Raw genomic sequence first — 57,671 nt, 5'->3', positions numbered from 1 at the left:
GTTGGTGTCGGAGATGCTGGGGCTGACCGTCAGTGACTTGCGTGCGGGCAGAGACCTGTTGGCGCGGCAGAAGCGTATGGACGCAATGCCCGTGGTGAGCGCCTCGGCCGGGGAGGCAGGTCGGTCCGACCCTTGCCGTTGCGGGCTGAGGCCCCCCGTCGTGGATCGACGTCGCGCGGTGACCGGTTCGTCGTCCGCACACGGTCGTCAGCGCGCCGGGTTCCCTCCCCCAGGTGGAGGGAGGACTCGCGAGCGAGTCCTGGTCGTAGGAGGCGGCCCCGCAGGGGTGGCGGCGGCAACGGTGGCAGCCCGCGCCGGGTGCCGCGTCGTTCTGGCCGAGGCAACCGGGTACCTGGGTGGACAGTTGGCTGTGGCGGCCCGCTCGATGCCGCACAGAGAACTGTGGTGGTCGTGGCTGCGCCGGGCCATGGCGGAACTGCGCCGTGGCGCCATCGAGGTACGTATGAATACGCTTGTCCGGGCCCAGGACGTCGTCGGCTATGACCGAGTGATCATTGCTACGGGCGCGTATCTGTGGCGTTCTGCCGCAGTGACGGCCGACGGTCTGGTCGTTCTGGATGCCTGGACCGCCATCATGCGGCCGGCGCCGCTTTCCGCAGCTGTTCTCGTGGTCGATCACGAGGGGGAATGGTCGGCGCTGGATGCCGCTGTCGTGCTGGCAAGTCACGGGCATGCGGTGACCCTTGCTACAGAGGCCGGTGCGGTCGGGCGTGGCCTGCACCATCGCGAACAGGTCGCGTACCAGCTGCTGCTGGAACAGCTCGGCGTGAACGTTCTCCTGCATCGAGCGTTCGTAGTTGGTAATGCAGAGACGCGATCGGCTTTGCGCCACACGGTCTCCGGGGAAGACCGGCCGCTGCCGACTCATCTCGGCGCTGTGGTGTTCGCCCCGGCGCGAACGCCGCATAGCTGTCTGCGATCGCACGTCCAGGGGTCCCCCACTATCACCAAGGTCGGCGACGCGGTGACTCCCCGCACGCTGGAGGAGGCCATCGCAGAGGGCGCACAGTCCGGGGAGGCTCCGGACTGACAAAAGCCACGGTCGCACGAGGAATTATGTCGGTGATCGTCAGTTGCACCCCGACAGGATTGTTCACCACTCCCGAGCCGCCGTGTGCTCCATGTTCTTCGCGAGAGGACCAACCGGAATAAGAGGGTAAAATGGTTGAAACGGGATCTCCTCCCGCGGAGACGTCCGTCGGGCCCCTCGCGAAGGGCGAAGCATGTACCCCGTCACCGTTTCGGCGTGCCGCCTTCGACCCTTCATGCAGCTCGACGCCGGTCCATCTTTGTCCACTCCCTCTGGCGGTCACGGGAAAAAGGACCGACAGCGTCAGGGGATTCGTGCGGTGCCCATGTAACCCGGCGGTATGCGGCTGCTCCGCTGTCCGGCACGGTCGTCAGTGTTGAGGGATCTTTATGTTCGACACCGTTCTCATCGCGAACCGCGGGGAGATAGCCTGTCGGATCATTTCCAGTGCGCAAGCCCTCGGGCTGCGCACGGTCGCCGTGTACTCCGACGCCGATCGTTCTGCCCCGCACGTGCGGATGGCGGATCGCGCGATACGCATCGGTCCGGCACCTCCGGCCCAGAGCTATTTGTCGATCGAGCGCATCCTGAGCGCGGTCCAGGCCGGCGGGGCCGGGGCTGTCCATCCGGGGTACGGGTTTCTGTCGGAAAACACCGCCTTCGCCTCCGCCGTCGAATCGGCGGGCACGGTCTTCGTCGGGCCACGCCCTGCTCACCTGGAGATCTTCGGCAGCAAGGACATCGCCCGCCGAACCGCTCAAGCGGTCGGCGTTCCGGTGCTGCCCGCCACCGAGGTGCTCCCTGACGCACAATCGGCATTGTCCGCCGCCGGGGAACTGGGGTACCCGCTCATGGTCAAAGCGGCTCACGGCGGGGGCGGGATCGGCATTCAGGCCTGTGCCGGTCCCGACGAGTTGTCCGCAGCGTGGGAGCACGTCCGCCGGCAAGCCGAGGTCAATTTCGGCGGTGGTGGCGTATTCCTCGAGCGGCTCGTTCAGCGGGCCCGCCATATTGAAGTCCAGGTGTTCGGTGACGGGACCGGGGAGGTTGCGGTTCTCGGCACTCGGGATTGCAGTCTTCAGCGCCGACATCAAAAGGTCTTGGAAGAAGCACCGGCCCCCTACCTGACCGACGCCGTCCGCGGCCGGCTCCACTCCTGGGCGCGCCGCGTGTGCGAAAGCATCGCGTACCGGTCCGCCGGAACCGTCGAGTTTCTGTACGACCTTGACACCGCCGAGGCATGGTTCCTGGAGGGGAATCCCCGACTGCAGGTGGAACACCCGGTCACCGAGCTGGTGACGGGCCTTGACCTGGCCGCTCTCATGCTGCGATTGGCTCGTGGGGAGCGTGGGCTGCTGGCGGAAATCGGTTCCTCCGGGCCAACCGTGCAAGGGCATGCAGTCCAGGCGCGGTTGTACGCCGAAGACCCGACTCGAGGATTTCTCCCCAGCGAGGGACTCCTCACCCTCGTACAACTGCCCACCGACGTACGCGTCGACGGATGGGTCGAGACGGGCCAGGAAGTCTCATGCGAGTACGACCCTCTGCTGGCCAAGATCATTGCATTGGGGCGAGATCGTCGGCAGGCCTTCAGCGCACTGCGCAAGGCTCTGGAACGCACTCGGATCGAGGGGGTGGAGACGAACCTCGGATTGCTGCTGCAGGCCTGCGGCTGCGAGGAGGTTCTCAGCGGACCACCGAGCACCACAACGCTTTCCCGCATTCAAGACCTTCGCCCGCGGATCGATGTCGTACGGGCAGGGACCATGACGACAGTCCAGGACTGGCCGGGGCGCACCGGGTACTGGGAAGTCGGAATCCCGCCGAGCGGACCGATGGATGATCTGTCGTTCCGGGCGGGCAACATCGCGCTGGGCAATCCCGAAGGAGCGCCGGGCCTGGAGTGCACCTGGGAAGGCCCTGCTCTGCATTTCAGCGCCCCGGCTACCGTCTGCGTGACCGGGGCTCCGGCGCAGGTGACGCTCGACGGGCAGCCGGCGCCGCAGTGGGAGCCACTCGACCTCAAGGCCGGCTCGCAACTGGAGGTGGGGGCACCGATGGAAACCGGTTTGCGCACCTATGTGCTGGTGCGCGGCGGGTTGCAGGTGCCGGAGTACCTAGGGAGCGCTGCGACGTTCACGCTCGGCGGGTTCGGCGGGCATGCAGGGCGGGCATTGCGCAACGGCGACGTATTGCGGGCCCACCCTGGGCAGGCACCGACGCATCCGTCAGGGCAGGCCGACCCGGCTCCCACATTCACCCATCACTGGGACATCGCGGTCTGTGAAGGCCCGCATGCCGCGCCGACCTTCGTGACCCCACGCGGAATGAGGGAACTCTACGGCGGGGAGTGGAGCGTTCACGGGCAGTCCGCCCGGAATGGTGTGCGTCTGACCGGTCCCCGGCCGCGCTGGTCCCGCCCCGACGGTGGCGAGGCAGGGTTGCACCCCTCCAACGTCCATGACACGCCGTACTCCATCGGCGGGGTCAACTTCACAGGTGACACGGCCATCATTCTCGGCCCCGACGGCCCCAGTCTCGGCGGCTTCGCCTGTCCCATGACGGTGGTCAGGGCAGAGCGCTGGAAGGTCGGGCAGCTGCGGCCCGGCGACACGGTGCGCTTCCGACCCGTTGAAGGCACCACGGATCGCCTGTGCGCAGCATCATCTCGCGGGCTGCCCACCATGCCCACCACAGTGCTCCCAGCTGCCACCAAAGCGATCTCCGAGGAGGGAGTCCTGGCGCGCGGCGAGGCCGCCGACGGCACCCCCGTGGTGTACCGCCGGTGCGCGGAGGACAACGTTCTCGTGGAATACGGGCCCATGGCTCTGGACTTCGCCCTGCGCATCCGTGTGCATGCGTTGCAGGAGCATCTCCGTACCGTCCGGCCCCGGGGGTTGATCGACCTCACCCCTGGAGTCCGTTCGCTGCATCTGCACTTCGATCCGGACGTCCTGCCGCTGAGAACCCTGCTGAGCGTCCTGCACGAAGCCGAGTCCCTCTTGCCGAAGACCTCCTGCATCACCGTACCCAGCAGGGAAGTTCACCTTCCCCTGTCATGGGACGACCCCAGCATCCGCAAGGCCATCTCGCGTTACTCGGCCACGGTGCGGGCCGAAGCCGCCTGGACACCTTCCAACATCGATTTCATCCGGCGCATCAACGGCCTGGACAGCATGGAGGAGGTGCGGTCGATCGTGCACGCCGCCCAGTACCTGGTGCTGGGACTGGGAGATGTCTATCTGGGGGCGCCCTGTGCCACCCCGGTCGATCCTCGGCATCGTCTGGTGACCACCAAGTACAACCCGGCACGCACCTGGACGCCCGAGGCAGCGGTCGGCATCGGTGGTGCCTACCTGTGTATCTACGGCATGGAAAGCCCAGGCGGATACCAACTGATCGGCCGTACCGCATCCATCTGGAGCGGGTTGCGCGAAATGCCCTACTTCGAACCCGGTACACCCTGGCTGCTGCGCATGTTCGATCGCATCGTGTGGCACCCGGTAAGTGCCGAGGAATTGCTGGACATCCGCTCCGACCTGGAGGCCGGCCATCGCAGCTTGGACATTCGTGCGGGGATGTTCGACATGAGCCACCACCAGGAATTCCTGGCCGCGAACGCCCAGTCCATCGCCGTCGCTCGGCAACGGCAGGAAGCCGCCTACAACGCCGAACGCCAGGCATGGCAGGCCAGTGGAGCCATCACCTACGAGGAACCGGAGGCCGATGCCACGCCGCAGGACGTACAGGTTCCCCAAGGGGGAGCGTTGATCACCGCACCATTGACCGCAAGCGTCTGGCAGGTCCACGCGGAGCGCGGCACACCCGTAACAGCTGGGCAGCTGTTGATGACCTTGGAAGTCATGAAGATGGAAATGGACATCCGGGCCCCCACGGACGGCACCGTCAACCGTGTCATGGCCCGCCCCGGCCAACAGGTCGGTGCAGGGGCACCCCTCATGGTTCTCGGACGACGGTGAGGAGGCGATACACCCATGCCCACCTCATCCGGCTCAGCCCAAGAGCGGGTCCTGGCGGCTCAGCGGCGGATCGACACCTGCGGGCGCCCGGAAGTCTGGATCACCCTTCGGCCCTCTCACGCCGTGCTGGCCGAAGCACGCGTAGTCGACCGACGCTCCCGACAAGGCGAGAGCCTGCCGTTGGCCGGCTGCCTGCTGGCGGTGAAGGACAACATCGACGTGGCAGGGCTGCCCACCACCGCAGGCTGTCCGCCCTTCGCCTACGTCCCCTCCGCCACGGCTCCCGTCATACAGCGGTTGATCGATGCCGGCGCTCTGGTACTGGGCAAGACGAATCTCGATCAGTTCGCCACCGGCCTGGTCGGAATCCGCAGCCCGTACGGAGCCGTGCGCAGCGCCTGGGACCCGGCGAAGGTGGCGGGAGGATCCAGCGCAGGATCCGCCGTAGCCGTGGCATTGGAGTTGGCCGACATCGGCATCGGCACGGACACCGCAGGCTCCGGACGGGTACCGGCGGCCTTCAACCGCATCATCGGTTTCAAGCCCACCCGAGGACTCCTCCCCCTCACCGGGGTGGTCCCCGCATCCCGCTCCTACGACTGCGTGACGGTCCTTACCCGCACGCTCGCCCTCGGTCAGCGCGCTCTCTCTGTGATGGCGGGACCCGATGCGCACGATCCGGGCAGCCGCGCCTGGCCCGACCTCGTCCGGCTCGCCGCTCCGCAGCCCGCCCGCCTCGCCGTTCCCCGGGATGGGGACCTTTCCCCCTTGTCGGCCGCGGCGCGCTCGGCATTCGACGCCGCCGTGGAGACATTCAACGCCGCAGGCGTACAGACCACGGTGATCGACGCAAGCCCCTTCCTTGAGGCGGCGAAGCTCCTCTACGACGGTGCCCTCGTCGCCGAGCGCTACGCCGCCGTCGGCGAGTTCATCTCCCGACACCGCGATGACGTCGACCCATCCGTGGCCACCATCATCCTCGACGCCGGCCACATCGCCGCTCACCAGTTGGTCAGCCACCAGGCAGCCGTAGAGGAAAGCAAGGCGATCGCTGCCGCCGCGCTCAGCGGCCACGATGCCCTGCTGCTGCCCACAGCCCCCGAGCACCCCAGCATCGCCGCCGTTCGCCACGACCCCTTGGGCACCAATCGCCACCTGGGCAAGTACACCAACTTCGTCAATGTCCTGGACATGGCTGCCCTGGCCGTGCCGGCCGGAGAGGCCGACGGCGGACCGTTCGGGGTAAGCGTCGTCACCCGCGCCTTCGACGACCAGATCGCCCTCGACCTGGCCGCCCTTCTCCTGAACGAGCCGGCACCGCCGCCCTACGGCGACACGACGGTGCATGTCATGGTCCCCAGCACGCATCCCCACTCCACGCTCCGAGAGCAGCTCATAGCTCATGGCGGCCGCCTCCTGCAGGAAGGCCAGCGGCCACCAGGCGCTGCCACTGCCCAATCCCGGCGCACCGCCCACCGAGAGTCCGCCCGTCCCCCCACCGACGCAGACCACTGGGCCGTCTCCATCGGTGGCCTAGGGCGACTGCTCGTGGATCTGCCGATGCGCGCCACTTTGGAGCACGTCCCTTGGCCTGACGGCTCACCAGCAGTCTTCCTCGCGGTAGCCCCCGATGCAGACCTCATCACCGCCATGCCGGCCTCCGGCCCCGGACGACGAGACTCCTGACTGCACTACGCAGTGTGTGAGCGCAGGGGACGTGCGCCCCCGGGCTGGTCTCAACTCCCAGCAGGCATCGGACAGATCAAGCGACGATCAGGCAGGCCGGTTGCGGCTGACCTGGGAGTCGACCCGGAGACGCTGCGGAACTGAGCACGGGCGGCCGGGGCACGTCGGACCCGGGGACGCCGGCCAGAGGTGCCGGCCCCACCGCCCCACGAACCTTCCTGGCGCGCAGCGGAACTTGCACTTACTGCAAGAAAATGGCCTCTGCCAAGCGCTCCCCCACCGCCGCGCGCGCCCAGAGGGACGTGCGCGGCGGTGGCGGTACTTGGACGGTCATTGCTGCCCGTTGCTACTCACAACGGCGCTCTGCCGCATCTGGCTCCCCAGCTGGCGCCGCCCCGTGAGGCCGTGCCTGGCATAAATGTGCCCAAGGTGATACTCCACCGTTTTGGGGCTGATGAGGAGTTCGCTGGCGATCTCGTTGTTCGTCAAGCCGCGGCCCACCAGCACGGCGATGTCCCGTTCGCGTTCTGTCAATTCCAGCAGACCCTCCTGCCGCTTGGCGGCAAGAGGCTGGGTGATGGGTCCCAGAACAGCTTCACAACGACTGGCGTAGGGCGCTGCGCGCAGGGCATTGAACCGGTCGAGCGCCTCACGCAACCACACGGCGGCCTCACGGCGCTGCCCATCGGCACGCAGGGCCCCTCCCAGAGCCTGCTGGATCAGGGCCCGTTGGAGCGGCGCCTCATCAGGAGTGATCGGAATATCCACTCCTTTCCGGTACAGAGCGATGGCGCCAAGGCGGTCCCCACTGATCTCGGCGAGGGACCCGTGCGCGCGTGCGAGCGGCAGCTGAAGGCATGGCTTCTTGTCACCGAGTGATTCGAGCTGGGCAAGGAGTTGACGGGCCTCCTCCAACTCGCCGGTTGCGATCAATGCTTCGGCCAGGAGCGGACCCCACCAGCACAGCCAGCGGGAATATCCTCGTCGCTCCTGATCACCGGCAGGGTGACGCATCGGTTCCAGTGCGACAAGGATGCGGGACGGGTCATCAGCAGCCTGGGCCATGAACGCCTCGGCCATCGAGGTATAGAAGATGTCCAGTGCCGTACCGCTGGAACGCGTCTTGCGCTGTGCTGCTTCGAGATGGGCGTTCGCCGTGGTCCAGTCGCCTCGTCCCGCTGAGGCGTAGCATGCCGCGGCACGGCTGGCCGCGACTTCCAATCCTCTCTCGAGAGCGGAGTCGGTAGCGATGGACAGGCCCCGCTCGGCGATCATGGCCGCGTCGTCCCACTCGCCGCTCATGTACTGCACGAGCGGCAGAATGTAGTAAGACCACATACCCCAGCGCAGCTTGGCCCCTGTCTTTCCACGGGCGATGACGGTGGACAGGTCATGGTTCGCCTGAGCAAGTTCCCCGGCCATCGCGTTGGCCATGCCGCGATAGGTCAGAACTTCTGTGTGATCGAGCGGCACGTCCTGGCTGGCCGCCGGCATGTAGGTCAGGTGGTCCAGGCACGCTCGAGGACCATCGGTCAGTGCGTGACCGCACGCCAGGATGTAGCGGATGGAGTCGGCCATGCTCCCGCTCAGTTGATTGAACGACAGCGCCCGGCTTGCTGCGGCCACACAGTCCTTGCCTCGATTCTCCAGTACATAGGCATAGGAGAGGAACGCTGCCGCATGAGCCTCGATCCAGTCCAGGGAAGCGAGATCCGAGACGGGTTCCGATTCCGTCGGGGGGTCAAGGGCTCTGTTGAGTAGCTTCTCGGCCCCTGCCGCATCACCCCGGATGACGGACATGACGCCCAGCACACAGTCACGCAGTCGGCCCTCGCCGCAAGCGTCGATCTCACGCTGCCGCCGCGCGGCCCACGACGTGCTGAGGGTGGAGAGCGAATACAAGCAAGCGGTGAGCAGTTGCTGTTCGTATGCATGCCGTGAGTCGGACAGCTGGGCAGCCCACAGCAGGTGATTGGCAGCCAGGATCCACTCACTGTGTGCTGCTTCCGAAGCGGCCTGGGCCTGCAGTTCGTCTGCCAGCTCCGGGTCGACACGGCTGGCTGCCGCGACCCGATGAGCCCAAGCGCTGTTCGGATCTACGACGGCCGCCGCCGCCGTATGCAGTTCCCGCCTGCCCTGGGGTGCAATGCTGGCGTAGATGGTGTCACGCTGCAGGACGTGGGTGATCGCGACCGGGCAATCCGCCTCAAGCGGCCACCATTCCACGAGGCCTTTGGCCAGGGCCGGTTCAAGAGCGACCTCGACGTCGTCCACCTGGGCCACTTGAGCGGCTCGTACGAGCGGGATCCGGCAGTCCAGGACGGCCAACGCCTCGATGAGACGTCGGCTGTCCTCGGGAAGGCTGTTCAGCTGGTCGCGCGTCACCGCGGCCAAGGACGGCGGCACCCCCGACCGCGCCTGTGCCACGTCATCGGAGAGCTCGGTGAGCAGCGAACGAGCGTACAGGGGGTGCCCCTGTGTTTGACTGTGCAGGCGGGCCAATGCCTCACCCTGCACCACGTCTACCCCGAAGGCTTTCGCCAGGGCGCCGATCTCCACCGGCGACAGCCCCTCCAGGGTGAGTTCCGTGAAGTGATCGATGTCCTCGGCCATCCGTCGCAGGGACGCGGTCGGCGAGTCCCGGCCGCTTCGTGAGATCAGCACGAGAAGAACACGGTCCGCCACCAGTCGCCGGGCCAGGAAACTCAGGGCCCGCATGGACGGCTGATCAGCCCATTGGATGTCATCGATGACCAGGGCAACCGGGCCCCTTTCCTGCAGTTCGCCCAGCAGGAGCAGCAGCTGCGCCCCCACCGCGTAGGCCGCAGGCTCGGCCCGCAGCCCCTCGGAAAGGAGCGGTAGGTGCTTGAGAATCTCGCGGTCGGCGTGACGAAGCATGCCGATGATGATTTCGTAGGGCAGCTCGGTCTCCGCAGCGTCACCGCGTGCGGTCAGTACAACGAAATTCGGCATAGAGGCCAACCAGTGCCGAATCAAAGTCGTCTTGCCGATGCCGGGGTCACCTTTGACCCAGGCCAGCCATGGTGTGCCCGCCGCCACCTCATCAGCGATGCGGGAGAGCTGCTGCAATTCGCGATTACGGCCGACGAAACTTCTCCCCCCGGGGGGCACATGGCCGGGTGAGCGAGCGATAGGGTTTTCGTCTTCCATCAGGCACCTCGTCCGCGGATTCGTGTCTCCAAACTAACGGATGCCCGTCGGGAGTGGTGATTTGTTGCAGCAGGCGAAACCATGATGGTCACCAGCCAGGCCAGAACCGGACACCGGCTGAGAACTCGAGCGGTTCACCGCTGCCGCAACGATCAGTACCGGGGAAGTGCGGGTTGCCGTCCTCCTTGTGACTTATGGGAACGCGGACTGCAGTCCTCCTTATGAGGAGTGCAGCGGTGCAGGGCCCGACTGTCCGGCTCCTCCGACCCACTCGGACGGGAAGCGTGCGCTGGGCCTGGAGCCCTTCGCATGCCGTTCCTGGCCGGGCAGCCCACATGATCGAAATGCGGGAGGTCGCTAACCCGAGTGATCTGCAGGCGAGCGCCGGCTCTATTCTTGTCCCCGGACTTTTGACCGGCGGCCTCGCTTGCACATACGTTGCAGCTCGGCTTCGACCGCGAGAACTTGCAGTGCCAGGGCCTGTAGGTGGCTGTACTCCTGCTCGCTGAAGTCGATGAATCCCTCGACATCGATCTCCCGCAGTTTCAGGTGCTCGAGGTTCTCGCGGGTTGTGCGGCCGTTCAGAGTGGCACTGGCCATCCCAGCCTCCAGGTGGAACCGCACCATTCGGGCAAGCAGCACGGGCACGCGGTGCAGCATTGGAACGTACCGCCATCTGCCGGGCCCCAGAGAGAACAGCCAATCTTTTGCTGACTGCACAAACAGTTCGGAACCCGGTGGAGCCACGGAACCAGGCCATCCCCGTTGCGAAGGCAGCCGCCCGCTGGGGACAGCTGCGTCAGGACACAGTAGGAACTCAGCTTCCGTTTGCAGGGGCTTGCTATGTGGACGCTTCACAGTCACCGTCCGGGGTGGACCTGGCGTCCTTGCGGGCGCTTGAGGCTGGAGGAACAGGGAGACAAAAACAGACACCTACCTATCTGGAGTCTCAAATGGGAAACGGTCGGAAAGCATTTAGGCCGCTACGGTGACACCGACGGCTCACCGGCCGGCACTGCTATACGGCCGAGCGGAGCATCAGCCGTCGTACGCCGGAGGCCGGAGGCCGGACGCCGGACTCCGGACTCCGGACGCCGACCAGCTTCAGCGGCAATGGAGTCGGCCGGCGAGGCGCAGCCGGGGTCCGTCCGTCTTCAAAGATCACCGGATGGTGGGTCATGGCAGGGTGATAAACCGCCATGAACTCCCCGACCAGGACGGGAAGTTGCCCGCTCCGCTCATACCGAGGGCCTCGACTGGACGGCCCTCATCCAGGACCGGCAGGTCATCAAGGGGCACGGTCATCGACCTCGCCTCCCGGCGCCTGCCCGGCCGGGAGATCGCTGACCACATGCACCCCGACCTCGTCACCGACGCCCTGGCCACCGCCCAGCGGAGCCCCGGGCGCTCTTGCCGACCACCCCAGTCTCTGACAGCTCAGCCTCATCGCCTACGAGACAACACTCGCATCAACTACCCTGGCGCCAACCGCATAGCCCGTGCCCAAGTCGAGCACATCCGCCACAGTCACCATGTTCCGCTCCAACTACGCCCCGCTCAGATCCGATCCACCCCGGACAGGTCGTAGGCACGACGCCCCCCGAGCGCTTCGTCAGGGGAAATCGTAGGAACCGTGGCTGCGTGATCCAACCATTGTTGCTCAGTCTGCAACCCACCTGGTGCATCCACAGCAACAGGAATGTCTCTCTATGGGGGCTCCCTTTACTGTGCCCTTCCAATACCTTCCGCGGCGAAGAAACCGAGGTTGCTATGGGCGATGCATATAAGGTGCAGCGGATAGGCCGACTCTACACAGTTGTGTGCATGCGAACCCGCAGGATCGTCTATGTCACCACCAGCCTGCGGCTCGCAGACAAGCGGGCGTTGATGTTCGCTGCAATTGGAACCTCCGTACAGGCTGTCCGAGTGCCACGGCCTCGCCGCCCCGCCGAGTAGAGACCGCCAGCGCAGAGGTAACCGTTTCGGGACCATCTCGTCCAACCTGTCAGCCGACGCTGCCACTTCTTGACGATCGGCGGCTCGAAACTGCCCTCACAGCGTTTCCACTGGATACTTCGGCCTCATGACCACACGAGAGAAGCGTTGGGCGGTCGCCGACCTCCCGTCCCTGACCGGCCGGACGATCGTGGTGACAGGTGCCAGCAGCGGGCTCGGCACGGTTACGGCGCGCGAGTTGGCACACGCCGGCGCACACGTCGTCCTGGCCGTTCGGGATCTGGCGCGGGGTTCGAGTGTCGCGGCCACCCTCGACGGGAGTACCGAAGTCAGGCACCTTGATCTGGCGGATCTGTCTTCAGTGCGCAGGTTCGCGGCCGAATGGAACGGCCCGCTCGACATCCTTGTAAACAACGCCGGAGTGATGGCCATCCCGGAGGCACGCACGGTCGACGGTTTCGAGATGCAGTTCGGCACCAATCACCTTGGCCCGTTCGCGCTGACCAACCTCTTGCTTCCGCACATCACCGACAGAGTCGTCACGGTGGCGTCGAACGCCCACCGCAGGCCAGGAGTGGACATCCACTTCGACGACATCAACTTCAGCAACTCCTACAGCCCCTGGCGCGCTTACCAGCAGTCCAAGCTTGCCAACCTGCTGTTCACACGTGAGCTGCAACGACGGCTTACGGCGGCTGGCTCCCCGGTGACGGCACACGCAGCCCACCCCGGCTACGCTGCCACAAACCTGCAAGGCCGTTCCGGGAGCGCCGTACAGCGCGTGGTCTTGGCGATCACTAACCGATTCCTGGCCCAGTCCGACAGGATGGGTGCTCTGCCGACGCTGTATGCCGCTACACAGTCGCTACCGGGCGGAAGTTACACCGGGCCCGACCGACGCGGAGAGACCCGCGGACACCCTGCACCGGCTCAACTGAGCCCGCAAGCACGCGACGACATACGCGCACGTCGGTTGTGGGAGCTATCGGAAGAACTGACCTCGGTCCGCTTTCCCCGCCCGCGCAGCGGCGGAAGCGCCGCCTGACCTCAGAAGCCGTTCTTCAATCGATCGTGGAACGTGGTGATCGACGGGGTTTCCCTCGGGGCTGATCTACGGCGGTCCAAGGTTGAAGGCGGACACCTCACGTTGCTATGCCGTCAAGCCGCAGCGGCGAGTTCGGTGACGTCGAGCGGCTGTGGGCCGGTCCCCAGCGGCGCTGCGACGGTCGTACTGGGCCGCGGGCGTCCGCCGCCGTGGGGGGGGCACAGCCCGCCGGGCCGGCATCGCCCGGTCCCACATCGAGGCCGCCATCACGGCCCGTTTCCCGCAGGTCACCGTATCTGTGAGGTCTGGTGCGCCACGAGCAACGCGCATTGCTCGCTCGAGCAGGCACCTTTTACCGTTTGGACCAGCCGCGCACTTGGCGAAGGCCCCGCAGGAACCCTGACGTCCTGCGAGCCTGCCGATCTTCCTCCTCTCGTCAGGCGCAGTCTCGCTGGGTGCGCGGCCTCCGAAATGGAATCCGAGCGGGCGGCAAATCAGCAAGGCCTCGTTCTGATCTCCAGGGCACGGCGCTGTTCGTGGTCGCCCGGTGTCGCACACCGGCCGGGGGAATGGGCCGTCCCCCGATCGGCCCCCTTCCGAACCACCCCGGCTGTCGCCTGACCGGCCCCGGAGAAGAAGCGCCTGACCACCTACGTTTGGCAGTAACGAGGTGGATCCGGGAGGCGCCGGAAAACGGCCGTACACATTGTGGCCATCAGCGGAGCAGTGACAGCAACTGTGAGCGCGGCCCCTCACGACAGGCCCCTGTGTAAGGCATCCCCTGCCACGTGGGCCGGCCAGGCAATCCAGTCCACGACACGTCTGCGTCGTGGACATGACCGGCGCTGGCAGATCCACTGAGTGGGCGAGAAGCGGGACCGGCGCCGTCCGACCGACGCGCGGTTCCCGACGATGGCGGGTCCGCCATCGCCATGGTGACGGACCGGAAAGCGAGTTTGGTTATGACCGGACGGATGGCCTCCGGATTGTGCCGGGACCTGGATCTGCTGGATGTCTTGAGCAGCCAGGAGGCGGTCCGCGGGTCCGGCCTGGGTGTCAGCCGCATTGCGCAGCTGTGCCAGCGGCAGAAGAGTCAGGTTTCCCGCGCGCTGGCGGGCATGCTCGAGGCGGGGCTGGTCGAGCGCGACCCCGATACCTTGGCCTACCGGTGCGGCTGGCGCCTGTTCGACCTGGCTGCCGCCACCAGGGAAAGTCATCTGGTGCACTCTGCCAGGCCCTGCATGGAGCGCCTGGCCACCTCGGTGGGACGACCCGCTTACCTCTGCGCACTGCGTGGTTACAACATCGCGGTCCTGTTGGCGGAGCCCGCCTCGCACCACAGCCGTGGCGCGGGCAAGCAAGGAGTGACCGCTCCGGCCCTGCATACCGCTGCCGGGCGCCTGCTGATGAGTGAGTGGGAGGAAATGACCGCGCGCACCGCGTTCGCCCATACGCCAGCCGTGCAGGGCATGCCCAGTGCCGAGGCGCTGTTGGAGGACCTGCGACGGATCCGCAGTGCCGGATACGCCCAGCTCGACGGCGAGTTCCACAACGGGCTGGGCGGTATGGCCGCGCCCGTACGGGACTTCACGGCCGGTGTGGTGGCCGCGATCAGCGTCCCGGTTCACCCGAACCGGAGCCTGCCGGGGCACGACGCAGTGTTCCGCGCGACCCTGCGCTGTGCGGCGCAGCTTTCCTACGCGATGGGCTACTCGGAGCCCTCGCGTCTGGCCAGGACCTCGATTCTGGCAGGGTCGGGCAAGTGCCCAACACAGGGTTGCCGCCGTGTCATGTGTGGCTGAAACCCACGGCCAAGAAGGCCCAACGCTGAACTGCGAGAAGCCAAAACAGGCCAAGCGCCTCCTCGACGCCCTCGACGCCCTCGACGCCCTCGACATGGCCTTGTGGCGCCGCGCCGCGCTGGAACTCCCGTCGGACCTGGGCTGGTTCATCATTCGGATGCGGGCAGCGCCAGTACACGTCTGTCGAATTCGCCACCGCGGAATGGGCCGACTGGTAACGCGACATTCTCCCATTGACTGGGTGCCAGGAAAACCCAAACTCCCGGTGGGCCAGCAGTCAATGTTCAGGATTCACCGGTTGATGAAGTCGATTCCCATGTTTCGATGATGCGGTCCAGACGCGCAAGCGTTTCCAAGGCCGACCTGCCGCTATGGTAGGGACCCTTCCATACGCTCCCCAGCGTACTGTCCAATGGCATTCCGGTCCGGTTCACCCTGGTCCGCCACTCGCCCGTGTCTCGGTCGATCAAGTACTGAAGACAGAAATTCCAGACACTCACAAAGGCAGAAAGAGCTTCCCGATCACCGGTCAGCTCATATAGATCCAGGAGACCGACCAGCGCCTCCGCCTGTTCCCACCACTCTTTATCCTGGTCGGTCGCAGTCCCGCTGTGAGGGCCTTCGCGGAAAACGCCACCGTATTGCCAGTCAACCCCGTACCGCAGGGCGTGGTCACCGAGCTTTGCCCGCAGCTCCGGCGCAATCGGAGACCCCAGCACCTCCCCAGCTTTCCCCAACAGCCATATGAGTTCAAGATTGTGTCCATATGACGTAGTGTCGGTAGCTGCGACCTGGCCGTCTGCTCGCTCGACGTTCCAGGTGCGCGCCACAGGAACCGGCGGCTGAGGGGTGAAATCGGCCGCCGTCTGATTGCGCCCGGCGCCACTCACCGGGTCAACCAGGTGCGTGCAGATCAGCGTCACGACCTCCTGCAGGCGACGCCGGTGGATGTGCGAACCGGAGACGTTGGCCAGAGCTGTGTAGGCCTCCATCAGGTGCAGGTGCGTGTCGAGGGTCTTGACCGTTCCCTCGGGCCGCCAGTCCTCGGAGAAATTCTCGACGTACCCGCCGTGCACGAGGTCGCTTGCGGCCACCTGGAACAAGTCGAACGTCTCCTCGGCCCACGCCAGAGCCTGCTCGTCCCCCGTCACGCCGGAGAAAGCCGAAAGCCCGTAGATGGCGAACGTCTGCCCGTACATAATTTTCGCGGAATCCAGTGGAGACCCATCCCGCCTGGTGCTCCACCGCCAGCCGCCATGGACAGGATCCCAGAAGTTTTCCCGGAGGAACCCCACACCCTGCCGTGCCGCATCCCGCAGACGGTCGCCCAGGCTACCGCTTCCTACATGTTCAGCAAACATGGAAAAAGCCCATACCATGCGCGCCTGCGTCACCAAATATTTATCATGAGCGGTATTTTGGCAACGGCCGTCCGCGCCGAAGTCCGTAAGGTATCCTCCCTCGCTCTGGTCCGTTGCCCGCTCGTCCCAGAACGGAATGATCCCTTTCTCCAAGAGGTCGCCCACCTGCGAACGTATTTCACGCAACGCTGCCAGATCCACTGAGCTCATGTCGGTGTTCCTTGGATATCCATGCGCGTCCGACGACATCGCGCATTTCCGCTGGGATCGAAAAATCCCGGGTACCGGCCACCCGCACCCCATGCGTCGAGCTCCCCGCCGCCGACGCTCTGTCCACTGGGTTTATCGTCTGACCGGTGCGGCGACGCCGCAATTCGAGGTCCCCGGCCAGCACGTACCGAAGCCGCCACGGCACTTCACTCACCGCCTCGCTGACCAGCGGAAACCTGCATGAAGTCACCCGGCTCGTCCTGCTGCTGGACGCCGTGGACGCAGGCCCCGCACGCGCGGCCTGCGTGCCCGGCCGTGCCGTCGTAGCCTTAATGGATGACAGTAAATTAATAGATGTCGGGCAGACTTTCACGCTGGTCCGCACCGCTCGGGGACCGAGTGCGTTTGAGGCAGCCGCCTTCAACCACGGCTCCGACGAGAACAACCCTCATCGCATGCGCCGCTGAGGTGTCCTCGCCCGGCGGCCATCCCACGCCGAAGACACGCCCACCAGCTGCCCCCTCCCACGACCGATACGAAGTCACCGCCCGTGCGCCGCCCCGCGCGCGTAGCACCCGCGAGAAGTGGCGTGAACTGTGTGTGCGAGAGCCGCGGGGGATCGAGCGCAACACCAGAGGACAGACGATGAAAGACATAAGCCATTGGGTTCTTCGCGCGTCCCAGGACGTCAGGTTCGAGGTCGTGGAGACCACGGGGCTTCTCGACCCTCAGAACCCCAGGCTCCGGCAGCTCCCGGGCGGCGATGAGACCCGGGCCCAACGGCTCACCGTCCTCGATGAAGTCGTCGACGACCTGTTCGGCTCCCGGATTCGCGACTATTTTCACTCCACCAGCACGCCGATGAGTTACATGACCGTCCCCGCCGGCGACGAACAGAAGACCATCGAGAACGTGTTGCGGATCGCCAGCCGCCTCAACGAACTCGGCACCGAACGATCGGGAACGCCCCCCATCGCAATGGGCGGTGGAGTCGTCCAGGACGTCGTCGGCATGGCCGCCGCGCTCTACCGGCGCGGCATCCCCTACGTCCGCGTACCCACCACCCTCCTCGGCCAGATCGACGGCAGCGTCTCGGCGAAGAACGGCGTCAACTTCGAGGGCTACCGCAACCGGCTGGGCACCTTCCACCCCTCTCCCCTGACCCTCATCGACCGGGCCTTCATCGCCACCCTTCCCGAACGCCAGGTCCGCAGCGGCATGGGGGAAGTCCTCAAGATGGCCCTCATCAAGGACCCTGAACTGTTCCGGTTGCTCGAAGAGTTCGGGCCCGTCCTCGTCCAAGAACGCCTCCAGGACACAGGCCCCCTCACCCATGACCGCAAACCCGGACACGAAGTCATGCACCGGGCCATCACCGGCATGGCCGAAGAACTGGAGAAAAACCTCTGGGAAAAGAACCTGCTCCGCATCGTCGACTACGGGCACACCTTCTCCCCGGTGGTCGAGATGCGGTCTCTGCCCGTGCTCTACCACGGCGAGGCCGTCGCCATGGGGTCCCTCTTCTGCGCCACACTCGCCCTCAACCGGCAACTGCTGCCGCAGTCCGACTTCGACCGCATCGTCAACTGCATCCATAGCCTCGGGCTCCGCCCCACCCATGAGATGTTCGGCGATGCCGACCTCCTCAAGACGGCGTTCGCGGACACCGTGCGCCATCGCGGCGGCGCGCAGCATCTCGCACTCCTCACCGGCATAGGCAGCACCGTCTTCGTCGAGGACCTCACCGACAAGGAGATCGAGCTGGCCTCGCAGATGGTGGGGAAACTCTGATGGGCACCGTCCCGCCCTGGCCGGCGCACGAACCTGCACCGGACCGTCCTGTGCCACCGCCACCTCGCCCCCGCTCCTGCCCACCCGTACGACCAGCACGACGAGACCTCGCGCACCTGTGGCACCGGACACGGCGCCACCGCCCGCTCGGGCCACCCCTCGCCAAGAGCGAGCCAGGCACAACGAGCGTGCTCTCGCCCCGATGACCAGAAGTACCGCACGACGACAGGAGGTGGTTCCTGTGGACGCCCCACTCATCCACCATGTGGGGGTGCTGGTCGGCGACCTGGAGGACGCCATCGAACGATGGTCCCTCGGCACCGGATACACCTTCAGCGAAGTGGCCCGCTATCGCACGGACTTCTACGAGGACCGTTCCCATCCCGAGCCCCACTTCCACGACGCCCGGATCTGCTTCTCACGCGAAGGACCTCCGTTCATCGAGCTCATGGAGTTCTGCGGCGAGGGAACCCACTCCTCAGCACAAGGAGAGGGCATCCACCACCTCGGATTCATGGATTACCCCGATCCGGACGGGCGCCTGCGCGAACTCCACGAACACGGCGTCGACTCTGACGGGATAGCCCGGGACGGTCCCGACGGCAAAACGCTCCTTTGGTTCACCGACAAGCACTATCTGCACGGCATCCGCCTCGAGTACGTCGCCGCACTGCCCCAGCCCCTCGTCATGGACGACGGCCGGCCCACCTACCGTGACGAGCGAGGCTTTCCGTGCCTCTGGCCGCCTGAAGAAGACCGCTAGGCACAGGCCGCCCATCCCCTGTCCGCCCTCCCCAAGGCGTGGTGCACATGACGCGCAGCGAAACCTCCGGCGCCATGGTCTGGACAGGCCCCCACGAACTCCAGTGGCGGCAACTGCCCATGGACGACCCGCCACCCGGCGGACTCCTGCTGGACGTCGTAGCCAACGGGATCTGCGGCACCGACGTCCATTTCGTCAACATGACACCCGCCCGCCCCCTCGTACTCGGCCACGAGATCGTCGGCAGGATCACCGCCGCCGGCCCTGCCTTCGCGGGACAAGACGCCGCCGGGACCCCCGTCAGTGTCGGCGACACCGTCGCACTCTTTCCCTGGGTCCCCTGCGGCCAGTGCTGGGGCTGCCACCGCTTCGGCCCAGGCGCCACCACCTGCTCCAACGCCTTCGTCTACGGCATCCCTCCCGAAGCCATCGGCGCTCCACCCTCCGACAGCACCGACCCCGGCACCGTCCAGCTGACCGGCGGCTTCGGCCGTCACCTCATCGTCCGTGAAGGAACCTGGTTCTGGCGCGTACCCGACGGCATACCACCGACCGTGGCCTCGCTCCTGGACCCTCTTGCCGTCGCGGTGCGCTCGGTCGATGTGACGCGCACGCCCTCCGGCGCATGGGACGAAGTCCTCACACCGGACTCCACCGCAGTCGTCCTGGGCCTTGGAGCGGTAGGGCTCCTCACCGCTCTCGTCCTGCGCCATTGCGGCGTCGGCACGCTCGTGGTCTCCGGCTCCCGGCCCCGGCGCCTTGCAGCCGGCCGCCGCATCGGCGCCGACGAGGTCCTCGACACCAGCCGACTCGACGACGACCAACGCCGCCGCAAAATCCTCGATCTCACCGCCGGACGCGGCGCCGACCTCGTCGTAGACGCCACCAACAACCCCGCCGCACTCGCCGAGGCAATGAGCTACGTACGGCGCCTCGGAACCGTTGTGGAAGTCGGAAACGTGATCCCCACTGGCACCACCATCTCCGTTGACCCCGCGAGCAACATCTGCCAGACCAACATCAAAATTCTCGGCGTCACTTTCAATCCCCCGCGGTCGTACGCCGAGGCAATCGCCCTCCTGTCCGACCGCGCCCTGCCCTTCGAAGACCTCATCACCGGCACCTACCCGGTCCGTAACGCCGACGCCGCCCTCGACGCGCTGTCGGGCGACGTCGTCAAGCTGGTCCTGTCCGGGGAGTGAACCCGATGACCCGCCTGACGCTCCATCAACGTCTGCTGGTCGTGGCATCGGCCGGCGGAGCCCTGTTCGGTTACTCCATCTCGGCGATGAATCAGACCCTTGAAGAGGTGCGGAGCGAATTCCGCCTCTCCAGCGTGGAGCAGGGCATCGTGGTGAGTGCCCTCGTGGCCGGTTGCCTGGTCGGCTGCCTCGCGGCGGGAGCGGTCACTGACCGGCTGGGACGGCGTGCGGTGCTCAGCGCAGCCGGCGCCGTGGGCATCGTCGCAGCGCTGCTGTGCGCGGTCGCCCCGGCAGCATGGTTCCTGGCCGGCGGCCGCTTCATCCTCGGCCTCGCTGTCGGTGTCACCTCGGCGATCGCGCCGGTGCTGCTGGGGGAACTGGCCTCCGCCCAGGCCCGCGGCTCCGTGATGATGGTGTACCAGCTTGCCCTCACCGTGGCGATCCTGGCGGCCCTCCTGCTGGGCCTGGAACAGGCGGCAGCACACCAATGGCGCTGGATGTTCGTCGTCAACGCCCTCCCAGCGGCCGTGCTGCTGATCTCCGTCCGTCTCCTGCCCCTCACGCCCGGCGTCCTGATGGCACAAGGGCGCGATGATCAGGCACTCCATGTGCTCCGGGCCGCCCGGTCTGCTGTCGAAGCCGAGCAGGAATACGCCTTCCTGCGGGCTACTCGGGGCCGTCCGACCGGACGTCGCACGACCTGGCAGGCGATCCTGGACCGGGAAAACCGCCTGCCGGTCGCCATCGCGGTGGGCGCAGGGCTGATGGCCGCTCTCGTGGGCATCGGGGCGGTCGTCTATTACTCGACACTGGTCTTCGCCACAGCGGGCGTCGGTGGCCGGCTGGGCGCCCAGATCGCCTCCCTGTCCTTCGGCATCGTCAACGTCGCGGCTTCAGTGGCGTCCCTGTGGCTCATCCGGCGCTACGGACGCCGGCCGCTGCTCTCGGTGGGTCTGGCCGGCATGGCCGCTGCACTGACCGTGTCCGCCATCTGCCTGGTGGCGGTAGGCGGCAGCGTCGGCGGAGCAGTGACCGTCGCTGCCGTTCTCATCTTCGTGATCTGTTTTGCCTTCTCCGCGGGCCCTCTCACCTGGCTCCTCATCGCCGAGGTGCTGCGCCCGGAGATCCGGGCGCAGGTGGCGGGTGCTGCTGCGGCCGCGAACTGGGCAGCCAACCTGCTCGTGGCACTGCTGTTCCCCGTCGTGGTCGGCACCCCCGGCTCGCCGAGCAAGGTCGGAGCGGCCTTCCTGTTCTTCGCCGCTCTCACCGTCGGATTCCTGGTGCTCCTGCGCCGCTACGTACCCGAGACGAAGGATCGGACGCTTGCCGAGGTCCAAGCGCTGTTGGAGGAGGGCAAGGACGGTGGTGTGTCCGCCGGTAGGAAATTTCGCTGACGGCGACAGGGTGTTCATGTGATGGGTATGTCACGCCTGACGAACTGGGGCGGGAACGTGGTGTTCGGCACGTCGAGGAAGGTGACGCCGGCGTCGGTGGGCGAGGTCGAGGGGATCGTACGTGCTGCCGGCCCTCGGGGAGTGCGGGTGGCGGGGCGAGGCCACTCGTTCTCGCGGGTGGGTGACACGCAGGGGCTGCTGGTGTCTTTGCAGAACCTGCCGTCAGTGTGTGAACCGGTGGTGGCCGCTACCGGCGCGGTGACGGGCGCCCGCGTGGGCGGCGGGCTGACATTCGGTCAGGTATGTCCGCTCGTGGACGCATGGGGGTACGCCTTGCCGGTGCTGGGATCACTGCCCCACATCTCTCTGGGCGGTGCGTGCGCGACAGGGACACACGGATCAGGGTGGAACAACAGCACTGTAGGGGCCGGGGTGCACGAGGTGGTGATGGTCGCAGGGGACGGCCGGCTACGGCGTGTGGGACGCGGAGACGAGCAGTTCGACGGGGTGGTGGTGTCACTCGGCGCGCTCGGCGCGACGGTGGAACTCGTGGTGCAGGTGGTGGAAAGCTTCGCCGTGGAACAATTCGTCTTCGAGCGACTGCCATTCCCCGTGCTGGTGGAACGACTGGGAGAGGTGCTGGGCGCTGGTTACAGCGTGTCGGTCTTCTGGCCCCTGGGCCCCCTGGCCGACGTGTGGGTCAAACGGCGGGTGGGGGACCGATGGTGGGACCTGTCGGGGACGGGGGCCATACCGGCCCGAGCAGACCGTCACCCGGTGGCGGGACAGTCAGCAGTGAACTGCACACCACAGTTGGGGGCCCGGGGCCGCTGGTTTGAGCGGCTGCCACACTTCCGTGCCGGGTTCGCGCCGGCGACGGGCCACGAAATCCAGTCGGAGTACCTGGTGGCCGCCGATGACGGCGGACAGGCACTGGAGGCCGTCGCCCGGATCGGAGCGGACCTCGCTCCGGTGCTTCTGACAGTAGAGGTGCGTTCGGTGGCGGAGGACCGGTGCTGGCTGTCTCCCGCCTTCGGACGGGACAGTGTGGCCGTGCACTTCACCTGGCTGCCGGACCCGGTGGCCGTGGAAGCGGCGGTCGGCCGCGTGGAGGACGCACTCGGACCCCTAGGAGCGCGACCACACTGGGGCAAAGTGTTCCATATGAATCCCGCCACGGTGGCAAGCCTCTATCCTCGATGGGACGACTTCCGCGGGCTCCTTGATGAATACGACCCGCAAGGAAAATTCCGCAACGCGATGATCGACCAGTTCTTCTTCCCGGACTGACCACACCGCCGTGCCGGACAGTAGGTACATCGGCCATGACCGATCCGCACGCGCCGATCAGAACTGAGCCTCCCGTCGCAGGCGACGAGGCCGCCACTCTCCTGGGCTCCCTGGAGCGCCGGCGCGACCCCGGCTTGGAAGTGCGGGGACCTCGACACCGCTGGCTTGAAGGCGACCGTTGCCGACTCCTCGGGCACAGCTCGTATCCCTCTGGCAGGCGGCGGCTGCCCGCTCCATCACCTGCTGCGGCTACTGGAGCTACACGACCGGTCGCGCGCCGCAATGGCCTAGAGACGCTGGAGTCCCGCAGTGTCAGCAGCTCGCAACGAGGCAGGTACGTGCCGTTACGGGCAGAGTTGGCCGACGCGCAGCGGCACAGGCTGCGGGCAGGGCTGCAGGCACGGCGGCGGGATCGGTTGGCCCGGGTACAGGAACGGTCGGCGCGGCTGTGCGCCCGGCGCCCGGGCGGCGGGCGCGCGTTGGGCGAGAGCCCGCCCGCGCAGCGGGAGTTCGGCCCACGGCGGGAGTTCCGGCGGCCGGCGCCGTGGCTATTCTGCACGGATGACCACCGACCTGACCCTGCTGCCGCGTGTCGCCTATCGCGGACAGGAGGTCACCGCGCCGCGGCTCCGCGGTCTCCTCGCGCTGCTCGCGGGCGACGTGCGCACGGGCTGCAGCACCGAGCGGCTTGTGGCCGGGCTGTGGCCGGACGAGTTGCCGGAGCGGCCGGGAAAGGCGGTGCAGGTCCTCGTGTCCAGGGCGCGGGCGCAGCTGGGCGCCGACGTCCTCGCGAGCACGCCGACCGGATACCGGCTCACCCTCGCCGAGGACCAGGTCGACAGCTCCGCCCTGCTGCTGCACGCCGCCACGAGCGCGGACCGGGCCAGGGCCGGGGACTACGCGGGATCGCTGGCCGCGGCCGAGGCCGGACTCGCGCTGTGGGAGGGCACTCCTGACGGGGCCGACGGCACCGACGACCCCGTAGCCGCGTTGCGCACCGAGCGCGCCCCCGTCCGCGACACGCTCGTACGCGCGCAGGCGCTCGCGCTCGCTCGCCTGGGACGGCATGCGGAGGCCGCCGGGCCGCTGGCCGTGGCCGCCTCGGAGCATCCTCGCGACGAGGAATTGCTCGCCGAGCTGCTGCGCGGCGAGGCGGCCACGGCGGGCCCGTCCGCCGCGCTGACGCGGTACGAGGCGTACCGCCGTGAGCTGCGCGAGACGCTCGGCACGGATCCGGGCGCCGGACTCAAGGCCGTACAACAGGAGTTGCTGCGCGGCGAGGCACCTGCGGTCAGGCATGGCGTGCCGCACGAGCCGAACCAGCTCCTCGGCCGGGACGAGGACATCGCGGCGGTGGAGCGGCTGCTGCGCGCCTCCCGCGCCGTCACCGTCGTCGGCCCCGGCGGCCTCGGCAAGACCCGGCTCGCGCACGCCGTCAGCCGCCGGGCCGAGCAGCGCGTGGTGTATTTCGTGCCGCTCGCCGGCGTCACCGCGGACGAGGACGTGGCCGCGGAGGTGGCCTCCGCGCTCGGCGCGGGCGACGGGCGGCCCGGCGCCATGAGCGGCCACGACCCGGTGTCCGGCATCCTCGGCGTGCTCGGCTCCGGGCCCGCTCTGCTGGTTCTCGACAACTGCGAGCAGGTCATCCGGGGCGCCGCCGACCTCGTACAGGCCCTGGTCTCGTCCTCGAAGGACCTGCGGCTGCTCGCCACCAGCCGGTCCCCTCTGGGCCTCACATCGGAGGCGGTGTACGCGCTGCCGGAGCTCGGTCTCGGCACCTCGGTCGAGTTGTTCACGCAGCGGGCCCGGGCCGCCAGGAGCGGCGTGGAGCTGCCGCCGGACGCGGTCGCCGAGCTGTGCCGCCACCTCGACGGGCTGCCGCTCGCCGTGGAGTTGGCGGCGGCGCGGGTGCGGGTCCTTTCGGTTCCTGACATCGCCCGCCGCCTCGGCGACCGGTTCGCGCTGCTGCGCGGCGGGGTGCGGGGCGTGCCGGAGCGCCATCGCACGCTGCACGCGGTCGTGGAGTGGAGCTGGAACCTGCTCTCCGAGGACGCCAGGGCGGCGCTGCGTACGCTGTCCGTCTTCCCCGGCGGCTTCTCCGGCGAGGCGGCGGAGCGGGTGCTCGGCGAGGACGCACTGCTTCTGCTGGAGCAGGTGGCCGATCAGTCCCTGCTCACCGTCGCCGACACCCCGGCCGGTGTGCGGTTCCGGATGCTGGAAACCGTACGGGAGTTCAGCGCGGCGCGACGTGCGGAGGCGGGCGAGGACGAGGAGGCCGTCGGCCAATTCCTCGCCTGGACACGGGACTTCGGGGTCGCGTACCACGACGCGCTCTTCGGCTCGGAGCCGCCGGCAGCCTGGGCGCGGATCAGGGCCGAGCAGGACAACCTCGTGGCGGCCCTGCGGCACGCCCTGGCCCGTACGGACGGTCCCGCCATCGCCGCCCTCACCGCCGTCCTCGCCGCTCTGTGGTCCACCGAATCCAACTTTCCCCGCCTCGCGGCCCTCGCCGCGGACACCGGTCCACCGCTGTCGCACTACCACCCCGAGCCCGAATACGTCGAAGTCGCCCGCACCGCCGCGGTGTTGGGCACGGTGACCGTGTTCATGGGCCCCGGCCCGCGCGCCGTACGCCAGCTTGTCACCCTCCGGCGGCTGCCCCCGGCCCCGCCGGACACGCTGATGCGCGCCACCGCGGTCGTGCTGAGCGCGGTCCCCGAGATACGGCCTCCCGACTACGCCGTGCTGCGCGGACTCTGCGACAGTGAGCAGCCGCTGCTCTCCGGCATCGCCGAGTGCCTCGCCTGCTACGTCTGGGAGTTCGAGCACGACATCGACCGCGCGCTCGCCTCGGCCCGCCGGACGGTCGTCGGACTGGCGCCGGTCGACAATCCTTCCGTGCAGCTCATGGTGCATTCCCGGCTGAGCGAGCTGTGCCTGCGGACGGGGCAGGGCGAGGAGGCGTACAAGCACCTCAAAACGTCGCTCGACGTGCTGCCGCGGCTCGGCGACGGGCACGACTACATCGGCATCCGCTCGCTCCTCGTCCTCGCCTGTCTGCAGCGCGGCGACCCCGACGAGGCCGAGTACTGGCTGCGGCAGGCGGAGAGCGACAACACCCCGCAGCAGGACGACTTCTACCGGCCGGACCTCTGCGGGCGCGCCGAGATCGCGCTCGCCCGCGGACTGACGGAGGTCGGGCTCGGCCTGTGGCGCGGCGTCGTGGAGCGCATGCTCGCGGCCGGCTCGATGCGCGGCGACGACGCCTGGCTCGACCCGTGGGCCTTCCTGATCCAGTCGGTGGCAGTGACGGCGCACGCGCACGCCGGCCGACTCGGTCTGGTCGCGGAGGTGGTCGACCGGCTGCGCCGGCGGCTGCGGACGCTCCTCTCCGATCCGGTCGGCTCGCCCTCCGAGCTCCCCTTGTTCGGGACGATGCTGCACGCCCTCGGCATGGCGGGACTCGCGTCCGGCGACACCGCTGCCGTACGGATGATCGTGCTGGCCGAACGGCTGCGGGTGATGCGGGAGTTCCAGCCGACGATGTCGGCGGACCGCGCCCGGAAGGCGGCCGAGGACGCCGACGGGGCGGCGTATGCCGACGCGGTGTCGGAGTACGCCGCCCTGGGGCGGGACGAGTTGCGGGAGGCAGCCCGCGCTGTCATGGCGGTTACTTCGGGTCGCGGTTGAACGACGCCGTCGACCAGCGGTAGCCGAGCACGGTCAGACCGACGCACCAGGCGATGGCGATCCACCAGTTGTTGCCGATCTCGGTGCCGAGCAGCAGGCCGCGGAGGGTCTCGATGGCCGGCGTGAAGGGCTGGTACTCGGCGATCGGCTGGAACCAGCCCGGCATCGTGTCGGCCGGGATGAAGGCGCTCGAGATGAGCGGGAGGAGGATCAGCGGCTGAGCACTGTTGCTGGCGGCCTCGGCGTTCGGGCTGGCCATGCCCATGCCGACCGCGATCCAGGTGAGCGCCAGGGAGAACAGCGCGAGCAGCCCGAACGCCGCCAGCCACTCCAGGGCCGTGGCGTCCGTGGACCGGAAGCCGATGGCCACGGCGACGGCGCCGACGAGGACCACGCTGGCGACGCACTGGATCACGCTGCCGACGACGTGCCCGACGAGCACGGACCCGCGGTGGATCGCCAGCGTCCGGAAGCGGGCGATGATGCCCTCGTTCATATCGGTGGCGACGGACACCGCGGCCCCGATCACGGTGCCGCCGATGGTCATCATCAGGATGCCCGGGACGATGTAGGCGATGTAGTCGGAGCGGTCCGCGCCGCCGCCACCGATGCCCGCGCTCATCACGTCTCCAAAGATGTAGACGAAGAGCAGCAGCAGCATGATCGGCGTGAGCAGCAGGTTCAGGGTGAGTGAGGGGTAGCGGCGCGCGTGCAGCAGGTTGCGGCGCAGCATCGTGGACGAGTCGCGTACGGCGAGAGAGAGGGCGCTCATCGGACATTCTCCTTGGGCTGGTCGGGGACCTTGGTGCCGCCGGTCAGGGCGAAGAACACGTCGTCGAGGTCGGGGGTGTGCACGGTGAGCTCGTCCGCCTCGATGCCGGCCGCGTCCAGCCAGTCGAGGATGGCGCGCAGCTCGCGCTGGCTGCCGTCGCTGGGGATCTGCAGCGACAGCGCCTCGTCGTCCCGGGTGACCTCGCGCAGGGCGACGGCGGCGGACCGGTACGCGGACGGGTCGGAGAACCGCAGCCGCACGTGCCCGCCCGGGACGATCCGCTTCAGCTCGTCGGCGGTGCCCTCGGCGGCGATCTTGCCGTCGCTCAGCACCGCGATGCGGTCGGCGAGTTCGTCGGCCTCATCCAGGTACTGGGTGGTGAGGAAGACGGTGACGCCACCGGAGACCAGCTCGCGGATGATCCCCCACATGTTGTGGCGGCTGCGCGGGTCGAGGCCGGTGGTCGGCTCGTCGAGGAAGATGATCCGCGGGTTGCCGACCAGCGTCATGGCCAGGTCGAGGCGGCGCTTCATCCCACCCGAGTAGGTGGAGGCGGGCTTCTTCGCGGCCTCGGTGAGGTCGAAGCGCTCCAGCAGCTCGGTGGCGGTGCGGCGGCCCTCGCTGCGGGAGAGGTGGTGCAGGTCCGCCATGAGGAGCATGTTCTCCTCGCCCGTGATCAGGCCGTCGACGGCGGAGAACTGCCCGGTGACGCCGATCGCGGCCCGCACGGCCTGCGGGTCGGCGGCCAGGTCGTGGCCGCCGACGTGCAGGTCGCCGGCGTCGGCGGTGATGAGGGTGGAGAGGATCTTGACGGCGGTGGTCTTGCCGGCACCGTTCGGGCCGAGCAGAGAGAAGACGGTGCCGGCCGGCACTGTCAGGTCGATGCCGTCGAGGACTGTCTTGTCCCCGTAGGCCTTGCGCAGCCCCTTGGCCGCGATGGCGGGTGAGTGCGATGTCGTTGTCGTCATGCCGCAGAGATTGCGGCAGGGCGCATTCAACGCGCATTCAGGATGGTTTCAGCGCCCTGGAACCGGGCGGCGGAGGGCAGTGCCTCCTTACCCTCCCTGCCATTGCGGCCTCCCTCGGCGCGGCTGTCGCCGCGCCCTGTCGGCGCCTTCGACGAAGACGCGCCGAAGCCGTCACCGCCACCGATCCGTCTGCTGCTGCCGGGTCCGCGGCTCCGTCACGCGGCCAGGCAGCAGCAAAGCCTTGCAACATTCGCAGGTTGGGACAGCTGGACAGACCGCATAAGGGCAGACGTCGCCGTGACCTCAGGCCAGGCACTCCTGGACCTCGGCGACACCGGCCGCGCCCACCGGCTCGTCACCGAGGGCGAGGGCCTGCTGTCCGCAGCACGGGACAGCGTGTTCCTTGCGTACCAGGCCCCCAGCCACCTCGACTGAAAGGAACGTCAGCCATCGGCTGAGCGCCGACCATCGAGTGCGGATCGGCGCGGCCACCGCAGCGCATCACAGCGTCGCGGTCGTCTCCTTCCCGGAGGCGCTGCCCACGAGCCACTCGTCCCATCCCAGGTTGAAGTCGGCGTAGCCGTTGTCTGCCGGGGCCTTGGCACGGGGCGAGCCGGTGATGGTGACGGGGTCGCCCTGCTTGACCTGGCCGTAGAACCACTTGGCGTCCGAGATGGACAGGTGGACGCAGCCGTGCGAGCCGCGGGCGCTGCCGCTGCCCGGGGTGGGGTCGCCGGTCGAATAGTGCACGTACGTGCCGGACTGGGTCAGGTGGACGTCCCAGGGCAGCGTCAGGTCGTAGTAGTTGGGGCTGCCCTTTTGGCAGCTGATGCCAACGCTGCAGGAGGTCATGTGGACCTTCTCCTGCTTGTCGATGACGGCCATCGTGCCGTTCCACGTCGGATACTGTGCGCTACCCGCATTGATCGACAGGGTGCGTACCGCCTTGCCGTTTCGGGTCACCTTCATGGTGTGCCCGGTCACCGAGACATCCGCGCGCACGTCGTCGCCGATCGTGAAGGAGTGCGTGTAGTTGTGCACGCCGTAGCGTCCGTTGCCGTTGCTGATGCCCTTCACGTCGGCGTCGATCTTCACCTTCGTGCCGGAGGGCCAGTACGTCTTCGGTCGCCAGTCGGCGCGCCTGTCGCCGAACCAGTGCCAGGCGCCGACCACCGGCTGCGAGGCGCTCACCTTCATGTGCTGCTCCACCGTGGCCCGTGCCTTGGCAGCCACCGGGTTCGTGAAGACCACCGAGATCGGCATGGCCACGCCGACCGTGGTTCCCGTCTGTGGGGTGATCGTGTCCAACAGCATCGGCGGGCCCGCGGGTTTCGTCGGTGACGGAGAGGCGCTCGCACCCGGCTTCCCCGACGCCTTTGCGTCGCCCCCGCTCGCCGTGTCACTGCCGCCCCCGCCGCAGGCACTCGCGCCCACCAGCATCACACCCGTGACGAGTGCGATCCCTATGCTGCCCTTGCGCCGTCCCACGTCCTGCCCCGCTCTCTCGCTCTTCGGCCCTGACGGGGCCCGACTCCCTGTCAGACAGCAACGACGTTGCCACGGTTGCACGCGTCGCGTAAAACGTGTCTCAAGACTCGGTGCGCACCGCCGAATCGGGGTCCTTTAGGAGCCGGCGGGCCGGCGTCATCGGCTGCTACACCCAGCCGAGACCTCGATCAGTGCCACACCGCCACCTTGACGCGGTGCGGGCCCAGCCCGCGCGCTGGGCGGCACCGAATGGGCGCAGGTCAACGACCGGGTGTCGAGACCGTACGTGCGTTTGCGGGCGGCGGGAGGACGTGGCGATCTGGCGCAGGGCGGCAGCCGGCTGGCCTTCGAGCGCCCGCTGCGCCACCTCGACCGTCTACAGCCCCTACCTCCTCCACCGCCGAACCGACCTCTGCACAGACCCCGGTCGCTTCGCCCCGGACCGATGGGAATCCGGCCACACTCCGCCACCGCTGCGGGAGGCGTACATCCCCTTCGGCGCGGGACCCCGCAAGTGCATCGGCGACCGGTTCGCTTTCCACGCGACAACGCTCACCTTGGCCGTGATCGCCGCCCGCTGGCGCCGTGGACCAGATCGCACCATGTGAGCACCGTCCCCTCAAGGAATGCCGCAGCTTTCGAATAGCAACACTTCACCAGCGTTCCGGCACAGCACCTGAAGGCTGTCCCGTAACTCACCTGCGGGATGAGGGTGATCGGCAGCTGCCGGCGGGAAACGCGGCGAGGGCCGTGGGCGCGATCTGGTCCGGAGCGGCGGGCAAACCCTTGGAGGCAGCGGCATCGGTTCACCCCCAGCGACCGCCCGACACAGCAGCGGCCAGCAGCGGCCGGCAGCGGCCGTCCTCCCGACAACTTGCCGATCCTCACCGGGAAATGAGCGACAGATCCTCCCTGCTATGGTGCGCCGATGTCATCGATCAAGCAGTTCCAAGTCACCTTCGACTGCGCAGAACCTGAGCGCGTCGCTCGCTTTTGGTGCGAGGTGTTGGGGTACGTCGTGCCGCCTCCACCGGAGGGGTTCGCCACTTGGGACGATTTCGGCCGCTCGCAGCCTCCTGAAGATCAGGGTTCATGGTTCGCATGCGTCGATCCCTCCGGTGTGGGTCCGCGACTGTTCTTTCAGCGCGTTCCCGAAGGCAAGGTGGTCAAGAATCGGCTGCATCTGGACGTGCGGGTCGCCACCGGACTCGTGGGTGAAGAGCGCCTGGCCACGCTTGAGGCCGAATGCGCACGACTGGTCGCGCTCGGCGCGGTACGCGAGCGACTACTGCCTGCCGATGACGACAACGAGTCGTGCCTGGTGATGCAGGACATCGAGGGCAACGAGTTCTGTCTCGACTGAGCATGCTCCGAGACGGCGAGGTGGGGAGCCGTCTCCCTTGAGCCTCTCTTGTGGCCTTCAGCCTGCGCGTCTTCCAGCCGTCGTTGCCGGGATTCAGGGCGAACATGCTCATTCGCTATGCAGAGGAGGCGCCCTTCCACACCCCGGTCTTCGTCGTGACGCACGAGAAGTGTGACCCGTGGGAGCGGCCCGGCGGCACCACGTTCCACTTCGTCAACGACGGCATCGAGCACGCCCTCGACCAGGCACGCGAGGCCGCCGGCGACCGCGACGTCCGCATCGTCGGCGGCGGCGCGACGATCCTGGAGTACCTGAACGCCGGCCTGGTCGACGAGTTCTCGATCACGCTGTCACCGGTGCTTTTCGGCGCCGGCACCCGCCTGTTCGACGGTGTGGACGCGTCCAGGGTCGCGCTGGAGCAGGTCCGTTCGGAGCCGTCGTCGCGGGTGACGCACCTGACCTACGCCGGGCACCCACGGTAGCCGCGCCACCACTCCACCCTGGCGACCAGAGCACCCACGGCGCACACGCTTGAATCAGCAGGCCAAGGGCCAGCTGCGCATAGCCGCTATGTGAAAGGAACCCGTTCTGCGGCCGCGCCGGGCCGACTTCTCGGATGGCCGCCGTGAGCTCAAGCTCACCCAGAAGTCGACCTGCGGGCCTTCACGCTCACACGGACATAGGGAAGCCGAACCGCTTGACGAGCCCCGGATCCCCGAACGCGTTGATTCTCGCGATGCCCGACGGGGTCACGGTGAGCAGGAGGATGCCGTAGGCCTGGCCATCGAGGTAGCCGACCGCCGCGGGCTGCCCGTTCGCGCTGGTCGGCATCAATCGCCACGTGCCCGGCGAGCCCAGGACCTGCTGCACGAGATAGGGCACGCAGGTGGCACGGCCGGAGAACCAGGTGCGCCAAGGCGTCGCCTCGACCCTGGCATCGACACGCAGTAGCTGTTCGAGCGCCGCGCCGTCGGCCTCTTCGACTGCGGCGATGTAGTGGGCGAGGACGGCGCTCAGCTCGCCGGGCTCGACCGCTTCCTCGACGTCAGGAGGCGCCTGTTCCAACCGCGCACGTGCGCGCTGCAGCGTGCTCTTGACCGCTGCCGTGCTGCTGCCCATCACCTGCGCGACGTCCGACGCGGGCCACGCCAGGACGTCGCGCAGGATGAACACCGCCCGCTGGCGGCCCGGCAACTGCTGGAGCGTGGCGATCAGCGCGATCCGCAGGCTGTCGCGGGCCACGACGATGGCTGCCGGGTCGAGCATCGAGTCGGGAATGGGCTGAACCCACTGCGCTTCCGTAGCGACCGGCGGGTTCATGGGGTCGTCGGCGGGTCCGCCGAGGCCCGACGGCAGGAAGCGCCTACTGCGGTGCGACAACGCGGAAAGGCACGCGTTGGTGGCGATCCGGTGGAGCCACGTGCGCACCGACGACCTGCCCTGGAACGCCTCGTACGAACGCCAGGCACGCAGGTAGGTCTCCTGGACCACGTCCTCGGCGTCGTCCACCGATCCCAGCATGCGATAGCAGTGCCCCAGCAGCTCACGCCGGTAGGGTTCCGTGTCCGTCGCGAAGTCACCCATCCCGATCGACCCTACGGGGCGTAGGTGAGCGTGACGACTCCTGTGGCACCCGCCGTTGCGGACACGAACCGCAGCGAGCCCGGCACCGCGCTGTCGAAGAGCCGCTTTCCCTCGCCGACGAGAAGGGGGTGGACGCCGAGGTTCAGCTCGTCGATCAGGTTGTGCTGGAGCAGGGTTCGCATCAGCGTGGAGCTGCCGTACATGACGATGCTGCCGCCGGGCTCCTGCTTGAGCTTCGCGACCGTCTGCGCCGCTTCGCCGGTGAGGGCGACGGCGTTCCAGGGCAACGGGCCGCGCAGCGTCCTCGTCACGACGAGCTTGGGAATGTTGTTCATCGCCTCGGCATACGGCCCCGTATTGCCCGACCACGCCTTCTCGATGATCTCAAAGGTCGCCCGCCCCAGCAGGAAGGTGTCGCTCGCCAAGAGAGCGTCGGTGGCCCGCTGCCGCGAGATGTCGTCGAAATAGTCCAGTGCCCAGCCGCCGCGTTCGATCTCGCTGAATCCACCAGGATCCTGGGCCACGCCGTCAAGCGTGACGAATGCCCCCGCGATGAGCTTGCGCATGATGGTCTCCGTCCTCGGGGTCGGACGTTCCGGCCCTCAATATGAAGACTCCGATCAGCTCCGAGAGGAATCGGTCGGTGTGCCGGGATCGGTCGGGGATTCGCGGCGGCTGCCGTCAGGCTGCCTACTGCTCCAGCCGTAGACCGCGGCTCCATGACTGCTGGGCGGCCTGCCGGTGGTAGTGACAGGCCCGGGCGCGGGCCTGATGGCGTCGTCGCCGTGACCGCTTCTCGCCACCAGTGTTCCGCGGCGGCGCAGCACCCGATCCCGCCTGCGGTCCAGGAAGCGTACGGTCCGGCCGATCTCAGGTGGTCAGCCCTCCGCTCGAGCGGACATCGATCGTCCGAGTTTCCGAGTCCACATCCTGGATGTGCCGCACAAGGGACAGAAGAGGGCCCCTGGACAGCGGTGACGCCGGCCAGGGGCCCCGCCCCTTGATGCGGTCAGCCTGGGTCAGCCGTCGGACTCCGACGACGGGATGTAGGCGCCCGGCACGTCCTGCGGCGCGAAGATCTTGTCCTCGCCGGGGTACGGCTTCGTCCACTCGTGCGTCTGGTACCACGTGAAGTGGTTCATCTGCGCGGGGTTCGCGAAGTCGGGAATGGCGTGGGGGCCGGTCAGCCGCTGGTGCGACTTCCAGTCCTCCCACTTCGCCGCGACCGCCTGCTTGTCCGCCGGCACCTTCGCCGACGGCACGGCCGCCGCACTGGGGTTCTGTGGCGCCGGGGTGTCCAGGCCGCAGGCAGGCGGAGTCTTCAGACCGTCGGTCAGCGACGTCCGGTTGGGCAGTGCCGTGAACGGTGTGTAGTCCGCCGTCTTGGTGAACGCCCCGGTCATCGGGGTGGCCGCGCTGTCCTTCTGGTTCATCGGGTGGATCCCGAGGATCTGCTCGATGGTGCGGATCATCGTGATCTGGGAGTAGTAGTGGTTGTCGACGGTGCCGTGCTGGGCCCAGGGGCTGATGATCTGTATCGGGGCACGGTGGCCGTCGACGTGGTCGAGGCCGGCCTGGGAGTCGTCCTCGACGACGAAGATCGCCGAGTCCTTCCAGTACTTGCTGTGCGAGATCTCGTCAACCATCCGGCCGACGGCGAGGTCATTGTCCGCGACCTGAGCGGCCGCGTTCGCCGGACCACCGGTGTGGTCGTTGGAGAGCCAGAACATGTTCAGGTTCGCCGGACCGTTCTTCTCGAAGTCCTGCTTCCAGATCTGCTCCTTGTAGATGTCCGGGACGCTGGTGTCGAACAGCGGGAAGCCGGGCACCGACACCTTGTTGAGCGACGGGATCGCCGAGCCCGTTTGGATGGGGTAGGCGGTCTTCTGCCCGGTCGCCTGCATGTTCTTGGTGTCGCAGTACAGGTTCTGCCAGGACGCGCCGGCCGGCTTGCTCTCGAACGACTGGAACTCGCCGAAGTCCTTGACGGACTTCCCGGCCGCCTGCGCACCGGTCCAGATGAAGCCGGACTTCTGGTGGCCGAGCGCGTCGTCCTCGGTGTCGTAGCTGCGCGTGTACTCACCGGCCGAGGACTCGGTGTACTCCGGGTCGTCAGCCTGCATCAGCCAGTTGTGCCCTTCAGCGGAGTTCGTGCCGATGTCGTACGTGTTGTCGTACAGCCCGAACTGCGAGGCCAGCGCGTGCTGGTTCGGCGTCACGTTCTCGCCGAACTGCGTCACCGACGGGTCGCCGTTGCCCTGCGGCATGTCACCGAAGACCTGGTCGTAGGTCCGGTTCTCCTTGACGATCATGAAGACGTGCTTGATCGTCGAGGGGGCGCCGAGCCGCGCCGGGACCGGCGCCGGCTTCTTGTTGCCCTTGCCCTTGTCCAGCGAGACCGAGCCGCCGGTCCAGCCGTTCTGTTTGAAGACCTTGCTCGTCTCGGACCTGATGACGCTGTCGTCCGGCAGCGTGAACTGCGTCAGGCTCGACGTCGTGTCGTGGGTGCCGTGCTGGGCCTTGTTGGTGGGGCGGCGGGCGTCGATACCACGGGTGTTGGAGACGACCACGTTCTTGCCCACGGTGGTGATCTCCGCGGGGAAGTAGTCCGTCGGGAGCAGGCCGACGTAGCTGGCCGGCTCCTGCGGGGACTTGTACCGGTAGACGGCGACGGCGTTGGCGCGGCCGAGCGTCACCAGCAGGCGACCGTCGTCGGTGAGCGTCACCGCGTTGGGCTCGTAGCCCACCGACGCCTCCGGCCACGGCTGGGTGGCGATGGTCTGCACGACCTTGTTCTTGCGTGTGTCGATGACCGACACATTGTTGTCGGCGGTGTTGGTGACGAACACCGCCCCGTTCTTGGCGTACAGGGCGGTCGGGTGCAGACCGACGTCGATGCTTCCGACGGGTGCAGCCGGGTCCGCCAGGTCGATGACACTGACGGTGCCGGTGGTGGTGGCACCGGTCTCCGGGTTGGCCGGCACCTGGGTGCCGTAGGAGTTGATCGTGGTGTCGCCGGCCTTGGCCGGACGCCCGCCCTCGTTGCTGACGTAGAGCTTGTTGCCGACCATGGCGACGCCACGGGGCGCGTTGCCCACGGCCCAGCTCTGCTTGACGGTCCCGGTCGCCGCGTCGATGGCGACCACCCGGTTCTGGCCGTTGACCGCGGAGAACACGGTGGAGCCGTCGGCCGAGAACACCGCCGCGCCCACCAGTGCGTGCTTGGAACCGTCGGCCGGGATCGAGATGGCCGTCGGGTTGGAGAGGGTGCCGTCCGGGTTCACGGTGAACTTGGTGTAGCCGTCGCTCTGGCCCAGCCACAGCTGCGAGCCATCGGGCGAGTACGCCGGGGCCTCCTGGCCGACGGCGCCGCTCGTGATGCGCAGGTCGTCCGTCGAGGCGATGCCGACGCGCTGCTTCACCTGCCCGGTCTTGAGGTCCATGACGACCAGCGACGCGTCACCGTCGGCGATCGAGGCCGCGAGATGGCTGCCGTCCGGGCTGACCGAGGATGACATGATCTTGCCGTTGTTGATGACGGTGCGGCTGCCGTACGGGGCGATGTACTGGTCGCTCGAGATGACCTGGCCGTTGGCGGTGACCTGGCCGACCTGCTGGGTGCCGAACTGGCTCGTCGAGGCAACTGCGGTGCCCGTGACGGCGAGGGCGACAGCGATGCCCGTCGTTACCAGAGTGGTCCGGCGGCCGACGCGTCTACCAAAAAGGTTGATCTGTTCCTTCTCGTTACTCCGACGCTGCCGTACTACCTGCATGGAATTATCCCTTCGGGGCGGTGTCGAGCAGGTCGACGTTGCCGTCGAACTGCCAGAGCGGGTTGGGTGCGTCCCCGGTCGGGGTGCGGACCAGGAAGTAGCCGTTCACTTCCTTCGGTCCGTCGCCGTCGGCCATGAAACGACCGTCAGGTGTGACGTCGAGCTGGTAGATGGCCGTCCCCGCGACGTCGATGCCGGGGAGATGCCAGGAGACGACGCAGCGCCAGTCGTTGCCCGGCCCCTGGGCAGCGACCTTGACGCTGCCCTTGTCGCACGTCGCCGTGGCCTTCAGCTGTGCTTCTGTCACGGCGGGGCGGTTGAGTTGCCCGGTCTGCAGGCGATAGAGGTGGGCGAATGCGGTGGCGACCGAGCGCTGCACTTTGTCCTGCTCGATCCCGGAGCCCGTGGCCGTGGTCGCCGAGGCGACGACCGCGATCGTCACGGCGACCAGTCCGGCGAGCGGCAGGACTCCGGCGGTGAACGCGCGGCGTCCCGAGCCGTCGTAGGTCGGGTTGGTGAAGTCACGCCGGGTGAAAAGCGCGTAGGCCAGCACGGTGGCGGTCACGGTCCACAGCAGGCTGACCACGATGCCGATCAGGAGCGGGCCGAGCTGTGCCGGGCTGGTGAACAGACCGTTCCAGGCGATGAAGGCGTAGCTGGGCAGGGCGAGGCGTACGGCGACGGGGAGCGGCATCATCTGGGCGAGCTGCATCGCGAGCGCGACGAGCGCGGGCAGCAGCAGTCCCATCGGGGACCGCCCCAGCGCGACGGACCCGAGCAGTCCGATCGCGGCGAGGGCCAGGGTCGGCGCGAGTACGCAGACCCAGGCGAGGAGGACCTTGCCGCCGGCGCCGGCAGGCGTCAGCAGGTGGCCGTCGAGGCCGACCAGCGGCTGATTGCCGACCGCCACGACGCCGCCGGCCGCGCTGGAACAGGCCAAGCCGGCCACGAGCAGCAGGATGACGGTGAGGCTGGCCAATGCCTTCGCTGCGAAGATCCGTCGCGGCGACCGTACCGCCACGAGCAGGTGGCGCCAGGTACCGAGCCGGTCCTCGGAGGCGAACACGTCGCCGGCGACCACCGAGGTCAGCAGCGGCAGCGCCCAGCTTCCCGCGAAACCGAGCATCACCAACGGTCCGGCCCACCCCGTGGCGTGCATCCAGCGGCCGAAGAGGGTGTCGACGGGGAGCGTGCTCTGCCGGCTCACCGCGGCGACGAAGAGCGCCGGCACGATCCAGCAGGCGAGGACCAGCAAGCGGATCCGCCATTGCGAGACCAGCTTGACCAGCTCGAAGCGGTAGCCGCGCGGAACCGAGACGCGGTGGACAACGGCAGCGTTGTCGTCGGCGATGGTCGCGGTCAACGCCCGGCCTCCTTCTGCTCGGTGAGGGTGAGGAACGCCGCTTCGAGCGGCGACACCACGGGTGCGAGTTCGCGCAACGCGATGCCCGCGTGCACGAGTTGCACCACCAGCTCGTCGAGGGCGGGCACCAGCGCCCGCACGACGAGCACCTCGGCGTCGTGCCGTGCCCCGGCGTCGTCGACGACCCGGATCCCGGCCGTGTCGACGGCCAGTTGACGGGCGGCCCGCGGGTCGGAGGTGAGCAGCCGGTAGTCGAGTTCGCGGGTCTCGGCGGCCAGCTTGCTCAACGGGCCGGAGAAGACGACCCGTCCAGTGGCGACGATGGTGACCTCGGAGCACAGTGCCTGGAGGTCGTCCATGCGGTGGCTGGAGAGCACGACGCTGGTTCCGTCCGCGGCGAGCCGGGTGAGGACACCGTGTACGTGTCTCTTGCCGGCCGGGTCGAGGCCGTTGGACGGTTCGTCGAGCACGAGCAACCGGGGCTTGGTGAGCAGGGCGGCGGCGAGCCCGAGCCGCTGACGCATGCCGAGGGAGAAGCCGCGGACCTGGTCGTCGGCGACATCGGTGAGCCCGACCTCGTCGAGCACGTCGTCGATGCCCATGGTCCGCGCGTCGTGGCCGCGGAGAGCGGCCAGCGCGGCGAGGTTCTGCCTGGCGGTCAGCGAAGGGTAGAGACCGGGCCCGTCCACGAAGCCGGTGACACCGTCGGGAGCGGCGAGTGCCCGCCTGACCGGCGTACCCAGGATCTCGAGGCGGCCGCTGTCGGCGACGGCCAGGCCCAGGAGGAGGCCGAGCAGTGTTGTCTTGCCGGCGCCGTTCGGTCCGACCAAGCCGTGGATCTGGCCCTGCGCCACGTCCAGATCGACGCCGTCGAGCGCGACGACGTCGCCGAAGCACTTGGTGATCCCGCGCGCCCGGACTGCGAGGAGTGTGTCCATGAGCCCCTTCTCTCGAGACACTCAGGGACCTTAGGGACGGCACACAACGCGGGCACAGACGATTGGTTGAACGTACATGGAACGGATCGTCAAGGCGTCGGCAAGTCCGTGTGCACAAAATGGCCAGCATCCAGGCAGACTTGGGCAACCCTTGGAGGCGCCGAGTCCGTACGAAGCACCGTGGGCCCGCGATTCGGTGCGCTACCGGCCCGAAGCGCGCCTGAGGTGCGCTGTGCGGGCGCTGGAACAGCGCCGAATGCGGCCGGTTCGGCGACACCTTGACCCGCCCGCACCTGCATCCGCTCAGTCGGCTCCGCCCCGGCGAACGCGTCCGAACCACGATGACCAGCCACCACCCATGGGGCTTCACCGCGAAGATCCACGTTCACGAGCCGGTCGGCGCATCACTGGACGTCATCCACCGCGGCCGAGAGCCAGGGGTACGTCAACTTGTCCGGAAACCACCGGCGGTGGGAGACGGACGTCACGGCCGGCGCCGCGTGCGCGGTACCGACACCGGGCCGTCCTGAGACAGACATCCAAGGGCGCCCTGTCGAGGATCGCCTCCCACCGTGCGACGCGGGCAGCGACCGTCTTGGGCGGCACCAGGATGTCGGCTTCGGTCGGCACACGAACCTCCTCATCACCTTTTGCGGTTCTTCGAGCCTGCAAGATCACGCCGGCGCGAAGCAAGACCCATCCCAGTGACACCGACGTGACAATGTCCCCCGAGCACGGCCCGCTTCGCGGACACCTGCTCCGCCTGGGGAAGCGCCGGTACGCCGACGCCACCGCGTGCTACACCCTCACCAGCCACCCCGCCCCCGCTCCTCCTGGTGGCCTCGCCACCTACCACCGCGACCTCATCAGCCGCATCAGCCGCATCTGGCGCGGCGTCGGCACGCGTGCCATCTGAACCTCTCCCCCAGCGCCCCGTCGTATGAGGGGATACGGTCCCACGCCCGGGCCGCGATCGGCTCCGAGCGATCCGGACAGACCGGCGGCACGCCGTTCCCGGGTGTCACGCGCCGCCGAAGAGGCAGTATGGAAGCGGTGGTTGGTACTGGGGAGGCGTGATGGACTCGGCCGTGGCGGGCCTGCTGGCGGCGGTGGTGGGCGTGGGCGGCACGCTGGGTTCGGCGTGGTTGACCCAGCGCCGCGGAGACGCGTCCCGCCGCGAGGAGTGGGAACACCTCGAACGCACTCGCCGCACCGAACTGGCGGCCCAGCAGGTGGAGTCGGGCCGTGAGGCCCACAAGGCGGCGTACACGGAGTTCAACGCCGCCGCCCGCCACTACCTGGCAAGCCTGAACGACCACGCCCACGTCCTGCGCATCGGGTACGACACGCAGGAGTCAATGGCCACGGTCGAAGCGGCCCGCGCGGACTATCGCCGCCGATACGCCGAGGCCCAGATGACCGTGCCGGACACAGTACTGACGGAGGTGAGACGGGTCGACATCAGCCTGGGCTCGGTCTACGGCACCCTGGCACGCCTCACTCACGGCACGGCACGCGAGGCCGACGACCTCGGGAACGTACGGGAACAGATCAAGCAGGCCTGGCGAGACCTGTCCAGGATGCGCGCGACGATGCGTACGGATCTGGGGGTGTCGGGACCGTCGCATGAGTGAGCGCAGTCGGTGAGCGGAGTTCCTCGGTCTGCCGCATCGGCACGGGTCTTCTCGCAGGAGTGCGTGCGGGCCCGACGCAATGCGAGAGACGACGAGCGCCTGATGTCGCACGTCGAAGCCCGGTGTGCTCCGAACGGGTGCCGTACGGTGCAGCGGCAGCGGGCACGGGAGGATTGCGGCGGAGCCGCTCGGCCATGACGGCTTGGACGGCTTCGACGAGCTACCGCCGGCGCGGCACGTTGCCGCACTCGACAACCGCGAGGAGCACGACGGGCTGGTCAGCTGTGGCGAGGGAGCCAGACGGGGGCGCTGCTGCCGCGGGGCACCAGGACGTTGCGGAAGCGGCCGGGGGTCTTGGACAAAATGATCTGGTCGGTGACGCCCTGATAGTGGCCGCAGGGGGTGTCGGCGGTGAAGGTGTCCGGGTCGAGGTAGGCGTGCGGAGAGTCGGGGTCCGGGTCGAGGGCGACCTCATGGGCGTAGTCGCGGTCGAAGACGCCGAGGCTGAGGATCCAGGTGGCGACGCGGGTGAGGTTGAGGGTCACGCGGTAGCTGCCGCCCTCGGTGGCGCGGCGCATGAGCGCGGCGAGCGCGCCGGTGGTGGCCAGCCAGGACAGGACGTAATCGTTGACGACGCTGATGTAGGGCAGGCCCGGCGTGCTGGTCGGCCGCGCCGCGATTCCGTCTTCGCCCTCCATCAGCATGATGCCGGTGAGGGCGCCGGCGGTCTGGTCGAAGCCGACGCGGTGGGCCCACGGGCCGCTCTCGCCGACGAGTGAGAAGCTGAGGTGGATGATGCCGGGGCGAACGGCCGCGGCTTCTTCGGCACTCAGGCCGATCTTCTCCAGGTAGCCGGGGCGGCGGTTGGCGTAGAAGAGGTCGGCGCCGCGCAGCAGTCCGCGGATCTTCGCCCGCCCTTCGGGGCCGTAGGGATCGATGGTGGCCGAGCGCACGCCGACGTTGGCGCTGTTGTACGTGGAGTCGTGCTCCAGCTCGTTGGGCCGCCAGATGTTGAGTACGTCGGCGCCGTGCTGGGCCAGGTCCCGGCCGAAGCCGGCACCGGCGATGATGTGGCCCATGCCCAGGGCGCGTACGCCCGAGAGCGGCTGGTCGACGGCGGCGGGCAGGGGTTCGGGCTCGCTGTCGCCGATCTTCTCGATCTTGATGAGCGGTTCCTGGGCGATGTACTCGTATGCCGGTTCCCGGAGGAACTCCTCGGTGGTGCGCAGCATCGGCATGACCACGCCGATCTCGTCTCCGGCCTGCTCCAGGTCGGCGGCGTTCCACTTGGCGATGGCATCGGCGACGGCCTGCTTCTCGGGCCAGACGCGCAGGAGCTTGTAGACGGTGCTCTTGATCTTCGGGTAGGGGTTGAGCGGCATGACCCAGCGGTCGTCGCGTGCCCGGTAGAAGTCGAAGCCGAGCGGGTTGGCCGGATCCGAGGGGGTGCCGCCGGGGTAGCCGTTGAGCAGCTCCCACTTCTTGTCGTAGAAGGGGCACAGCCGGTGCGGGGCCTTGCGCAGGTCCATGGTGATGTCCTGGCCCTCGCCGCCGCGTTGCCGCCAGAGGGCGGCCAGGGCAACGGACTTCGCGGTCAGGCCCAGCGCGGGGACGGCGCCCAGGCGCATGATGCTCGGGACGATCGGGTCGCTGCCGATGAAGGTGATCTTTCCGCCGCTGTCCTCGGGGTGGAGGCCGACCGTGGCAAGGACTTCGCTCAGATCCTGATGGATGTCGAAGCCGTCGTCATGGGTGAGCGGGGTGGCGATGGCCTTCTGGATGCGGTCGGTGAGTTCTTCAGCACTCATGACGAGGTCAGCCTCTGTGGTGTGTCGGGGGCTTCCGATGGCGGTACGGGCAGGGGGTCCGACGGCGCGGTTCCGCGGCCGGCTCAGTCGCCGCTGTCGAACCTGTCGCCGAGGGCGCGCATCACGGCGATCTGCTTGCGGTCGCGTTCGGCGGCGAGTTCGTCGATGGTGCCGCCGAAGTCCTCGGCCTGCTCGGTCAGCAGTTGCTTGGTCGGCTCGTCGAACGCCACTTTCTGCTGAGCCATGTCGGCCCAGCGGCGCTCCATGCCGATACCGAGGTGGCTCATGAAGTGGGGCAGTCCGCCTTCGCCGCCGCCGAGGTGGAACGAGCGGAAGGGGCCGGCGACGGCCCAGCGCTGGCCGATGGACGAGGTGACGATGTCGTCCAGTTCCTGCATGGTGACCACGCCCTCGCTCACCAGATGCACGCACTCACGGAAGATCGCCGACTGCAGCCGGTTGGCGACGAACCCGGGCACCTCCTTGCGCAGCACCTGAGGACGCTTGCCGAGAGCGGCGTAGAAGGCTCGAGCGCGTTCGACCGTCTCCTCGGAGGTCCGCTCGCCCGGTACGACCTCGACCAGCGGCACCAGGTGCGGCGGGTTGAAGGGATGCCCGACGACGAGCCGTCCGGGGTCCTTGAGGACGGTGGCGATCTCGCTGGCGGGAATGCCGGAGGTGGAGGTGGCGAACAGGGCGCCCGCGGGCGCGTTGGTCTCGATGGTGCGCCACATCTCGTGCTTGACCTCAAGCCGCTCCGGACCGTTCTCCTGCACCAGGTCCGCCGCGCGGACCGCGGTGGCCAGGTCCGGCTCGAAGGCGAGCCGGGCGGTGAGCTCGGAGGTGTCCAGCCCGAGCGCCTTCAGCGCGGGCGCGGCCTGTGCAATGTGCCCGCGCACGGTCTCGTCGGAGCCGGGCTGCGGGTCGCTGACGGTGACGGACAAGCCGCGCGCCAGGAACAGCGCTGCCCAAGAGGCACCGATGACACCTCCTCCGACCACGGTGACGTTCCGGATTCCGGCGATGCTGCCGTTCTCTGACATGCGCGATACCTTCTCTTCTCGCTCTTCCTGGCGGGGGGTCAGGCCAGGTAGTCGTGGACGACCCGGGCGCGGCCCAGGGTCAGGTCTGTGAGGATGTGCGAGGCGGAGACCACCTCCAGGACCGGAAGGTCCGCGAGCGGGGCCAGCGCGTGGGCGAAGAGCTGCAGCCGCGCGGGACCACTCCAGGAGCCCTTGACCGTGAGGTCGCTGATCTGTGACCTGACGAGTTCGCAGATGCGCGGCGAGCCGTCGTAATCCGGCAGTTTCTTGAGCATGAACGTCGGCTGCGTCAGCTCCTCACGGGCCTTCTCCGCCTCCAGCGGCCAGTGCTTGTAGCCCATCGTCGCGCGGGCGACGGGCAGCGAGCCGTGGTCGAGAGTGCCGACGAGAGTGTCCTGGTCGACGAACAGCCTGGGCCGGCCCGCCCTTTTCGGGAAGGCACCGATCTCGCGCCCGCTCGCGATGGCGGGGAAGTTGTCCACGTGCATCGACAGGCTGTACTCGCCCGTCTCGCCCTCGTACTCGACGACGACGAGCTGGCCCGCCTCCGTATAGTCGCCCAGCCCCGTGACGTCCGGCATCCGCATGACTTCGAAGCGGACCAGCGGCTCCACCACCCGCAGCGGCTCCGGCACGACCCGCTCCAGTGCCTCGGGATCCGTCCGGTAGGTGATGTTCAGGTACTCGCGGTCGGTGAACCGGTACGGGCCCGCGGGGAAGGCCGGGGCATTCAGTGGTGTGGCCGGTACGCGGACGACGTCTTCGGCTCGCATGGGTCTCGCCTACCTCTCAGGTCCCTCTCTGTACTACGAGGAAGATAAGTTGACATATCGCCACACACATCTCGACCGGCCGCCCCAGGGAGAAGCCGGACAATATTCACCTCATCTAGTTGTACTATGCAACAACATCACCCTAGCTCCGGATCTTAGATGTTGCAAATGGCAACTGAATGGGTGTGATCACGCGCGAGGTCGGACATCACCCGGCCCGGCCCGGCCCGCCCGACATCACCTGCCGATACGACCGAGCCCTGCTCCGGTGAGGAATACGGGCTGCAGGGAGGTATACCGGCCCCTGGACGTATCGCTTGTCCGTCGGCGAACCGGGCCCACGGCCCGCGCGGGAAAACGCCGCCGTCCTGGCCTTCGGCCTTGCATGTCTGCTCCGCGGCCCGACCTTGACCGTCGGGCGGCAGGCTAGCTCTTCGAGTCCGGCTTCCAGTCCTGGACGAGGAGACCGAGCAGCACCTCGTCCAGGAACTCGCCGATCACCCAGGCCGAGGAGCGCAGCACGCCCTCGCGGACGAAACCGTTGCGCTCGGCCGAGCGCAGCATCGCGGCATTGTCGGAGAGCGTCTCGATCTGCAGGCGCCACAGGCCACGCACGACGAAACCGTAGTGGCACAGCACCGCGACCACATCGGTGCCGTAGCCCTTGCCTCGGGCGGACGGCAGCAGCCCCAGCCCGATGTGCGCGGACCGGTTGTGGTTGTCGATGTTCCACAGCTCCGCGGCGCCGACCAGCGTGCCGCCTTCCAACTCCACCACGGAGAACCGGACGTGCCGTTGGTCCTTGTCGTCCACCACGAGCTGCGATTCCTTCGAGCCGGGCGTGATCGGCCGCCACGGCCGGCCGTCGGACCGCGAAAAGTTGACCGCGTCGTCGTAGAGCTCGGCCTGCAGGATCGGGATGTCGTCCTCGTGACGGGCCCTGAGCCCGACCTTGCTGCCCCTTAGCATGCAAGCTTCCTATCGAACCGGGCTCGCCGACGGCAAACCAATAAGCGGTCGTCTCAGTTGGTGTAGCGGCGGTAGCAGCCGAGGACGCCGACGATGCCGACGAAGGCCAGGAAGTGCTCGGCTTTGCGGTCGTTGGGATGAGCTGCATGTTGTGCTGCTGAAAAGGTTGTGGGCGGCGAAGAAGCTGGACTGGTCGCGGGCGTTGGTCGATTCTTTCCGGGTGCGAGCTGCTCGGCGCGGCCCGAAAGCAGGCCCAGCCCGGTCGACCGCGCACGTCCGGGCAGCAAGCACCACGACAAGTGCCGGCGCCTGCCGTGGGCGCGTGGCATCCGTCCGATGATTGCCGAAAACGTCCAGGAACACGGCTCTGGCCTGGGCGTTCTCCGATGGATCGCAGAGCCGACGATTGCCTGGTTCCACCCTGCGCGGGTGTTACGCGCCATCCACATAGCCCCTTTGACGATTTTCGCCCCACGCGTTGACGGACCTACTGCACGGCCCTACCTTCTGACCGATGATACGAACGATGTCCGAAATACCGAACAACTAGGCCGTGTGTTTCGGAAGTCGTTCGGCTATCCGCAGCAGGCCGTTGCTCTGCGGCGGTTCACCCCACTCACGTCAGGGAGGACGTTGATGTCGTTACGCGCACCAGTCCGGCTGATTGACCGCTCGAGGAAATGGGCGCTCTGCGCCGCCACCGCCGTCACGCTCATCGCCAGTGTCCTGGTCGGCGGCACAGGCACGTCGTACGCCGCGAGTTCGCTTCCGTGCGACCTCTACGCCGCCGGCGGCGCGCCGTGTGTGGCCGCGCACAGCACCACCCGGGCGCTGTACGCCGCGTACAACGGCCCGCTGTACCAGGTCAGACGCTCCTCGGACAACAGCAACCGCGACATCGGACTGCTGAGCACCGGCGGCTACGCCAACGCCGCCGCGCAGGACTCGTTCTGCGCGGGCACCACCTGCGTCATCACCGTCATCTACGACCAGTCCGGCCGCGGCAACCACCTCACCCAGGCCCCCGGCGGTGGAGCGGCCGGCGGTCCCGACAACCTCGCGAACGCCATCGCGGCACCGACCACGGTCGGCGGCCACAAGGCCTACGGCGTCTACGTGGCTCCCGGCACCGGCTACCGCAACGACCACACCTCGGGCATCGCCACCGGGGACCAGCCGGAGGGGATGTACGCGATCTTCGACGGCACACACTTCAACGGCGGCTGCTGCTTCGACTACGGCAATGCCGAGACCAGTAACAACGACACGGGCAACGGCCACATGGAGGCCATCTACTTCGGAAACAGCTCGTACTGGGGCTACGGCGCCGGCACCGGCCCGTGGATCATGGCCGACCTGGAGAACGGCCTGTTCTCCGGGGTGAACCAGCGGTACAACGCCAACGACCCGACCATCAACTACCGGTTCACCACCGCGATCATCAAGGGCACCGCGAACCGGTGGGCGATCAGAGGTGGCAACGCCCAGTCCGGCGGCCTGTCGACGTTCTACAGCGGCGCGCGCCCCAACGTCTCGGGCTACAACCCGATGTCCAAGGAAGGGGCCATCATCCTGGGCATCGGCGGCGACAACAGCAAGGGTTCCGCCGGAACCTTCTACGAAGGCGTGATGACCTCCGGCTACCCCTCGGATGCCACCGAGAACGCAGTACAGGCCAACATCACCTCGGTCGCCTACACGGCGTCGGCGTTGCCGGTCGCGCTGACGCCCGGTTCCAGGATCTCGCTGCGGGCCACGACCTCTTGCTGCACCACCGACTACCTCCGGCACGACGACGCCGACACCAACGTGGTCATCTCGCCGATCTCCTCGTCCAGTTCGGCCACCGACAAGAGCGACGCGACCTGGATCGTACGGGCGGGCCTGGCCAACAGCTCCTGCGTCTCCTTCGAGTCTGCCAACGCCACCGGCCAGTACCTGCGTCACGCCGGCTTCCAGCTCCATCTCAACGCCAACGACGGAACCTCACTGTTCGCCCAGGACGCCACCTTCTGTCCACAAACAGGCAACAGCGGACTGGGCTATTCCTTCATGTCCGGCAACTACGACAGCAAGTACCTGCGCCACTACTACTACACCGGGTACATCGCCAGTGATGGCGGCTCCAACGCCTGGGACAGCACCAAGTCGTGGGCTGACGACACCAGCTGGCAGGTCGCCTCACCCTGGTCGTGACCCCACAGCACCAACGGCCGTTGCGCGCGTCCCTCTCGGAGCTCCGCTCCGTGCTGGAACGCGACCGGATCGGCATGCTGCAGGCTGACCATGTTTTGTGACCTGTGCTGCGCCACGACGAGGCACCGGTTGGATGCTGCGCCACGACGAGGCACTGCTGGGGCCGGCAGGGCATGCTGGTATCCGTACACGCGGACCGGAAGGTGTTGGGATGCGGTGGTGGGCCTGGGGGTGGATGGTCGCCGGGATGGTCGTCCTGGCAGCGTGCGCTACGTCGGCGGACGACGGATCGGGAGGAGCGTCCGGGAGCAGCTCGGCCGGGCTGCCGACCGGTTCGCCGATCCACACGTCCGCAGCCCCGTCCGCGAGCGAGCCCGCCAGCCCGACGGTGGGAAGCCCCTCCGTGTCGGCCACCGCGCCGTCCGCTTCGGCGGGGAACTGTGCCGCCGGGCATGCGGAGGTCACCGTGAGCCCCGGTGACGCGGTCGAACAGCGGCTGTGCGTGCGGCCCGGCACCGTCGTATCCCTTGTCCTGCGGCCTCGAACGGACGACAGGCGGTGGACCGCCGTGCGGAGCTCCGCTCCGGTCTTCGTCCTGGCGTCCGGATGGCAGCTGAGCACGGACGGCACGGCCCACGCCTCGCTGCGGTGCGCAGGCACCCGGGCCGGCACGGCGGACGTCACCGCGCTGGCGAAGGCACCGGACGTGGCGGGCGCGGCGCACGTCGCCTTCACGCTGCACGTGAGTGTGGTCCCTTACCCGAGGGAGCGGTGACCCCGACAGCCGGGATCACCGCTCCATGTCGCTGTCAGCTACGCGTGCGCGTCAGCCGCAGTCACGCACCTTGATCGTGTAAATACCGCGGCCGTGGGTGGCCGCGTACAGGGTGGTGCCGTCCGGGCTCAGCTTGAGCTGGAGCACGGCTACGGCCGGGAGTTGCCCGACACGCTGCCACGTCGTTCGGCCCGGCGCGCGGTAGACGACTCCGAGGTCGGTGGCGACGGCGAGGCCGCCGTTGGCCGTGACGACCGCGGAGTTGGTCGGCACGTCGGGGAGGTTCGCCGAGATGTCCTTCCAGGTGGTGCCGCCGTTCTTGGACTCGAAGACATGGCCGACACCCGCGCCGGGGCCTTCGGTCCAGTGCCGGGAGAAGCCGTTGACCGCGAGGTAGACGTGGTCGGCGTTCTTGGGGTCGACGGCGAAGCCGCTGAGGTAGCGGTTGGGCACCGTGCCGTCCGTGCCGGTGGCGGGGAGGGGGATGTCGTGCCAGCCGGTGCCGTCCGCGTTGCCGACCGAGATGCCGCGGGCGAAGCCCTGGTTGTTGCAGGGGCCGCACCAGGCCGCGTACACCTTGCCGCCCGACGCGGCTACGGCGGTCGCGGTGCGGCCGGCGCCGAGGTCGTACACGCTCTTCCACTCCGAACCGCTGCGGATGGCATAGCCGTGGGTCTGCACCCACACGTGGCGGCCGCCCGCGATCCAGGTCGAGCTGGTCTTCGCGTCCACGGCGAGCGGAGCGATGAAGCGGGCCTCGCCCGTGGCGTTGTCGGCCGGGGCGACGTTGTACGACGTGATCTTGCTGGGGTCGGTGACCCAACTGCCGTCGTTGACGGCGCAGTTCTGTGTCACCTGGATCGCGAGGTAGACGTACTCCTCTGCGATGTTGCAGCCGTTGGCCGGATCGGTGAGGGTGTCGCCGCCGTCGCCGCCGAAGTTGGAGCCCATCACCGTGTCGTTGCTGCGCAGGACGGACTGGCCATTGTCCTGCAGGCCGCCGGTGACGGAGACGCCGCCGTAGGTCAGGTCCTTGCCGATGCCCACCGAGTAGTACTGGAGCGTGTCGATGGTCCCGTCATTGAGCGAGGTCCAGTCGGTGGCGTGCCCGGAGGTGTCCTGAGAGCCGTTGAGCGGGCGCTTGTAGACACCGCCGTCGTTGCCCACGTACACGAAACTCTTGCCGTGGTACCTGCCGATCGCGACACCATGCTGGTCGGAGTGGGTGGTCTGGTTGCAGTCGCCCGTCTGCTTGGCCGGGTCGATGTTCCAGCAGGAGAAGCCGAAGTTCCAGTACGGGCCGACGGTCGACCAGCTGCTGCCGCCGTCCTTGGTCTCGTAGACCTCTTCAAGACCGGCGTAGACATGCCGCGCATCGCTCGGGTCGACGGTCAGGAACTGGTTGTACCAGGCCTGGACGCCGGGCATATAGCCGCTGGAGGTGAGTGCCGAGCCGTCGGCGGCGAGGCCCTGATAGTCGGCGATCTTCGTCCAGGGGCCGCTGGGAGAGCCGGACTTGGAGACGTAGATGCCCTCCAGACCGCTGTCCGGGTTGGTGTTCAGCTGCTCCGGCGACTGGTCGATGGCGTAGTAGCGCGAGCCGTCGGCGGAGCGGGCGAAGGTCACGTTGCCGACATTGTCCGCGTCGGACGGCAGGTCGCCCAGACCGCTGGTGATCCGCGTCCAGGTGCCGTTCACCTTGGTGTAAAAGCCGTTGTAGTCGTCACCGCTGCGCCAGCCGACCGCCAGGACCACCTTGGAGGGGTCCTTCGGGTCGATCGCGATGTCGTTGGCGATGTTCTTGTACGCGGCCGAGGCATCGCTCGCCAGCGAACCGCCCGGCAGATAGTCGGGGTTGGGCGCGAACTCCAGCTTCCAGGCACCGCTCAGCTTCTTCGTGGAGTGGCTCCACACGCCCTCGCTGGTCGCCGCCCACGCCTTGCCACCGCCGAAGCGCAGCTCGTGGATGGTGGTGCTCTCCAGCTCGTCGCCGCCGACCCGGCTGCGCGAGGAGAACGTGCCGTGACGCGGGTCGGACAGGACGTAGACGCCGCTGCCGAGGTACGCGTCCGCGTTGGTCGTCGCCTCGCCGGTGCCCAGCCACAGCCGCCCGGCCCCGTCCAGCGCCAGTGCGCCGGTGGACTGCGAGGACAGCCTGTCGCTGATGGGCTGCCAGCGGCCCCCTCCGCTGCGCGACCGCCACACCCCGCCGCCCGCGCTGCCCGCGTACACGTACCCGTCGTCATCGGCGGCCATCGCGGCCATCCGGCCGGTGACATTGCCCGAGCCGCCGCTGGAATTGGAGTCGTAGTCGCGGTAGCGCGGGTCGTCGGAGTTGTACGGCAGGTCGGTGACGTTGCGCCAACTTCCGCCGGTTCTCGGCAGGTTGGTCAGGCTGCTCCAGGCGGCGCCGTACGCGCCGGGCGCGACCGTGCCGGGCGAGGTGCGGGCCTCGGCGTACTGGTCCGCGCCCTCGGCTATCTCATCGGCCTCGTTGCCGTCGTCGCCGCCATCGCCCTCTGCCTTCACCTTGGGGGTGATGCCACCCACCGACTGCGCGCGTCCGGCGGCGAGTTGGGCGAGTGTGCGGGCCCCGAAGGGGCTGCCGTCCGAACCGGAGGCAGCGCCTGCGGGTACCGCGACGAGTGCGGCGGATGCGGTGATGGCGCAGATCGCGAACCATCGTCTCTTACGGGTTGGTGCTGACACCAGGTCCTCCCAAACGGGCAGAGATTCAGCCGTCGCAGAGACCCGACCACGAGCGGGAGGGGGCGTCCGACACTTGGCCAGTCTTTGACCAGAACCTGCCACTACGCGTGACAGCAGCAGGCCGGCTCATCACGCCCGACCATCTGAGCCGGCGCCGGGGCGTGCGCCCCCGGCTGCCCTGTCACCTTTGGGCGAGCTGATGACCGTGCTCGTCTTCGACCTCGGTGACGGCACCTTCGATGTGCGCCGTGCGCCGTGGGCCGTGGCCGTGAGCCGTGAGCCGCGAGGGCGACACTCCCCTATGTGCATACTGCGGTGCAGTGTCAACTCGCTTGGCGCGTACCGGCGCTCCTACGCCATCGTGCGATTCGACAGGTCCATGGCCAGCTGCTCTATTCCGCTTGGGGGCGCGTCGCGTACGGACCCGGGCGCCCTCTGTACGGAGCCTGTTGAGATATACCGAGCGAGCCCGTTGGGATCCGGCAGCTTCCAGCCGTAGTGGCAGGGAACGGGACGTACGGGCAGGCATCGCCGCAGCGTAGAGGGCAGGCGTATCAGGCAGGGCCGGAGCCGATGACGATGACGACGACCTCGCGTGTGCCGGGATCGGTCACGGGGTCACGCCTCCTGCTGGGCGTCGATCTCGGCGATCAACGCCTCGATACGCGTCTTGATCTCGTCCCGGATGGGACGGACGGCCGCGACACCCTTGCCCGCCGGGTCCTCCAGCGCCCAGTCGAGGTACTTCTTGCCCGGGAAAATCGGGCAGGCGTCGCCGCAGCCCATGGTGATGACGTAGTCGGACGCCTGGACGGCCTCGGTGGTCAGGATCTTCGGCCTCTGCTCGGAGATGTCGACGCCGACCTCCATCATCGCCTCGACCGCGGCCGGGTTGACCTGGTCGCCCGGGACGGAGCCGGCGGAGCGGACCTCGATCCGGTCGCCCGCGAGGTCGTTGAGGAATCCGGCGGCCATCTGCGAGCGCCCGGCGTTGTGGACGCAGACGAACAGCACGGAGGCGAGCGGGCTGGAGGACATGGGTTCTTCCTTCGCGATGTGGTTCAAGCAGGTGGTGCAGGATCGGGTACGGGGGTCAGGTGCTCGGCAGGGAGCCGAGCTGTTCGCTGATGTGGGCGTCGATCTCGTCGCGGATGCCGCGGACGACGGCGATCGGGGCGCCCTCAGCGGGAACGGCCGGCGTTGTGGCTGCGCACGAACAGCACCCGGGGCAGGCCGCTGCCCGGTGCGCCCTGGATGTGGGCGAGCGCGTCCAGCCGCTCGGTGGCCAGGTGCTCGGCACAGGGGGCGGGGATGCGGTCACGGCAACCCCCCTTCGGGGCATGGGCCCCCACGGTGTGCGGATGCGGTCCCAAGGTTCAGTCCAGGCTGGTATCAGGTCAGAGTGATGTGAAAGTATCACCCCATGATGACGTCAGTCGACACTGATCTGATGCGGGTTCTCGCGGACCCGCTCCGGCTCCAGATCGTCACCCTGCTCGCCAAGGAGACGCTCTGCAGCACGCACCTGATCGAGGAGACGGGGGCCAGACAGACCAACCTCTCCAACCATCTGAAGGTGCTGCGCGAGGCCGGGGTCGTGGAGACGGAGCCATGCGGCCGGTTCACCTACTACCGGCTGAAGCCCGACGTCATCGCCTCTCTTGCCGGTCAGTTCGCCGACCTCGCGGAGACCGCGCGCGTCACCGCAGAGAACAACGTCAAGCGGTCCTGCCCCTGATATCCGTCGCCCGACGCGACTGCACCGAGGAGTCCTTGTTGACCGCCACGCACGAGACCGCTGCGGAGTCCGCCCTATCCGACGCCGAGCGCCGGCCCGCTCCCGGGGCTACTCCGCCCCGTACGCCGCTCGTTGCCCGGGCCGCCGCCGAACTGGTCGGCACCGCGGCCCTGGTGGCGATCGTGGTCGGGTCCGGCATCCAGGCCACCGAGCTGACCAAGGACGTCGGGGTGCAGCTGCTGGCCAACTCCCTCGCCACCGTCTTCGGCCTCGGCGTCCTGATCACCCTGCTCGGCCCGGTCTCCGGCGCGCACTTCAATCCCGCCGTCACCCTGGCCGAGCGGTGGACCGCCCGCCGCGGCGGCCCCGGCGTCACCCTCCGCGAGGCCGCCGTCTACGTCCCCGCCCAGATCGTCGGCGCGATCGCGGGCGCGATCCTGGCGGATGCGATGTTCGGCGCACCACTGGTGAAGTGGTCCACCCACGACCGTTCGGCCGGCCACCTGCTCCTCGGTGAAGTCGTCGCCACCGCGGGCCTGATCCTGCTGATCTTCGGCCTGGCCCGCACCGACCGGCTGCGCTTCGCTCCCGCCGCGGTCGCCTCGTACATCGGCGCGGCGTACTGGTTCACCTCGTCCACGTCCTTCGCCAACCCGGCGGTGACCATCGGGCGGGCCTTCACCGACACCTCCGCGGGCATCGCGCCCGGTTCGGTCGCGGGGTTCATCTGCATGCAGCTCGTCGGTGCCGTGGTCGGGTTGGCACTGGTGGCCCTCATCTTCATGCCGGGGCGAGCGGCTGGCGAGCAGCCCGCCGCATGACGCACGCCACGCGCGTGGTGGTGATCGGTGGCGGCCAGGCCGGGCTCGCCGCCGGTTGCCACCTGCGCCGCCTGGGAATCGAGTTCGTCATGTTCGGCGCTAAGAGCGTGCCGAGCGGGGCCGGGCAGCACACCTGAAACTCGGTGCGCCTGTTCTCCCCATCTCCCAGCCGCGTACTCCTCACTGCCCGGCCGCCGCAGCCGCCGCAGACCGGCGAGACGTACCCGGCCGCTCGGCCACGGCGACGTGGCCGGACCCGCTTCCGCCACGCTCACCGGCGTCGGGCGCCCCGCCCGCGAGGCATCCCGCGAGGTCAGTGCGCTCCTCGCAGGCGGAACGACGTGAGCACAGCGGGAGAATCGTGGCTTTCTCCACTGCCGCGGCGAACGTGACGTGCTGAAGACTGCCGGTCGTGACCACGACCCCCGCCTCCGACCGCCTGTCGACGGCTGACCAGGATCACTGGCTGACCCCGGGAGTGCGCGGGATCGGATCCGCCAGTTTCCTGGCGGACGTCGGCCATGAGATCCCCACTGCTCTCCTGCCGTCCCTGCTGACCTCGACGCTCGGTGCGCCGGCTGCCGCCCTGGGAGCGATCGAGGGTGTCTCGGACGCCCTCGCCGGGGCGGCCCGTTTCGGCGGCGGTGTCCTGGCCGACGATCCGGCCAGGCGGTGCAAGGTCGCTGTCGGCGGCTACACCACTACCGCCGTCCTCGGCGCCGCCACAGCGGCGGCGACCTCGGTGTGGCAGGTCGGCGTGCTGCGGGCCGCGGCCTGGACCGCGCGGGGGCTGCGCGTGCCCGCGCGCAATGCGCTGCTCGCGGACATCGTCCCGGCGAGTGCGTACGGGCGGGCGTACGGCTTCGAGCGCATGATGGACAACCTCGGCGCGATCTTCGGTCCCCTGCTCGCCCTCGGCCTGGTGGCCTGGCTAGGTGTGCGGTGGGCGATCGGCCTGTCGGTGATTCCGGGGCTGCTGGCGGCCGTCGCGATCGTGTACGCCATTCGCCACACCCCGAAGCCCACCGACCGGGACAAGATGCCGCTGCGCATCCGCGTACGACCCGTGCTGGGCGGCGAGCTGGGGCGGCTGACGGGCGCGATCGCCGCCTTCGAAGTCGGCAACGTCGCCGCAACCCTGCTGATCCTGCGGGCGACCGAACTGCTCACCCCCGGGCACGGCACCAAGACTGCGACCACGATCGCCCTCGGCCTCTACACGGCCTACAACATCGCGGCGACCGTGGCTTCCGTCCCCGCCGGACGCCTTGCCGACCGGCTGGGTGGGCGCGGTCCGCTGCTGGTGCTGGCGGCAGGGGCAGCGGCATTCGCCGTCTCCTACGGGCTGTTCGCAGTCACCGACACGGCCGTCGCGGTCCTCGTGGTCCCGTTCGTCCTGGCCGGTGTCGGCATCGGCGCGGTCGAAACGGCCCAGCATTCCGCCGTAGCGGCGCTCGCCCCCAAGGACCTGCGCGGTTCGGCCTTCGGCCTGCTGGCCACCGTGCAGTCCCTGGGAAACCTCGCCGCCTCCGCCATCGCCGGCACCCTGTGGACCGCCCTCTCCCCTGCCGCAGCCTTCACCTATCTCGCCGCCTGGATGCTGCTGGCCCTGGCCGGCTTCGCACTCACCGTTCGGCGATGACGACAGCACGGATTGCCCGGCTACGACCGCCGCGCCACTCAGTGAGTGCCGCTCAGCGTGAGTTGGCGACGGTGAAGTCGAAGTGCTGGGTCGGTAGGGGTAGCGGGGAAGGGGCAGAGGTCAGTCGGGCCCAGGTGGTTGACGACGTCGAACGACCTGGTGGCAGCGTCCAGGAGCTGGCGAAGGCCCGGCCGACGCCTCGCGGCAGCCTCCTGAAGATCCGCAGCAGACCAGCAACGGCCGGATCAAGAGGTAGCCGAAGAGCATCTGGAACAGCAACGGCTCGTCGGTCCAGCTGGTGCCGTCCGTGGGCGGGCGCAGGTCGGCCTCGGTAGCGTCGTCCAGGAGCCGCTGGAACGTCGTCGTACGGGCACGCTCCACCTCTCATGGATTGTCCGACGGCCCACCGACGACTCCCTCATCCGACCCATCTACCCTCCGCGCGGCCGGCTCAGCCGAGGCTGCCGAGCATCTGCCCCATCACGGCTACCACTGAGGGCTCGACCCGGTAGTAGACCCAGGTGCCGCGCCGCTCGGAGGTGAGCAGGCCGGCCTCCTTGAGCTTCTTCAGGTGGTGGGACACGGTCGGCTGGGAGACGCCGACGTCGGAGATGTCGCAGACGCATGCCTCGCCGCCCGCGTGTGAGGCGACCAGCGAGAACAGGCGAAGCCGCACCGGATCGCCGAGAGCCTTGAACATCCTCGCGGCCCGCTCGGCCTCCTCGGCGCTCAAGGGGCGCTCGGTCAGCGGCGGGCAGCACGGCACCACGGCCTCGGGAGCCTCGGGTTCCAGCAGTGGCAGCGCCTTGGCATTCGACATCTGTCTATGTTGACACATGTCGAACCAAGGCAGCCAGGTGGGGTCGGCCACCCCCGATCACCGCCACCTCGACCACTTCATATCCCCTCCTGGATTCGACGAGTGTCTATGTTGACGCTTATCGAATCAGGTGACATGTTGGATGGGCAAGAGATCGACAGATGTCGAAGCAAAGGGGAACCTCGTGAACGCGCCCACCAACGACCAGCTGCCTGTCGTGGTCATCGGAGCCGGCCCGATCGGCCTGGCCGCCGCCGCCCACCTCGTCGGGCGCGGCATCGAACCTGTGGTCCTGGAGGCCGGTCCGGCCGCGGGTAGCGCGGTGCGGGATTGGTCGCATGTGCGGCTGTTCTCGACCTGGGGCGAGGTCATCGACCCCGCTGCCGAGAAGCTGCTGGCTCCGACCGGCTGGGTCCGCCCCGACGCCTCGTCCTACCCGACCGGCGGCGACTGGGCCGCGCGGTATCTCCAGCCGCTCGCCGATGTCCTCGGCGACAAGGTCCGTTTCGGCGCGCAGGTGACCGGCGTCGCCCGCGTAGGGCGCGACCGCATCGTCGACTCCGGCCGTGACGAACAGCCGTTCACCGTCCACCTCACGACCGCCGACGGCCACGAGGAGCGGATCACCGCCCGCGCCGTCATCGACGCCTCCGGAACCTGGTCGGTCCCCAGCCCTATCGGCGCCGACGGCCTGCCCGCCCTCGGCGAGAAGGCAGCCGCCGAGCAGATCTCCTACCGCATCCCCGACCTCAAGGACCCGGCCGTACGGGCCCGTTACGCCGGCAAGCGCACCGCAGTCGTCGGTTCCGGCGCCTCCGCGTTCACCGCCCTCGCGCACCTGGCCGACCTGGCCAAGGAGGAAAAGGGCACGCACGCCGTGTGGGTCCTGCGCCGTGGCATCGGCGCGAGCACGTACGGCGGCGGCGAAGCGGACCAGCTCCCCGCCCGCGGCGCCCTCGGCCTGCGCGCCAAGGCCGCGGTCGAGCAGGGCCATGCCTCCGCCGCCACGGGCTTTCGCACCGAGGCCGTCGAGCGCGATGCCGCCAACCGTTTGATCCTGGTGGCCGAGGACGGCCGCCGCCTCGACCCGGTCGACGAGGTGATCGTGCTGACCGGCTTCCGTCCCGACCTCTCCTTCCTCTCCGAGGTCCGCCTCGGCCTGGACGAGCGCCTCCAGGCACCGACCGCGCTGGCCCCGCTGATCGATCCGAACGTGCACTCCTGCGGCACGGTCTACCCGCACGGCGTGAACGAGCTCTCCCACCCGGAGCAGGGCGTCTACCTGGTCGGCATGAAGTCCTACGGTCGTGCCCCCACGTTCCTCGCGATGACCGGCTACGAGCAGGTGCGCTCCATCACCGCCGCACTCGCCGGAGACCAGGAGGCCGCCGAGCGCGTCGAGTTGACCTTGCCGGAGACCGGAGTCTGCGGCGGCGCGGGCCTCTTCGACGAGCCCGAGACCGCGCAGGGCGGCGAAGGCGGCGGCTGCTGCGCGACCCCGACCACACTCCAGATCGGCATCGGCGCCCCGGTCTCCCCCGGCGGCTGCTGAACTCCCCACCCGTGCAAGGAGGTTCGTCATGTCGTCGTCTCGCATCCAGCTCGCCCTCCGCGTTCCCGACCTCGCCGCGTCCATCGCCTTCTACACCAAGCTCTTCGGCACCGAACCCGCCAAACTCCGCGACGGCTACGCCAACTTCGCCATCGCCGAGCCCCCGCTCAAGCTCGTCCTCGTCGAAGGCAGCGCGGGCGAGGCCACTCGCATGGACCACCTGGGCATCGAGGTCGACTCCACCGAAGCCGTCCACACGGCTACGGCTCGGCTGGCCGAGTCGGGCCTGACCACGGACGTGGAGAACGACACCACGTGTTGCTACGCCCTCCAGGACAAGGTCTGGGTTCACGGGCCGGGCCAGGAACCCTGGGAGGTGTACGTCGTGAAGGCCGACGCCGACACCCTTGCCAAGCAGCAAGGCAGCACCTGCTGCCCCGACCCGGCCTCGGCCGACACCGGCGCGAACGAACCGGTCGCCGCGAGTGGCTGCTGCTGACCGCCGGGTGACCGACCTTCACACCAGCGGGGCCGCGACCGGAACGGGGAC

At 68.3% G+C, this 57,671-nt stretch carries 45 protein-coding genes (1 of these 45 cut by a window edge); 25 read left to right on the top strand and 20 right to left on the bottom strand.

Features of this window, described 5'->3' with window-relative positions; genetic code table 11:
* From ACFVXA_RS09090 to ACFVXA_RS09080, 3 genes are all read left to right on the top strand, one after another.
* Positions 1-1,051: the 3' portion of an FAD-dependent oxidoreductase gene (locus ACFVXA_RS09090; RefSeq protein ID WP_390024417.1), read on the top strand. The gene continues 209 nt to the left of window position 1, outside the view; 1,051 of the gene's 1,260 nt are visible here — the last part of the coding sequence; its start codon lies beyond the left edge, outside the window; it ends in the stop codon at positions 1,049-1,051.
* Positions 1,052-1,440: 389 nt separating this feature from the next.
* A complete protein-coding gene (gene uca / locus ACFVXA_RS09085; RefSeq protein ID WP_390024415.1) occupies positions 1,441-5,031 on the top strand; it encodes an urea carboxylase in 3,591 nt (1,196 codons plus the stop codon).
* A 15-nt stretch (positions 5,032-5,046) separates the two neighbouring features.
* Complete coding sequence (locus tag ACFVXA_RS09080; RefSeq protein WP_390024413.1) at positions 5,047-6,717, top strand: allophanate hydrolase; 1,671 nt, start codon at positions 5,047-5,049, stop codon at positions 6,715-6,717.
* Positions 6,718-7,047: 330 nt separating this feature from the next.
* Here the strand turns inward: ACFVXA_RS09080 and ACFVXA_RS09075 are convergent, their stop codons facing one another.
* Together ACFVXA_RS09075 and ACFVXA_RS09070 are read right to left on the bottom strand one after the other, a co-directional pair.
* Positions 7,048-9,888, bottom strand: a complete 2,841-nt coding sequence (locus ACFVXA_RS09075) for an ATP-binding protein (RefSeq protein ID WP_390024411.1) — start codon at positions 9,886-9,888, stop codon at positions 7,048-7,050.
* A 390-nt stretch (positions 9,889-10,278) separates the two neighbouring features.
* Positions 10,279-10,536, bottom strand: a complete 258-nt coding sequence (locus tag ACFVXA_RS09070) for a hypothetical protein (RefSeq protein WP_383910829.1) — start codon at positions 10,534-10,536, stop codon at positions 10,279-10,281.
* Between the two features lie 1,435 nt (positions 10,537-11,971).
* On the opposite strand from ACFVXA_RS09070, the gene ACFVXA_RS09065 reads away from it, so the two are divergent.
* Together ACFVXA_RS09065 and ACFVXA_RS09060 are read left to right on the top strand one after the other, a co-directional pair.
* Positions 11,972-12,889, top strand: coding sequence for an oxidoreductase (locus ACFVXA_RS09065; RefSeq protein WP_389472108.1), 918 nt, complete (start codon positions 11,972-11,974; stop codon positions 12,887-12,889).
* 962 nt (positions 12,890-13,851) lie between these two features.
* The gene (locus ACFVXA_RS09060) at positions 13,852-14,691 is read left to right on the top strand and encodes an IclR family transcriptional regulator C-terminal domain-containing protein (RefSeq protein WP_362025139.1); all 840 of its coding nucleotides are present in this window, start codon (positions 13,852-13,854) and stop codon (positions 14,689-14,691) included.
* Here ACFVXA_RS09060 and ACFVXA_RS09055 read toward each other — a convergent pair.
* Both ACFVXA_RS09055 and ACFVXA_RS09050 read right to left on the bottom strand, forming a co-directional pair.
* Positions 14,678-14,917 (bottom strand): hypothetical protein, encoded by a 240-nt coding sequence (locus tag ACFVXA_RS09055; RefSeq protein ID WP_390024409.1) that lies wholly within the window; start codon positions 14,915-14,917, stop codon positions 14,678-14,680. The two genes, ACFVXA_RS09060 and ACFVXA_RS09055, sit on opposite strands and share 14 nt — an antisense overlap.
* A gap of 58 nt (positions 14,918-14,975) precedes the next feature.
* A complete protein-coding gene (locus ACFVXA_RS09050) occupies positions 14,976-16,262 on the bottom strand; it encodes an AGE family epimerase/isomerase (protein WP_390024407.1) in 1,287 nt (428 codons plus the stop codon).
* A gap of 645 nt (positions 16,263-16,907) precedes the next feature.
* Here ACFVXA_RS09050 and ACFVXA_RS09045 point away from each other — a divergent pair.
* The 6 genes from ACFVXA_RS09045 to ACFVXA_RS09020 all read left to right on the top strand — a co-directional run bounded on the left by ACFVXA_RS09045 (position 16,908) and on the right by ACFVXA_RS09020 (position 26,392).
* Positions 16,908-18,053 carry a sedoheptulose 7-phosphate cyclase gene (locus tag ACFVXA_RS09045; protein ID WP_390024405.1) on the top strand — a complete coding sequence of 382 codons (1,146 nt, stop codon included), beginning with the start codon at positions 16,908-16,910 and terminating at the stop codon, positions 18,051-18,053.
* A gap of 241 nt (positions 18,054-18,294) precedes the next feature.
* Complete coding sequence (locus ACFVXA_RS09040; RefSeq protein WP_362025147.1) at positions 18,295-18,816, top strand: VOC family protein; 522 nt, start codon at positions 18,295-18,297, stop codon at positions 18,814-18,816.
* Between the two features lie 47 nt (positions 18,817-18,863).
* Positions 18,864-20,018, top strand: a complete 1,155-nt coding sequence (locus ACFVXA_RS09035; protein ID WP_390024403.1) for a zinc-binding dehydrogenase — start codon at positions 18,864-18,866, stop codon at positions 20,016-20,018.
* Between the two features lie 5 nt (positions 20,019-20,023).
* A complete protein-coding gene (locus ACFVXA_RS09030; RefSeq protein ID WP_390024401.1) occupies positions 20,024-21,412 on the top strand; it encodes a sugar porter family MFS transporter in 1,389 nt (462 codons plus the stop codon).
* 27 nt (positions 21,413-21,439) lie between these two features.
* Positions 21,440-22,702 (top strand): D-arabinono-1,4-lactone oxidase, encoded by a 1,263-nt coding sequence (locus ACFVXA_RS09025; protein ID WP_390024399.1) that lies wholly within the window; start codon positions 21,440-21,442, stop codon positions 22,700-22,702.
* A gap of 561 nt (positions 22,703-23,263) precedes the next feature.
* On the top strand, positions 23,264-26,392 hold the full coding sequence (locus ACFVXA_RS09020) for an ATP-binding protein (RefSeq protein ID WP_390024397.1): 3,129 nt from the start codon (positions 23,264-23,266) through the stop codon (positions 26,390-26,392).
* Here ACFVXA_RS09020 and ACFVXA_RS09015 read toward each other — a convergent pair.
* Both ACFVXA_RS09015 and ACFVXA_RS09010 read right to left on the bottom strand, forming a co-directional pair.
* A complete protein-coding gene (locus tag ACFVXA_RS09015) occupies positions 26,373-27,164 on the bottom strand; it encodes an ABC transporter permease (RefSeq protein WP_362025160.1) in 792 nt (263 codons plus the stop codon). The two genes, ACFVXA_RS09020 and ACFVXA_RS09015, sit on opposite strands and share 20 nt — an antisense overlap.
* The gene (locus tag ACFVXA_RS09010; protein WP_362025163.1) at positions 27,161-28,132 is read right to left on the bottom strand and encodes an ATP-binding cassette domain-containing protein; all 972 of its coding nucleotides are present in this window, start codon (positions 28,130-28,132) and stop codon (positions 27,161-27,163) included. The genes ACFVXA_RS09015 and ACFVXA_RS09010 overlap by 4 nt, the downstream gene beginning before the upstream one ends.
* 297 nt (positions 28,133-28,429) lie before the next feature.
* Here ACFVXA_RS09010 and ACFVXA_RS09005 point away from each other — a divergent pair, with 297 nt between their 5' ends.
* A complete protein-coding gene (locus ACFVXA_RS09005) occupies positions 28,430-28,567 on the top strand; it encodes a hypothetical protein (RefSeq protein WP_383747846.1) in 138 nt (45 codons plus the stop codon).
* 66 nt (positions 28,568-28,633) lie between these two features.
* On the opposite strand, the gene ACFVXA_RS09000 is transcribed toward ACFVXA_RS09005, so the two are convergent.
* The gene (locus ACFVXA_RS09000) at positions 28,634-29,572 is read right to left on the bottom strand and encodes an Ig-like domain-containing protein (RefSeq protein ID WP_390024442.1); all 939 of its coding nucleotides are present in this window, start codon (positions 29,570-29,572) and stop codon (positions 28,634-28,636) included.
* Between the two features lie 143 nt (positions 29,573-29,715).
* Here ACFVXA_RS09000 and ACFVXA_RS08995 point away from each other — a divergent pair, with 143 nt between their 5' ends.
* From ACFVXA_RS08995 to ACFVXA_RS08985, 3 genes are all read left to right on the top strand, one after another.
* Complete coding sequence (locus ACFVXA_RS08995) at positions 29,716-30,228, top strand: cytochrome P450 (protein ID WP_390024395.1); 513 nt, start codon at positions 29,716-29,718, stop codon at positions 30,226-30,228.
* Positions 30,229-30,548: 320 nt separating this feature from the next.
* Complete coding sequence (locus tag ACFVXA_RS08990) at positions 30,549-30,983, top strand: VOC family protein (protein WP_383747840.1); 435 nt, start codon at positions 30,549-30,551, stop codon at positions 30,981-30,983.
* Positions 30,984-31,087: 104 nt separating this feature from the next.
* Entirely contained in the window at positions 31,088-31,465 is a 378-nt protein-coding gene (locus ACFVXA_RS08985) for a dihydrofolate reductase family protein (RefSeq protein WP_390024393.1), read from the top strand.
* Positions 31,466-31,652: 187 nt separating this feature from the next.
* On the opposite strand, the gene ACFVXA_RS08980 is transcribed toward ACFVXA_RS08985, so the two are convergent.
* From ACFVXA_RS08980 to ACFVXA_RS08960, 5 genes are all read right to left on the bottom strand, one after another.
* Positions 31,653-32,567, bottom strand: a complete 915-nt coding sequence (locus ACFVXA_RS08980) for an RNA polymerase subunit sigma-70 (protein WP_389748791.1) — start codon at positions 32,565-32,567, stop codon at positions 31,653-31,655.
* 11 nt (positions 32,568-32,578) lie between these two features.
* A complete protein-coding gene (locus ACFVXA_RS08975) occupies positions 32,579-33,133 on the bottom strand; it encodes a dihydrofolate reductase family protein (protein WP_362025182.1) in 555 nt (184 codons plus the stop codon).
* A gap of 453 nt (positions 33,134-33,586) precedes the next feature.
* Positions 33,587-36,340: a bifunctional YncE family protein/alkaline phosphatase family protein gene (locus ACFVXA_RS08970; RefSeq protein WP_390024391.1), complete on the bottom strand. Its 2,754-nt coding sequence runs from the start codon at positions 36,338-36,340 to the stop codon at positions 33,587-33,589.
* 4 nt (positions 36,341-36,344) lie between these two features.
* Positions 36,345-37,703 (bottom strand): ABC transporter permease, encoded by a 1,359-nt coding sequence (locus ACFVXA_RS08965; protein ID WP_389748788.1) that lies wholly within the window; start codon positions 37,701-37,703, stop codon positions 36,345-36,347.
* Positions 37,700-38,641, bottom strand: a complete 942-nt coding sequence (locus ACFVXA_RS08960) for an ABC transporter ATP-binding protein (RefSeq protein WP_362025190.1) — start codon at positions 38,639-38,641, stop codon at positions 37,700-37,702. The genes ACFVXA_RS08965 and ACFVXA_RS08960 overlap by 4 nt, the downstream gene beginning before the upstream one ends.
* Before the next feature lie 721 nt (positions 38,642-39,362).
* Between ACFVXA_RS08960 and ACFVXA_RS08955 the strand changes: the two genes are divergently transcribed.
* Positions 39,363-39,557 carry a hypothetical protein gene (locus ACFVXA_RS08955; protein ID WP_390024389.1) on the top strand — a complete coding sequence of 65 codons (195 nt, stop codon included), beginning with the start codon at positions 39,363-39,365 and terminating at the stop codon, positions 39,555-39,557.
* Between the two features lie 160 nt (positions 39,558-39,717).
* Positions 39,718-40,275, top strand: coding sequence for a hypothetical protein (locus ACFVXA_RS08950; protein WP_390024387.1), 558 nt, complete (start codon positions 39,718-39,720; stop codon positions 40,273-40,275).
* 278 nt (positions 40,276-40,553) lie between these two features.
* Here ACFVXA_RS08950 and ACFVXA_RS08945 read toward each other — a convergent pair whose 3' ends face one another.
* The 4 genes from ACFVXA_RS08945 to ACFVXA_RS08930 form a co-directional block, all read right to left on the bottom strand.
* Positions 40,554-42,083, bottom strand: coding sequence for a CoA transferase (locus ACFVXA_RS08945; protein ID WP_362025197.1), 1,530 nt, complete (start codon positions 42,081-42,083; stop codon positions 40,554-40,556).
* Positions 42,084-42,166: 83 nt separating this feature from the next.
* On the bottom strand, positions 42,167-43,126 hold the full coding sequence (locus tag ACFVXA_RS08940) for a 3-hydroxyacyl-CoA dehydrogenase NAD-binding domain-containing protein (protein ID WP_390024385.1): 960 nt from the start codon (positions 43,124-43,126) through the stop codon (positions 42,167-42,169).
* A gap of 38 nt (positions 43,127-43,164) precedes the next feature.
* A complete protein-coding gene (locus ACFVXA_RS08935; RefSeq protein WP_362025203.1) occupies positions 43,165-43,899 on the bottom strand; it encodes an acetoacetate decarboxylase in 735 nt (244 codons plus the stop codon).
* A gap of 426 nt (positions 43,900-44,325) precedes the next feature.
* Positions 44,326-44,868: a GNAT family N-acetyltransferase gene (locus ACFVXA_RS08930; RefSeq protein ID WP_384402809.1), complete on the bottom strand. Its 543-nt coding sequence runs from the start codon at positions 44,866-44,868 to the stop codon at positions 44,326-44,328.
* 636 nt (positions 44,869-45,504) lie between these two features.
* On the opposite strand from ACFVXA_RS08930, the gene ACFVXA_RS08925 reads away from it, so the two are divergent.
* Both ACFVXA_RS08925 and ACFVXA_RS08920 read left to right on the top strand, forming a co-directional pair.
* A complete protein-coding gene (locus tag ACFVXA_RS08925) occupies positions 45,505-47,064 on the top strand; it encodes an alpha-L-arabinofuranosidase B (protein WP_390024383.1) in 1,560 nt (519 codons plus the stop codon).
* A gap of 466 nt (positions 47,065-47,530) precedes the next feature.
* Positions 47,531-47,839: an acetyl-CoA synthetase gene (locus ACFVXA_RS08920; protein ID WP_383743392.1), complete on the top strand. Its 309-nt coding sequence runs from the start codon at positions 47,531-47,533 to the stop codon at positions 47,837-47,839.
* A gap of 51 nt (positions 47,840-47,890) precedes the next feature.
* On the opposite strand, the gene ACFVXA_RS08915 is transcribed toward ACFVXA_RS08920, so the two are convergent.
* The 3 genes from ACFVXA_RS08915 to ACFVXA_RS08905 all read right to left on the bottom strand — a co-directional run bounded on the left by ACFVXA_RS08915 (position 47,891) and on the right by ACFVXA_RS08905 (position 51,900).
* Positions 47,891-50,548, bottom strand: a complete 2,658-nt coding sequence (locus ACFVXA_RS08915) for a glycosyl hydrolase (RefSeq protein ID WP_390024381.1) — start codon at positions 50,546-50,548, stop codon at positions 47,891-47,893.
* Positions 50,549-51,166: 618 nt separating this feature from the next.
* On the bottom strand, positions 51,167-51,586 hold the full coding sequence (locus ACFVXA_RS08910; RefSeq protein ID WP_362025216.1) for an arsenate reductase ArsC: 420 nt from the start codon (positions 51,584-51,586) through the stop codon (positions 51,167-51,169).
* A 143-nt stretch (positions 51,587-51,729) separates the two neighbouring features.
* The gene (locus ACFVXA_RS08905) at positions 51,730-51,900 is read right to left on the bottom strand and encodes a hypothetical protein (RefSeq protein WP_383908227.1); all 171 of its coding nucleotides are present in this window, start codon (positions 51,898-51,900) and stop codon (positions 51,730-51,732) included.
* A 71-nt stretch (positions 51,901-51,971) separates the two neighbouring features.
* Between ACFVXA_RS08905 and ACFVXA_RS08900 the strand changes: the two genes are divergently transcribed.
* The 4 genes from ACFVXA_RS08900 to ACFVXA_RS08885 all read left to right on the top strand — a co-directional run bounded on the left by ACFVXA_RS08900 (position 51,972) and on the right by ACFVXA_RS08885 (position 54,749).
* Entirely contained in the window at positions 51,972-52,286 is a 315-nt protein-coding gene (locus ACFVXA_RS08900) for a metalloregulator ArsR/SmtB family transcription factor (RefSeq protein WP_362025222.1), read from the top strand.
* Positions 52,287-52,324: 38 nt separating this feature from the next.
* The gene (locus ACFVXA_RS08895; RefSeq protein WP_383743379.1) at positions 52,325-53,107 is read left to right on the top strand and encodes an aquaporin; all 783 of its coding nucleotides are present in this window, start codon (positions 52,325-52,327) and stop codon (positions 53,105-53,107) included.
* On the top strand, positions 53,104-53,244 hold the full coding sequence (locus ACFVXA_RS08890) for an NAD(P)-binding protein (RefSeq protein WP_390024379.1): 141 nt from the start codon (positions 53,104-53,106) through the stop codon (positions 53,242-53,244). Before ACFVXA_RS08895 ends, ACFVXA_RS08890 begins: the two co-directional genes overlap by 4 nt.
* A gap of 275 nt (positions 53,245-53,519) precedes the next feature.
* The gene (locus ACFVXA_RS08885) at positions 53,520-54,749 is read left to right on the top strand and encodes an MFS transporter (protein WP_383743374.1); all 1,230 of its coding nucleotides are present in this window, start codon (positions 53,520-53,522) and stop codon (positions 54,747-54,749) included.
* A gap of 451 nt (positions 54,750-55,200) precedes the next feature.
* Here the strand turns inward: ACFVXA_RS08885 and ACFVXA_RS08880 are convergent, their stop codons facing one another.
* The gene (locus ACFVXA_RS08880) at positions 55,201-55,569 is read right to left on the bottom strand and encodes a metalloregulator ArsR/SmtB family transcription factor (RefSeq protein ID WP_362025233.1); all 369 of its coding nucleotides are present in this window, start codon (positions 55,567-55,569) and stop codon (positions 55,201-55,203) included.
* 184 nt (positions 55,570-55,753) lie between these two features.
* On the opposite strand from ACFVXA_RS08880, the gene ACFVXA_RS08875 reads away from it, so the two are divergent.
* Positions 55,754-57,121 carry an NAD(P)-binding domain-containing protein gene (locus ACFVXA_RS08875; protein ID WP_390024377.1) on the top strand — a complete coding sequence of 456 codons (1,368 nt, stop codon included), beginning with the start codon at positions 55,754-55,756 and terminating at the stop codon, positions 57,119-57,121.
* Positions 57,122-57,149: 28 nt separating this feature from the next.
* Positions 57,150-57,620, top strand: coding sequence for an ArsI/CadI family heavy metal resistance metalloenzyme (locus ACFVXA_RS08870; protein WP_362025240.1), 471 nt, complete (start codon positions 57,150-57,152; stop codon positions 57,618-57,620).
* Positions 57,621-57,671 lie beyond the last annotated feature (51 nt).

Source organism: Streptomyces sp. NPDC058246 (assembly GCF_042881985.1).
Taxonomy (GTDB): Bacteria; Actinomycetota; Actinomycetes; order Streptomycetales; family Streptomycetaceae; genus Streptomyces.
This window is presented reverse-complemented; position numbering and strand designations above follow the sequence as displayed.

Excerpts from the sequence above, each read along its gene's own strand:
- uca (WP_390024415.1), top strand. The coding sequence starts at position 1,441 with ATGTTCGACACCGTTCTCATCGCGAACCGCGGGGAGATAGCCTGTCGG.
- ACFVXA_RS09080 (WP_390024413.1), top strand. The coding sequence starts at position 5,047 with ATGCCCACCTCATCCGGCTCAGCCCAAGAGCGGGTCCTGGCGGCTCAG.
- ACFVXA_RS09075 (WP_390024411.1), bottom strand. The coding sequence starts at position 9,888 with ATGGAAGACGAAAACCCTATCGCTCGCTCACCCGGCCATGTGCCCCCC.
- ACFVXA_RS09065 (WP_389472108.1), top strand. The coding sequence starts at position 11,972 with ATGACCACACGAGAGAAGCGTTGGGCGGTCGCCGACCTCCCGTCCCTG.
- ACFVXA_RS09060 (WP_362025139.1), top strand. The coding sequence starts at position 13,852 with ATGACCGGACGGATGGCCTCCGGATTGTGCCGGGACCTGGATCTGCTG.
- ACFVXA_RS09055 (WP_390024409.1), bottom strand. The coding sequence starts at position 14,917 with ATGTCGCGTTACCAGTCGGCCCATTCCGCGGTGGCGAATTCGACAGAC.
- ACFVXA_RS09050 (WP_390024407.1), bottom strand. The coding sequence starts at position 16,262 with ATGAGCTCAGTGGATCTGGCAGCGTTGCGTGAAATACGTTCGCAGGTG.
- ACFVXA_RS09045 (WP_390024405.1), top strand. The coding sequence starts at position 16,908 with ATGAAAGACATAAGCCATTGGGTTCTTCGCGCGTCCCAGGACGTCAGG.
- ACFVXA_RS09035 (WP_390024403.1), top strand. The coding sequence starts at position 18,864 with ATGACGCGCAGCGAAACCTCCGGCGCCATGGTCTGGACAGGCCCCCAC.
- ACFVXA_RS09030 (WP_390024401.1), top strand. The coding sequence starts at position 20,024 with ATGACCCGCCTGACGCTCCATCAACGTCTGCTGGTCGTGGCATCGGCC.
- ACFVXA_RS09025 (WP_390024399.1), top strand. The coding sequence starts at position 21,440 with ATGTCACGCCTGACGAACTGGGGCGGGAACGTGGTGTTCGGCACGTCG.
- ACFVXA_RS09020 (WP_390024397.1), top strand. The coding sequence starts at position 23,264 with ATGACCACCGACCTGACCCTGCTGCCGCGTGTCGCCTATCGCGGACAG.
- ACFVXA_RS09015 (WP_362025160.1), bottom strand. The coding sequence starts at position 27,164 with ATGAGCGCCCTCTCTCTCGCCGTACGCGACTCGTCCACGATGCTGCGC.
- ACFVXA_RS09010 (WP_362025163.1), bottom strand. The coding sequence starts at position 28,132 with ATGACGACAACGACATCGCACTCACCCGCCATCGCGGCCAAGGGGCTG.
- ACFVXA_RS09000 (WP_390024442.1), bottom strand. The coding sequence starts at position 29,572 with ATGCTGGTGGGCGCGAGTGCCTGCGGCGGGGGCGGCAGTGACACGGCG.
- ACFVXA_RS08990 (WP_383747840.1), top strand. The coding sequence starts at position 30,549 with ATGTCATCGATCAAGCAGTTCCAAGTCACCTTCGACTGCGCAGAACCT.
- ACFVXA_RS08985 (WP_390024393.1), top strand. The coding sequence starts at position 31,088 with ATGCTCATTCGCTATGCAGAGGAGGCGCCCTTCCACACCCCGGTCTTC.
- ACFVXA_RS08980 (WP_389748791.1), bottom strand. The coding sequence starts at position 32,567 with ATGGGTGACTTCGCGACGGACACGGAACCCTACCGGCGTGAGCTGCTG.
- ACFVXA_RS08975 (WP_362025182.1), bottom strand. The coding sequence starts at position 33,133 with ATGCGCAAGCTCATCGCGGGGGCATTCGTCACGCTTGACGGCGTGGCC.
- ACFVXA_RS08970 (WP_390024391.1), bottom strand. The coding sequence starts at position 36,340 with ATGCAGGTAGTACGGCAGCGTCGGAGTAACGAGAAGGAACAGATCAAC.
- ACFVXA_RS08960 (WP_362025190.1), bottom strand. The coding sequence starts at position 38,641 with ATGGACACACTCCTCGCAGTCCGGGCGCGCGGGATCACCAAGTGCTTC.
- ACFVXA_RS08955 (WP_390024389.1), top strand. The coding sequence starts at position 39,363 with ATGTCCCCCGAGCACGGCCCGCTTCGCGGACACCTGCTCCGCCTGGGG.
- ACFVXA_RS08950 (WP_390024387.1), top strand. The coding sequence starts at position 39,718 with ATGGACTCGGCCGTGGCGGGCCTGCTGGCGGCGGTGGTGGGCGTGGGC.
- ACFVXA_RS08945 (WP_362025197.1), bottom strand. The coding sequence starts at position 42,083 with ATGAGTGCTGAAGAACTCACCGACCGCATCCAGAAGGCCATCGCCACC.
- ACFVXA_RS08940 (WP_390024385.1), bottom strand. The coding sequence starts at position 43,126 with ATGTCAGAGAACGGCAGCATCGCCGGAATCCGGAACGTCACCGTGGTC.
- ACFVXA_RS08935 (WP_362025203.1), bottom strand. The coding sequence starts at position 43,899 with ATGCGAGCCGAAGACGTCGTCCGCGTACCGGCCACACCACTGAATGCC.
- ACFVXA_RS08930 (WP_384402809.1), bottom strand. The coding sequence starts at position 44,868 with ATGCTAAGGGGCAGCAAGGTCGGGCTCAGGGCCCGTCACGAGGACGAC.
- ACFVXA_RS08925 (WP_390024383.1), top strand. The coding sequence starts at position 45,505 with ATGTCGTTACGCGCACCAGTCCGGCTGATTGACCGCTCGAGGAAATGG.
- ACFVXA_RS08910 (WP_362025216.1), bottom strand. The coding sequence starts at position 51,586 with ATGTCCTCCAGCCCGCTCGCCTCCGTGCTGTTCGTCTGCGTCCACAAC.
- ACFVXA_RS08900 (WP_362025222.1), top strand. The coding sequence starts at position 51,972 with ATGATGACGTCAGTCGACACTGATCTGATGCGGGTTCTCGCGGACCCG.
- ACFVXA_RS08890 (WP_390024379.1), top strand. The coding sequence starts at position 53,104 with ATGACGCACGCCACGCGCGTGGTGGTGATCGGTGGCGGCCAGGCCGGG.
- ACFVXA_RS08880 (WP_362025233.1), bottom strand. The coding sequence starts at position 55,569 with ATGTCGAATGCCAAGGCGCTGCCACTGCTGGAACCCGAGGCTCCCGAG.
- ACFVXA_RS08870 (WP_362025240.1), top strand. The coding sequence starts at position 57,150 with ATGTCGTCGTCTCGCATCCAGCTCGCCCTCCGCGTTCCCGACCTCGCC.